We start from the raw sequence: 57671 nt of genomic DNA on the forward strand, positions 1-57671 counted from the left end.
AACGATACGACAAGCGTCTCCTTACCTGTTTCGACCATGATGGTATATTTACCGGAGGCATCTGTCACGACGCCCTTCGTCGTACCCTTTACCATAACGCTGGCCCCGGGAACAGGTCCATCTTCCGGCGACGACACCGTGCCCGTTACGCGAAAGGAGCCCGTCGATACGGTCGATGTATCTTGCGCGGCAACACGGGTACTATCGGTTCTGGTGCTATCGGTACGGGTACTGTCAGCCGCAATCCTGGCTTTTGTCGAGTCGACCTGGATCAACGAATCGGTTTGCGCCATGAAAGCCTTGTCCTCTTCCGAGATTTTAACAGTGTCTGTTACCGGAGGTTGTGTGTTTGTGGTGTCACCCGGTTGTCGGTCTTGTGCCCAGCCCGCCGTCGCAGAAAGGATACAGAGACAACTAGCGTAAAAAAAAATCCTCATAATTAAAGTGTTTGTAAGTCGATTGGACGTAAGGTAAACTCATGCCATACCGCAAAAGGCTGGTAAGAGGCCCATTGAGTGGTCAAATGACGTTGTAACAGGTAGCAAATGGGGAAAAAGACCGAATTGGGATTCCCCAGTAGTGTTGCGAAATTCAACAACCTGTGGCATTCGGTCTCATAAAAAAACTCGGGTACATTTATTCCGAAATCGTTTGATATTCCCGTGTTTTGTAGAGTAGAATCGCGACCGGGGCGTAATGGCCCTGCATAACGGGATTGATTTTTCCCCCTTTTTACACTAAACTTATAAACGAGTTTACCTGAGCAGGCCTTGCAACCACTCCCTCACCATAGCGATGAAGAGCTTCTGAAGCTGATTCGGAAGTCCGATAAGGCAGCATATGAAGAGATCTTTCACCGGTATTGGTATCGCCTGTACCGGATGGTACTCAAGAGCACCGGCGAGCATGAAGAAGCCGAAGAGATCGTTCAGGAACTGTTCCTGAAACTGTGGAAACGACGCGAAGAGCTCAAGGTTATCAACCTCTCCCACTACCTGCTGGGCGCCGCCCGGAAACAGCTCATCGACAAGATCCGCTCGAAGATCGTACACCAAAAATACTGGGACCACTACCGCACCTTTATACCGACCAGCGCCAACGAAACCGACAGTGCCGTGGCGTTTGACGAACTGAACGCCGAGATTCAACACGCCATTAAACAACTGCCGGAAAAGTCGCAGCAGGTATTTCGCCTGAACCGGCTCGAAGGGCGCTCGATCTCCGAGATCGCGCAATTCCTGAAATTGTCCGAACGCGCCATTGAATACCACCTGACACAATCCCTGAAGCAGCTCCGCGCCCACCTGAAAGACTACATCATCTCCTTGCTGCTGTTGATCTGGTTGTCATGATCGCCCGTCCGGGCTCAACCGATTGCGCTAAAACAAAGAAAATCAGCCACATCCAGATTAGTAAAAAATTTTCGTCCGTCGTTTACGGTAAATCCGGACTTATCCGACTTCTATTCCAGATAAGGCCAAATAAAACCGAACCGACGCGATGGACGCAAAAGAATTTGATTCCCTACTGGAACGTTATAACACCAACACCTGCTCGGCAGAGGAGCAACGGCTTGTCGATCATTGGATGAACAATCTCCAATCGCAGGACATCGATTTACCCGAGCACGCCCGGGACGCTATAAAGAAGAAGATTTGGGTTAAGATTGATAATCAGGTTTTGGCGGAGTCATCTGCCAAACCTGGTTTCAGTTATTGGAAGGTCGCCGCCGCCGTGGCACTGCTCGTCAGCTGCAGTGTCTTAGTATACCGGTACCTCCCTCCGGCGACGACCGGCAAGGCGCCGGTGAGCATGGCAGAAGGCGATTTCTTCCGGTTCACCAACACCACGACGGAACCAGTACGTGTACCGCTCAAAGACGGCAGTACCGTGGTCGTTCAACCCGGCAGCGAGCTGCGATACCCGGAAACCTTTGGCAAACAACGCGAAGTATACCTGTCGGGCGAAGCCTTCTTTGAGATCGCACGCGACCCGGCACACCCATTCCTGGTGCACGCCAATGAGCTGACAACACGGGTATTGGGTACAAGCTTCGTCATCAAGGCATATGCCGACCGGAAGGAGATCGTCGTGTCAGTACGCACCGGTAAAGTCTCGGTCTTCCCCAAGTCGGCACCCGGACAAACGGCACCCCCCGAAGAGATCATTCTAACTCCCAACCAGCAGGTGGTATATCAACGCCAGGAGCGAATAGCCCAGAAACAATTGGTGGAAAGCCCGGCCGTGCTGGTGCCGGCACCGTCGACCTCGCTGGCCTATACCGACGAGCCCGTGGCAAAACTGTTCCGGACGCTGGAAACGATGTACGGTGTAACGATCGACTTTGACGAGCACGCCATCGAGCAGTGCCGCATTACCACCGAGCTGACAGACGAAGGCCTGTTTGAACGGATGGAAGTGATCTGCCACGTCATCAATGCTACCTATTATGTAGAAGACGGGCATATCCGGGTGGAGTCACGCGGATGCAACACGAATTGAGCCAAATGAAGCGATACGACCTAACCCAAACCTAACCCCTGCTGCCTATGTAAAAATAGCACTACACTTCCACACATACATGTAAACAAAAAGAGGCAGGCGATGTCGTGACCATCCCCACCTCCTATCAAGCCTTGCTGAGAAGTCAGCCTGGCCGGTTTTTGCCCTTTTCACAAACAAAAACATCTAAATCTATGAATAAATCCAGACCTGTTCAATATGGGCTGTTATTGTTTCTTATGCGAGTGACACTAATTAACCTATTGATCGTCTCATTCACCATGTCGATGGTGTATGCTATTGACGCCGAGGCCCAGGAAGTGCTGGAACGGCGGGTGACGCTTAATGTCGACGCCGTTGAAGTACAAGACGTGCTGACCCTGCTCGGCAAACAAGCCAAAGTCAAATTCACATACAATCCCAGTCAGATCCCCATTCACAACCGCATCACCATGCACGTCGTCGACCGGAAGTTGTCAGACGTACTGGCCGACGTGCTTCATGAGAATATAGATTACAAAGTTATCGGCAAACAGATCGCGTTGAAGCCCTTGCACCCTTCGCTGGCAACCGCGACGGATCAGCCCCTCGCGTCAACGACCGATGCGCTGTATGGCCCTATTATCACGGGCAGGATCAGCGACCCCAGCGGCTCGCCGCTGCCCGGTGTGAATGTGATCGTAAAGGGAACCACCATCGGCACCACCGCCAACGGCAATGGCGAATATACCCTGGAGGTCCCCGGCGATGACGCCATCCTGGTATTTTCATTCATCGGTTACGCCACCCAGGAGGTATTAACCTCCGGTCGCACCAGCATTGATGTTACCCTGCAGGAAGACATCCAGTCGCTTGGCGAAGTGATCGTCGTGGGGTATGGCACGCAAGAGAAGAAAGAAGTGACGAGCGCCATCTCGCAGGTATCGGGCGATGACATTCGCAAAAGCTCGGCCATCTCCATTTCCAACTCACTCGCAGGCCGTATGCCCGGCCTGATCGTTAACCAGCGCAACGCCGAGCCCGGGCGCGACGATGCCAGCATCTTTATCCGGGGGATTGCTACTACCGGCAACAGCCAGGCATTGATCGTGATCGACGGTGTGGCCAATCGCGACGGTATCTCGCGGCTCGATCCCAATGACATCGAGACGCTCACCGTGTTGAAGGATGCGTCGGCGGCCATCTATGGTGCACAGGCCGCCAACGGTGTGGTGCTGATCACTACCAAACGTGGTAGAACCGGTAAGCCCACGTTGAATTACAGCTTTAACCAGGGCTTTGTAAGTCCCACCCGTTTTATGAAGATGGCCAATGCCGCCACCTTTGCACGGAGCGTGAACGACATCTTGCCAAACTTCTATACCGACGAGCAAATTGCCCAATATCAAAACGGTACCCGCTCCAGCACCAACTGGATGAAGGAGTCGTTTGATCCTTACTACCTGCAAAATCGTCACAACCTGACCCTGACCGGCGGTACGGAAGCAGTGAAGTATTTTATATCCGGCGGTACCGCATACCAGGGGCCGTTGCTTACGGACGATGAGACGACCGAATACCGGCAGTACAATCTCCGCTCGAACATCGACGCGCAAATGTCGAAGATCCTGACCATCGGGCTCGACCTGGCGGGACGCCGTGAGAACCGGAACTTTTTGCAGACAAATCCCAACACAACGTTTCAGGCTGCCTTGCTGACGCCACCTACCCTACCCGCCACTATCCGCGGCTTACCGGCTCGCGGCCGGCTGGGGCAGAATCCATTGGCGATTGCCGCGGGGCGTGGGTATGATAAACTGGAGCGCACGGTATTAAACAGCACGTTTAAGCTCGACCTGAAGCTACCGTTTATCGAAGGCCTGTCTGCCGATGGCTTTGCCGCGCTGGACATTGTCAACGACTTCCGCAAGATCTGGCAGCAGCCTTATACCTTCTACGATGCCGACCCCGACGGCAATCCCGTACCCGCACAGTCGTCTGAAACGCCACAGCTTACTGAAAACTACCAACGCCAGGAGTCCATTACATTGAATGCAAAGTTAAAATATGAACGCACCTTTGGCGCACACCATGTCACAGGCTTTGTGGCGTACGAGCAAAACGAGAACCGTATGGACAGCCTCTCGGCACGCCGCACGGGGTTTGAATCAGGCGAGATCGACCAGCTCTTCGCCGGCAGCCAGTCCAACCAAACGGCCGACGGCACGGCCCGCAAGGGAGCCCGCCAGAATTACTTCGGCCGTTTGACGTACGACTATGCCGACAAATATTTTGTTCAGGCACACTTCCGCTACGACGGTTCGCAGATCTTCCCTCCCGGTGAGCGTTTTGGGTTCTTCCCGGGCGTATCGTTAGGCTGGCGCATTTCGGAAGAGGCGTTCATGCAGGATCAAACCATTTTGAGCAACCTCAAGCTGCGCGGCTCGTGGGGCAAGCTGGGAAACGACCGTGTCAAACCATTCCAGTACCTGGATGTGTTTTCCTTCAATATACGGCCGGGCGGCAACTATGTAGTTGACGACGAAGACGTGCAGGTATTGAATCCGGCGGTAATCTCGAACCCCAACATTACCTGGGAGAAACAAACCACCACGGACATCGGCGTAGAGGCGGGCTTCCTGGACAATCACCTGACGGTCGAGGCAGATGTATTCTTCAGCAAACGGAAAGATATTCTTTGGCCACGCAACGTGTCTGTGCCGCAGTATACGGGCATGCAGCTGCCTACCGAGAATATCGGCAAGGTCGAGAACAAAGGTATTGACGGCCAGATCACATACCGCGGCACCGTGGGCGAGCTTCAGTTTACAGTCGGCGCGAACATCACCTTTGCCCGTAATAAGATTGTCTTCCTCGACGACGGCGATATTTTTACCGAGGTGTATCAAAAACGGGAAGGTCACCCGGTCGGTGAGGAAGGCGTCGGCGGCACAAAACTGGCTTATGAGGTAGTCGGTATATACCGCACCGACGAAGACCTGACCCGGTACCCGAGCCCGGGCGCGCGGAAAGGTGACTTTATCTACCGCGATGTGAATGGAGACGGTATCATCGACACCGACGACCGGGTTCGGCAGGACCGTACGTCTACGCCGCAGTTACAATACGGATTCAACCTCGGCGCGCAATGGAATGGCTTCGACCTCAGCCTGCTGTTTCAGGGGCAGGGACTTGCGGCGCAGGAGATCACGTACAACTTTGGCGCGGAAAGTAACGCCGCCGAATACTTCCTGGAGAACGCGTGGCGCGAGGATTTTGCCGATGCGCCCATGGCGCGGATCAACTCGGACTATAGCAAGGCGACCAACAGCGTATGGATGCGCGACATTCGGTTCCTGCGGTTAAAATCCATCGAGCTCGGGTATACATTGCCCCACGCCCTGGTGTCGCGCGTCGGCATTCAGAATGTGCGGTTTTATGTCAACGGCTTCAACCTGCTGACATTCGACTCCCTGAAAAAAGACGGATTGCCCGACCCGGAAAGCACCAACATCCAGGGATGGGTATTTCCCCAGACCAAGAGCATCAATTTCGGTTTAAACTTAACTCTCTAACGGATGCCCTGTATGAAGATCACGAAATTATTATACTTACCCTTTTTAGCCCTCGCATGGATGGGCATCGCATCCTGCTCAGACGATATTCTCGATCTGAAACCGCTGGATTCGTTCAGCGAAGTAGACGTGTTTGCCGACAAGGCCTTGCTGACGGACTTTGTGAACGGCACGTATCGCGGCATGCGGCATCCGTTTGCCGAAAACAATACCTTTCTACTGCTCGACGCCATGACCGACAACGCCTACTCGCAGCACGGTGATCAGCAACCGATCCGGAATTATACCCAGGGGTTGATTACCCGCGACAACGGCGAGAGCGCTAACCTGGGTACCTGGAACAACGCCTATACCTACATACGCCGGGTAAATCTGTTCCTGGAGAAAACGACCGACTCGCCTATTGAAGCCGAAGCCCTTGCGCAGCTAACGGGTGAAATGCAGTTCATTCGTGCGTACCTGTACATGGAGCTGTTGAGCTGGTATGGCGGCGTGCCGATCATCACGTCGACTTTCGACCTGGGACAAGCCGATTACGACGTCGCGCGCAACTCGGCCGAAGAGGTGGCGGCCTTTATTGTCGCCGAGTGCGACGCCGCCGTAGAGAAGCTGGGCGGTGTTACGACAACCCCCGTGGGGCGTGCCACGATGGAGGCCGCCATGGCCGTAAAGGCGCGTACGCTGCTCTATATCGCCAGCCCGCTCTATAATCCCAGCCAGGAGCAATCCCGCTGGATCGCTGCCCGCGATGCCAACAAGGCAGTCAAAGAACTACCGGGTTTCCAGATGATCGGTGCCGGCGATCAATACGGCGAAATGTTCAATGGACGGAGTACCGCCGAGATCATCTTTGCCCGGCGCTTTACGGTTAACAACCCGCACGGCGGTGGTTCATGGGGTGTAAATCTCTGGTTGTATTCCAACGGCCTTGGCGGTTGGAGTAACAACACACCCACGCAAAACCTGGTGGACAGTTATGAAATGACCAACGGGCTCCTTCCCGCCGAAGCGGGCTCCGGCTATGATCCGCAGAACCCCTATATAAATCGCGACCCGCGCTTTGCAGAATCCATTTTATACAATGGGGCGGTGATCGCCGATCCCATCAACGGCGGCACACGCGATATGCAATTCTGGACCGCACCCGAAGGACAACCGCAGGGCAAGGACTCTCCGAACGGCCCTTCCGGCGCCAACGCCTCGCGTACCGGTTATAACTTCCGCAAGTTCCTGGACGAAGGTAAAAAGGCGGATGCCGCCGGAGCCGATGAGAACCTGAGCCCATGGATCTACTTCCGGATCACAGAATTCTATCTGAACTATGCCGAAGCGGAGATTGCCTTGAACAACGAAGAGGCCGCCCGCACGGCCATTAATGCCGTGCGCGACCGCGTTGGCATGCCTGACGTCGTGGAAAGCGGCGCCGCCCTGGTGGAGCGCTATCGTAATGAACGCCGCGTCGAGCTGGCCCTCGAGAACCATCGCTTCTTCGACATCCGTCGTTGGGAGATCGGCCCCGAGGCACTGAACAAACCGGCCATGGGTGTAAATGTCACAAAAGACGCCGGCGGCAATATCACCTATGACTATAGCCGGACGGCCGACGCCACCCGTCACTGGGAAGAGAAGATGTATTTCTTCCCGATACCGTATTCGGAAATTCAGCGCAGCCACAACCAGCTGTCGCAAAACCCGGGTTACGAAACAAACTAAGTTCGATGTGACCTTTTAAGCAGCGGGGCTACGTGCCCCGCTGCTTCTTTCGCCAGACATACTTTACGCTTACCTGAACAACCATGCCTCAAAGGCTCTCTCTCTGTATTGGCATTGTGCTCCTGCTGTTTCAGCAGTGCAGTCCGAAGAAACAGTTCACCGAAATGAGCGCGGCAGAAACGGGCATCCGGTTCCGCAATCAGATCACCGAAACCGAGCACAACAACATCATGACCTATGAGTATATGTACAATGGCGCCGGCGTGGCAACCGGCGACTTGAATCACGACGGCCTGCCCGACCTGTACCTCGTAGGCAACTCCACACCCAACAAACTATACCTGAACAAAGGCGAGTGGAAGTTTGAGGACATTACCGAAGCCTCCGGCACCGCTGGCCGCACCGATTGGAAGACCGGCATCACCCTGGCCGATGTCAACGGCGACGGCTGGCTGGACCTCTATCTGTGCTACTCGGGCAATACCACCGGCGAGCGCCTGGACAAACCGGTCATACGCGATCACCCGGGTCGGGCCAACCAGTTGTTTATTAACAACGGCTGCGAGCCCGGTGGTCTTCCCACGTTTACCGAATCGGCCAGGGCTTACGGCCTGGACGCCATCGGCACGTTCTCCACGCAATCTTACTTCTTCGACTACGATCGCGACGGCGACCTCGACATGTTCCTGCTCAACCATGCCAACATGTTCTATGCGCCCTTCTACAATGTGAAAAAGCTGCGCGCCCTGCGGCATCCGTACTTTGGCAACAAACTGTACCGCAACGACGGCGATCATTTTGTCGAGGTGAGCGAGGCTGCCGGCATTCACGGCAGCGGCCTCAACTTCGGGTTGAGTGCCGCTATCAGTGACCTGAACGGCGATCACTGGCCGGACCTGTACGTCACCAACGACTACGACGAACAAGACTTTTGTTACCTCAACAACGGCGACGGCACCTTCCGCGAAGTATCACACACATTGTTTGGCCACCTGTCGAAGTACGGCATGGGCTCGGACATCGCCGATATCAACAACGACGGACTGCCCGATATCTACGTGGCGGATATGCTCCCCGAAGACAATCACCGGCAGAAGCTGCTCAAGGGTGCCGACGAATACGACAAGGTGATGCTCGCCGCTGACAGTGGTTATCACTTTCAATACATGCGCAACACACTGCAGCTCAACCGGGGCCTGGCACCGGATAGCCTGCCCCGCTTTAGTGAGGTCGCACAGCTTGCCGGCGTATCGAACACCGACTGGAGCTGGGCACCGCTGCTGGCCGATTTCGACAACGACGGCTTGCGCGACTTGTTCACCACCAATGGTTATTTGCGCGACTATACCAACCAGGATTTTTTGAAATACCGTGTAAACGAGGCGCTTCAGTCAACCACCAAAGACAAGCAGGCGATCAACGTCATGAACCTGATCCAAACCATGCCCGCCACCAAACTGAAGAAGTATATCTTCCGGAACACCGACGGCCTGCACTTTCAAAACATGACACAGGCCTGGGGCCTGACGCAGGAAGCCATCTCCAATGGCACGGCCTATGCAGACTTTGACAACGACGGTGATCTCGACCTGGTCGTGAATAACCTCAACGATGAGGTCACCCTGCTCCAGAATCATACGGAATCCATTCAGCAACATCATTATCTCAAACTTCGGCTCGAAGGCCGCAGGCCCAACACCCACGGCATAGGCGCCGTCGTCACCATTACCCTGCCCGACGGGCGCAAGCTGTTTCAGGAAGCCCACTTCAGCCGTGGCTATCAATCTTCCGTCGAGCCCGTCATGACCATCGGCATCGGCACCGCCACGTTCGCGCAACAGGTAGACGTACGGTGGCCCGACGGCACGCAATGCGTGCAAGCGCTCGTGCCGGCCGACCGCCTGGTAGTTTTCGATCAGGCAAAGGCCACCCCGGCGGATGCTGAAGCGCATATACCCCGGCCCGCGTTGTTACAAGATGTCACCGCCGGCGCCGGCCTTGACTTCAGACATCGCGAAAACGCGCACATCGATTTTAAGTATCAACGCCTGCTGATGACACAGCTCTCCCGTCTCGGTGGAAAGCTGGCGGTGGCCGATGTGAACGCTGATGGAAACGACGATGTATTTTTCGGCGGCGCTTCCGGCCAGCCACGCAAATTATACCTGGGCACCGACGATGGCCGCCTGATCGACGCCCCGCTACAACCTTGGGATAAAGGCCGGATCTTCTATGAAGATACCGGTATGACATTCTTCGATGCCGACGGCGACGGCGACGCCGATCTGTACCTCGTGAGCGGTGGCAACGAATTCTCCAGCGGTGATCCGTATTATCAGGATCGTCTCTACCTGAACGATGGCAAAGGTATATTTCAGGCAGCGCCCACCGCGCTACCGTCCGAACAGACCAGCGGCAGCTGCGTCATTGCAGCCGACTATGATCACGATGGCGACCAGGATCTGTTTGTAGGCGGTCGCCTGGCCGCACAACACTATCCGCTGTTTCCGAAGAGCTACCTCTTACGGAACGATACACGCAACGGTCAGGTCAAATTTACCGACGTGACCGAAACCGCAGGACACGATCTGGCACGCGCCGGCATGGTCACCGATGCGCGCTGGAGCGACATCAATCGCGATGGCTGGCCCGACCTGATCGTGGTCGGTGAATGGATGCCGGTAAGCATCTTCATCAACCAACGTGGTATGCTCGCTCCTTCCGCGCAGATTCCCAACCCCGCACACAGCCAGGGCTGGTGGTGTACCATCGACGAAGCCGATGTGGACGGCGATGGCGACGCCGACTTCCTGCTGGGCAATGCCGGATTAAACCTGGCGCTGCACGCTTCGGCCGAAGAACCGATCGAGTGCTTTATGCAGGACATCAACGGCGACGGCGCCATCGACCCGATCGTATGCAGCTACATTCAAGGCAAACGCTATCCGCACCCCTCGCGCGACGAGCTGTTGGACCAGGTTACCCCCCTGCGCAAAAAATTCATTCGTTACGCCGACTATGTCGATGCCACGATTGAAGACATCGTCGGCGCAGATAAGCTGTCCGCGTCACGCATTTTGCAGGCAGAAACACTCGCCTCGTCGTGGTTGGAAAACACCGGCAACGGCCAGTGGGCGTTAAAGCCTTTGCCGGCCATGGCACAGCTTTCATCGATTCAGGGTTTCCACGTTGCCGACTTCGATGGCGACGGCGTGGCCGAGGTGCTGGCCGCCGGAAACTTTTATCCGTATCGCGCGCAGTTTGGCCGCTGCGACGCGTTTATGGGGTGCCTGTTGAAGTTTGAGCACGGCGTAGCATCGCTCCATACCCCAGGCAGGCCGTTGTGGCTTACCGGCGACATCCGCGACCTGGCCATGATGCACTTCCGGCAGGGCGGCCGGCGACTGGTGGTCTCGCGAAACGACGACCACGCCTCGCTTTACGCGCTCACCCCACACACGGACGCACGCTAATAAAATGGTACACTGAATTTTAAGCTTTCCCGACGTTATTTACTTTTACCGCATGAACCGTATTCCTAGCCTTTTCCTGGTGCTGCTTTTGGCGGCCTGCCAGAAGCCCGCGGCCACACCACCGGCCCCGGTAGAGCCCGTTCCTTCCGCCGCGCAGCTCGCCTGGCACGAAATGGAGACCAACGCCTTTATCCACTTTACCATCAACACCTTTACAGACAAAGAATGGGGCTATGGCGATGAAAAGCCCGCTGCCTTTGCACCCACCGCGGCCGACACCGATCAATGGATCCGGACGTTAAAAGAAGCCGGCTTTAAAGGTGTGATTCTTACATGTAAGCACCACGACGGTTTTTGTCTCTGGCCATCGGCCTATACCGAACATTCCATCAAACACAGTCCCTACAAAGACGGCAAGGGTGATCTGGTAAAGGAAGTATCCGATGCGTGCAAGACACACGGTTTAAAGTTTGGCATCTATGCATCGCCGTGGGACCGCAACCACGCAGGCTATGGAAAACCCGAATACGTCACCTATTACCGCGACCAGTTAAAAGAACTGTTCACGAACTACGGTCCCGTATTTGAAATGTGGTTTGACGGTGCCAACGGCGGCGACGGCTATTATGGAGGTGCGAACGAGAAGCGCCAGATCGACCGGCAGAAATATTACGACTGGCCGGGCACGCTCAGCATGGTACGTGAAATGGAGCCCAATGTGCTGTTCTTTAGCGATGCAGGTCCGGATATCCGCTGGGTAGGCAACGAACGCGGCGAAGCCGGCGAAACAAACTGGAACGCCATCACCCCCGACACACTGTACGCCGGCAAAGCCGGTATCGAAAACTTACTGCAAACGGGCAACGCGCAGGGCACCCGGTGGATCCCGGCAGAAGTGGATGTATCGATTCGTCCCGGATGGTTCTACCACGCCAAAGAAGACTCGCTGGTGAAAACCCCCGAGCGCCTGTTCGAAATCTACCTCTCCTCGGTTGGTCGTGGCTCTACCCTGCTGTTGAATGTTCCGCCCGACGGCCGCGGCCTGATCCACGAAAACGATGTCAGGTCGTTGCAAGGCTGGCGCCGCATGATCGACAGCACCTTTGCGCACAACCTCGCAGCCGGTGCAACCGCCACCGCCAGCAGCTACCGCGGTGAGTCCGAAACCTATGACGCCGCCAAAGCCATCGACGGCCGGAAAGATACCTACTGGGCAACCGACGACAACATCACCACGGCCGACCTGGAAATTGCGTTGGATAAACCGCAACGCATCCAGTATATCATGCTGCAGGAACATATCGCATTGGGACAGCGCGTAGAACAGTTCGAAGTCGAAGTGTGGCAGGACAACGCCTGGAAGAAAGTAGCCTCGGCAACGACCATCGGCTATAAACGCATCCTCAAGCTTGAGCCTGTGGAAACCTCCAAAGTACGCGTGAAGATCCTCGCGGCAAAAGCCTGCCCGCTGATCGCACAGATCGGTCTGTACTGATCCTTCTATTTTATTGACAGAACGAACATTTTTTCATGATACGCTTTTATTGTTGTTTAGTAGCGCTCGTGTTGGTGGCGACATCGCATGCCCAGCGCAAGACAACTACATTCGAGATCAAAGACGGTAGCTTCTTACATAACGGCAAGGCTGTACAAATACATTCCGGCGAAGTGCACTACGCCCGCATCCCCCGGGAGTATTGGCAGCACCGCCTGCGCATGGTAAAGGCCATGGGCCTCAATACTATTGCTACCTACGTCTTCTGGAACTACCACAACACGGCGCCCGGCGTATGGGATTTCAAAACCGAAAACCGGAACCTGGCAGAGTTTATCAAGCTCGCGCAACAGGAAGGCCTCTTCGTGATCTTACGCCCCGGGCCATACGCCTGTGCCGAATGGGAATTTGGCGGCTACCCCTGGTGGCTGGTAAAGAACAAGGACCTCGTTATCCGCGCCAACAATAAAGCGTTCCTCGACTCCTGCCACCAGTATATCAACAAGCTCGCGGGACAGGTAAGATCGCTGCAGATCACGCAAGGCGGCCCCATCATCATGGTGCAGGTGGAAAACGAGTTTGGTTCGTACGTGTCGCAGCGCAAGGACATTCCGCAGGCAGAACATCGCCAGTATAACCAGACCATTTATCAGTATCTGCAGCAGGCCGGATTTAACGTTCCCTTCTTTACCTCCGACGGCACATGGCTGTTTGAAGGCGGCAGCCTGCCCGGTGTATTGCCGACGGCCAACGGCGAAGGAAGCATAGAGAACTTGAAGAAAGCGGTGAACCAGTATCACCAGAACCAGGGCCCTTACATGGTGGCCGAGTTCTACCCCGGCTGGCTCGACCACTGGGGCGAGCCATTTGTGCGCATCGGCACCGAGTCTATTACGCAACAAACAGAGAAATACCTCCAGAACCAGGTCCACTTCAACCTTTACATGGCACACGGCGGTACCAACTTCGGTTTTACCGCCGGTGCGAATTACAACGATGAGCACGACATTCAGCCCGATATTACCAGCTACGATTACGATGCCCCCATCAGCGAAGCCGGTTGGGCTACGCCGAAGTATCTGGCGTTGCGCGATGTCATCAAGAAATATGTTACCTACCCGGTACCCGAAATCCCCGCGCGCATGCCGGTGCTGAAAGCACAGGACATCGCGTTGTCGAAAGCCGTGAGCTTCCTGGAGTGGAAGAACAGTGTCAAACCCGTGACAGCCAACACACCGCTGTCGTTTGAAGACCTCAACCAGGGCAGCGGCTATGTACTTTATAGCAAGAAATTCACCCAACCCATCCAGGGTACCCTGCGCGTGGAAGGCCTTCGCGATTATGCGCTGGTATATGTCAACGGGCGCAAGGTAGGCGAGCTGAACCGCCAGGCGAATGTATACAGCCTCGACATCGACATCCCGTTCAACGGCCGCCTCGACCTGCTGGTAGAGAATATGGGGCGCATCAACTACGGCGCCAGGATCACCGAAAGCACCAAAGGCATTGTAGCACCCGTGCGCATCAACGACTACGAAATTACCGGCGATTGGAAAATGTATCCCCTGCCTTTCCTGCAGGTGCCAACACTCGACAACGTGGCCGTAAAACCAACGGGCGGACTGCCGGCTTTCTACCGGGGCACGCTCGAAACCACCCAGCCGGGCGATGTCTTTCTCGACATGCAGGGCTGGGGCAAAGGCATAGTCTTTGTCAACGGCCACCACGCCGGTCGCTATTGGAAGATCGGGCCACAACAAACACTCTATATCCCAGGATGCTGGCTCAGGAAAGGCAAGAACGATATCGTCGTATTTGAACAACAGCACGACACCGGGCACACGGTGCTCAAGACCGTCGAAGCCCCCATCCTGGAGTCGATCGCCGCGGAATAAATATCTTTTACCCAGTCTGAACGTAACATGAGAATACAATTGTTTTTAGCGGCCGGCATCGTTTTGCTGACGCAGTGTACCCCACGCGAGAAAGCAGCGCTCCCCGGCCCCGTCGCGATCATCCCTGAACCGGCCCAACGACAAACCGGCAGCGGTTACTTTGAGATCAACGCTCAAACCGTCATACAACTGGCCGCCGATACCGGCAATGTGGCCGGCGTAGCACGTTATCTCGGCGAGCTCCTGAGTGGCGCTTCATCGTTTCAGGTGCCCGTAAAGAAGGTGGAGACCTTTACCACCGGCCACGCCATCCACCTGCGCCTGATCCCCGGCCAACCTGCCGAGAGCTATAGTGTTACCGTAAGCCCCGATGTCATCAACCTGGAAGCATCCGATGCCGCCGGACTTTTTTATGCCGTACAAAGCCTGCGGCAGCTCCTGCCGGCCGCGATCGAAACCAAAGACCACAAGAATGCCACGTGGACCGTACCGGCCGTAACACTACGCGACGCACCGCGGTACGCCTGGCGCGGCATGCACCTGGACGTATCACGCCACTTCTTCTCAACCGACTTTATACGCACCTTCATCGACCGCATGGCGCTGTATAAGTTCAACACGCTGCACTGGCACCTGACCGACGACCAGGGCTGGCGCCTCGAGATCAAACGCTATCCGCAACTGACACAAGCCGGCGGCTGGCGCACGCTAAACAATCAGGATTCCGTCTGCCTGGCCAAAGCCAAGACCGACCCGACGTTTGCGTTACCCGAAAAGTTCTTCCGTACATCCGAAGGCCAGCGGCAATATGGCGGCTTCTACACCCAGGAAGAAGTCCGCGACATCATTGCCTACGCGCAGCAGCGCATGATCACCATCGTGCCCGAGATCGACATGCCCGGACACATGCTGGCCGCCATCCAGGCCATGCCGACGCTGACATGTACCGACCAAAGCAGCTGGGGCAAGCTCTTCACCACGCCGCTGTGCCCCTGCGAAGAGACCACCTATAAATTCATCGAAGAAGTATTGAGCGAAGTAGCAGACCTGTTCCCCGGCCCATACCTGCACATCGGCGCCGACGAAGTAGACGAGGCCACCTGGATCACCTCGGGCACCTGCGCCGCCATGATGAAACAGGAAGGTCTGAAGACCGCCCGCGACCTGCACGGTTATTTTGTCAACCGCGCGCGCCAGATCGTGCAGCGCCTCGGCAAAAAACCGATTGGCTGGGATGAAGTATTAGACAGCAACGCCGACTCCTCCCTGACGGTGATGTACTGGCGCGGCTGGGTGAAAGACGCACCGGCAAAAGCCCTCACACGGGGCCATACGCTCATCATGAGCCCCACGTCGCACTGCTACTTCGACTACCAGCCCGACCAAACGTCGCTCAAGCATACTTACTTCTTCAACCCCGTACCCGAAGGCGTGACCCCCGAAGCCGAAAAAAAGCTCATAGGCGTTCAAGCCAACATCTGGACAGAATATATACCCACCGAGGCCCGCCTCGACTTCATGACCATGCCCCGCATGGTGGCCCTTGCCGAAGTAGCGTGGAGCCGGCAAAAGGACTGGGAGAGCTTCGAGGAGCGCATGAACATACACTACGCCCGCCTCGACGCCCTTGGCGTGCACTATCGCCTGCCCGACATTCCCGACCTGCCGCAGCACGTAGTCTTTACCGACACCGCCCGCATCGCCCTGGCCATTCCCAACGGCATCACGGCATTGCGCTACACAACAGACGGCACACAACCCGATAGCACCGCTACTCTATACGAAAAAGCCCTGATGCTGGACACGACCACCACCTTGAAGATGGTAAGCTACGGCGCGCATGGACGCGCGGGCAACACATACACCATCCGCTATGAAAAGCAAACATACCTCACGGGCGTTACCCCCGGCGGCGCAACCCCCGGGCTGGCATGTGCTTATTATCCCAGCCACGGCTCCTACCGCTCGGTGGAAAAGTTTGTACCCGCCGATCGGAAGACAGTCGTGCGCGTACCGGCCGTAACCATACCCGCCGTTGCCACCGCTACCGACGGTTTTGGCTTGGCCTTTACAGGATATATCAGCGTACCCGAGAAAGGTATCTATACCTTCTATCTTTCCTCCGACGACGGCAGCGTGTTAAAGATCGGCAACCGCCTTGTCGTGAATAACGATGGCGAACACGGTGACCGGGAGATCAGCGGCCAGGTGGCGCTTGACAAAGGCATGCATCCCATCGACCTCCGGTATTTCGACGGCGGTGGCGGCAAAAGCTTAACCCTCTTGTACGAAGGACCAGGCATCGCCAAACAGGCGATCCCCGCTGCTGCGCTGATGTCGCCTTAGCGTTACGGCATCTGGTGCAAGGAACTGTCATAAAAAGCAAGCGCTGTACTGATAATCCCATGCCCAGATTTTTGCGGCAGCAAAAAGCTAAAGGGGGTAGTAGGGGCTACGCCCCTACACACCCGCAAATTGTTTTCGAGCCCCGCAGGCAACAGCCTGCTCACCGGCGTCGGCACAGTTTTTACCAAGCTGCCCATAAACCACGCTATGAGCAGCATCAACCAACAACAACCCGAAGATAACTACCAGGACCTTCGCGGCACCGACGCCATCGAAAAGCTCAAAGAGCTAAGCGACAAAGCCAAGAACTGCTTCTTCTGCACCGACCTGAAAACCGGCGCGCCGTTCGCCACACGCCCCATGGCCATTCAACAGATCGATGACGACGGCACGTGCTGGTTCCTAAGTGCCACCGACAGCCATACGAACGAACACATTTCAAAAGACCCGGCCGTACAGCTATTATTGAAAGGCTCTGACTTTTCCGATTTCCTGACACTCTACGGCCATGCCTCGATCAGTCAAGACAAAAAGAAGATCCAGGAACTCTGGCGTCCCGTGTTCAAAACCTGGTTTACAGAAGGGGAAGATGATCCACGAATTTCGGTTATTCGCGTAAAGCCCATGGATGGATACTACTGGGATACCAAGCACGGACAGATCGTAGGATTTGCCAAACAGTTGATCGGCGCAATGGTAGGAAAGACCCTGGACGATTCCATTGAAGGGAAACTCAAGTTATAGTTTATACAAGGCACGCCGGGCTGAGGACCGGCGTGCCCAATGTCAACCATTCAGGATCTTGGCCTTCTCCGCATCAAACTCCGCCTGCGTAAGAACCCCTGCATCCAATAGATCCTTCAGATCAAACAAAGCCTGCTTCTTATTCAAAGCTCCTGCCCCGTTACCAGCAGGCGGCGCAGCGGCAACCGGTGCCGCTTGTTTCGGCGCAGGCCCATACTGCAGCAGCAGCGCCGTGATCTCATTAAATCCCTTGATGTTGGAATAGTCGATCGCCTTTTGCTCTTTCACATTGACAATAGCAGGGTCAGCCCCTTGCTCAAGCAGGTAGTTAACCGCATCCTTCTTTCCGTTCGCCGCAGCATAATGCAACGCCGTGTTACCCGATTCGTCCTGGATATTGATCGAAGCGCCGCGCTCCAGCAATAATTTGATCATGCTCATATGCCCGCTCTTCACGGCCAGGTGAAGCAGGCTCTCGCCGCCGTATTCATACGTAGTATTAAGCGTAAAAGAGCTCTGCACCGACAGGTTGCCGGCCGTTTCAATCCAGTCCAGATAAGCGTTCATAGAGGCTGTCGCTCCGGTCAGCGGCCGGCTATGGTTCACATCCAGCCCGTGATCTAAGAACAGCGCGACAATTTCTTTTTGATTATTCGCACACGCATACCAGATCGGCGATACACCGCTCTTCGAAGACACAAACAAATTCGCACCTTTCGACACCAGCAGGTTCACCAGCATACGGTTGGTTTCATAACACGCCAACAGCAGCGCGTTCTCGCCCGCGTGGTTGATATGATCGATATTGGCACCGTTCGTCAGGAGCAGCTCTACCATCGGCATGTGCTTCGATCGAACAGCAAACAACAACGGCGAATCGCCCTGTTTATTAGTGGTATTGACATTCGCCCCGTGCTGTAGCAGCAGTGTCACGATCTCCATATTGCGCCACGATGCCGCGATGAGCAAAGGCGTCTCGGCCTGGTTGTTCTCGGCATCGACGGTCACTCCCCTATCCAGCAACTGTTTCACAACTTCCGTCTGACCGGTTTGGGCCGTGAGGTGCAGCAGGCTGTTGCCATTCAGGTCGTTGATGTCTGTGCGGGCGCCCTGCTCCAGGAGGTATATCGCCGTTTGCTTTTGTTTTTGCAGACAAGCAAAGAACAACGGCGTCTCCCCTTGATGATCCTCGTAGTCCGGATCGGCTCCCGCCGCAATAAGCAACTTGACAATATCGAGATAGCCCCGATGGGCAGCGTAATGCAACGCCGTGCGGCCCTTCTCGTCGGTATATTTTACATCTACTTCGTTGTTAGCCAGCAGCAGCTCGGCAATCTTGCGCTTGCCTTCTTCGCACGCGATGATAAAGGATTGAGACATATGTAGGTCGTTTTTCAGAGGGACTTATTTCTTTTCAGCGGCGAGCAATATTTCCACGGTTTTGGCCTTGAGGTTGTCGCCGGCCGCCAGGTCCATTGCTTTCTTGTCCTGGGTATTCGTCAGGGTTGGATCCGCACCGGCGTCCAATAGCATTTTCGCTTTCTTATAGATTTCCCGCGCCTTGTTTTGTTCGTAGTTCGGGTTGATCGCACACACCTTGTGCAGCAGTGTATTGCCATCGTTGTCCGGGTGGTTTACATCCACGCCCGTCTTTCGAAGTGCCATCTGCAGCACTTCGGTCGGTTTTTCAATGATCCAGTCCCATCCCGACCTGGGTTTGCTATAATACGGCGTAGCATCATCGAGATCCGCACCGTCGGCCAGCAATTGTTCCAGCAGCGCGATATCGTTAGCGCCACCCCGCATCATGCGCAGGAATTCCGAAAGCGGCGTCTGGCCGTCCTTGTTAAGCAAAGAAAAGTCAGCGGGCGTATGGCCCGACAGTTTTTCGTATACCACCCGATCGAACTTATGGGCGAGTGCATAAAAGAAAGCCGTATTACCGCTTTTATCCGGTTCATTGGGCTGGGCACCGTGCTGCAGCAGGACATCGATCAGGTGACGTTTATCACGCTCTACGGCGATATGCAGGGCCGTTTGCTTCACGACGTTGGTCTCGTTTACGTCTACACCTTCCTGAATGAGCATTTCAACATAGGCCAGCTGTTTGGGTTCCGGCATGAGGTTTATACGTACAACCTGGCAGATCAGGTTGTCCTCGGCGTTATTCTTAAAGTCCGTGCGGCAGCCCGCGTCGATCAGCGCCCGGATCACAGCAGGCTCTGCCTGCGACTCGAACGCATACGCCAACAGTGTTTTGCCGTCCACCTCGTCGTTTATATTCTGGGCATTCCCGACAAATTCACGCAGGAACGCAAACGATTCATCGTCCAGCGGCAAGCGTTTGATCAAGGGCTTAAAGACACTGTTATCGAACTTCTCCAGCTCATATACATCCGTAACGATCTGACCATCGGCCGCCAGGGCCTTCAGCACGGCAAAGCCCTTTTTGGAGATCAGGGTTTCATAGAGCTGCGTGAGGTTATACGATTGAAGGCCGTCGGGAATGCGCTCACCGTTCCGGATGAGCGCTTCGGCGGTAGTAAAATTGGCGCTGTTAATGGCCTCCAGCAAGGGCGTTTTTGTGAGCATGAGATGGGGTTTTATAGGTTGGCAATATTGGGGCTAGCATCGACAATGTCAAGCCCGTTTACGGCCGGTGAAGCTTTCTGTCGACAACTAACCCCTGGCATATGCGCACAGGGCGTTCCTGCCCGGCGCTTCAGGCTCCCATACCCCCATATTCATGTCGTAAAAAAGAGGCGTGCATACGCACGGGGCTTCGATCATCTCAAAACTTCCGGAAAATCCTCGAAATGCAGGATCTCGCCAGATAACGCCATCAGGTCTCCATGTACCCCAAGATCATAGGTCATCAACGTCACCGCAGCACCCTGTTCCGTGGCCAGCAGAAGCGCGGGAACAAAATCACGATCGCCGGAAGATAAGACGATCCGATATCCCTGCATGGCATAATAAACGATATAGCTGGCAATGGCGACGTCCACTTGTTTCTGCGCGCCGCCCTCCATCTCGTACAGCTTAACGCCAAAGCCCGAAGTCTCCATGTTGTAATAGAATTGCTTCAAGCCGAGGTCGATCCCATAACGTTTATCTACACCGTTGAATATCAACGCATTACCCGTGGCATTGTACCGTTTTTCCAGGAACGCACGGGTTTTAACATAGTCAACTTTCCCTCGGCCACGGCTGGCCCGGGTAATGTAACCGACATCGATCAACCAGACAAATTTCATTTCTTACGTGGATAATATAGGCCATCAAATACCCAAAGGCCGCCTTATTTCTCTATAAAATAAACAACGAGCTCCCTCCTGCCTGTAAACCCAAGCGATTCATAAAGTTTGATAGCCCGTTCATTCGTCGTCGTCACATGCAGGAACGGGATCTCACCGCCCCCGACAATACGCTTCATTTGGTTTATTATCAGTTGTGCCGCATAACCTCTCCCGGCATAGTCGGGATGCGTGCAGACCGCGCTGATCTCGGCGTACGGAGTTGCATGCATCCGTTGCCCGGCCATGGCGACCAATCGCGTGCCATCGAATATACCCTGGTAGTGACCAAAATCAATTGTGCGTTCTCTGAACGGGCCCGGTTTAGTAAGCTCTGCCAACGCCAGCATCTGCGGAATGTGCTCGTCAGAAAGATCGGCCATGGGCGTTGTGGCGGCGGCGCGATATACAGGCTGTTCGCAGACCATTTGCAACACGGGCACACTATGCGCAATCGTCCAGGACCGGGGTATATCCAGGTTGCCGAATGACACAACGCCAAACACCCCCGCATCACCCGGGGCGATCGCATGAAGTTTCAGCAAATTGTCCGCTGAGTTTTCGACCAGCCCGGCAAAGAGCGATATATCCAAACGGTAAAATTTAACCTTATCGCTTCCCAGCGCAATATCCTTATTGCCGGTGGTAAGCGCACTCCATACAGGATTATCGAGCGGGTGTGTCATAAATTATCTGCAGAAAGATAATACTTTTTTAAACAGACGAAACCCGGCAAACAGCCAGCCGCAAGCTACTGTCATAAGAAGCAAGCGCTAAATTGATAGCTAAAACCACATATACCAGATCATCAAATTTGCACCCAACAGCTGGCGCGAGTCTTCCGACCGAAGGGAGGGCGACTTGTGCCCAGCACTGTTCGCGCACTCAATGGAGGGGGTCTCCGACCCCCGGCTGCCCCGTGGATTGTCTTCGTGCTACACAGGCCACAGCCATCCGTTGCGGGGCTTACAGCAAACAAATCAGCAATTACTAAATTACGCCTGAAAATAAGGAACGATGAGCACTGCACAATTCTTCCAACAGATCCGCAGGTACTATCCCATCACGGCCGCATCCGAGCAGGCCTGGGCCGGTCTGCTAAAGGAAAAGATGTACCGCAAAAGTGAACTGCTGGTGACGGAAGGCCAGGTGCCACGTAAATTTGCCTTTATCTGTCGTGGGCTGGCCTATCAGTCTTATTTCCCACCGGAAGGTGAAATGATCATTAAATACTTTTTCCCCGAGAACCGCCTGGCAGCATCCGTCACGGCGACCATGACCGGCACCCCAAGCAAATTCGCCATCGCCGCAATAGAAGATACCTGGGTGCTGGAATACGATTTCAGTGCATTCAGAAAACTCGTGGATGAGCACCAGGATCTTGCCTTGTTTTACATCAACTACCTGGAAAAGCATTGGGTAATTGAGAAAGAACCGCTGGAGATCGCTTTTCGATCGGACACCGCCGCCACACGCTATCGACAGTTCCTGCTCTCACACGATCACATTCTTCCCCGCCTGAAAAAGTACCACATCGCCTCCTATCTGGGTATTACGCCCACCCAGTTGAGCCGCATCATCAGCGATAAATAATTTCCCCTTTCTCAACATTTGTAAATTTTTCTCAGCCCGGGGCATACGAATTTAGCTTCGTCAACACCGGTACGACACCGCGCGAACAACAGGTTTGCGCCGGATTCGGCGCTGCAATGTCCGGCCATTGCGACACTATAAATGAAGAAAAAATGAGTTCAAAAAAAGTAGAGGAGTTCCTGTCAAAAATGGATCATCCGTTAAAAAAAGAACTGGCAGCATTGCGGGATACGATCATGAAAGTACACCCCGAAATGACAGAAGATGTGAAATGGGGTGGTCCCAGTTTCTATTACAAGGGCGACATTGCCACGTTCAGCCCGCGTGTGAAAGACGCCGTAACGCTGGTTTTCCACCAGGCGGAAGGCTTACCCCCGGGCACAGTGCTGGAACCGGCCCCGAAAGGTAAAGCCTATGCGAAATTCAAAAGCATGGCGGAAGTAAAGGCAAAAAGCAAAGACCTCCAGAACATCGTTAAGCAATGGATTAAGCTTAGGGACCAATCATAGAGCCCATTCTAAGCCGTAGACTGCCGGGCCACCAGCACAGAAGATATAGTGATCTTCTCGCCGCGCACGTCCACTTGCTTTTCGAGGCTGCGAAAGAGCAGCGTAGCAGCCGCCTTGCCCATCTCGAACGCCGGCTGAGTAATAGTGGTCAGCGATGGATTGAGCAAGCCGGCGATCTGCAGGTGGGAGAATCCAACGACGCGTACCTGCGCCGGTATCGACAAGTTCAGTTCGTGACATACGGTGTACGTTTGTGTAGCGACCTTTTCAACAGATCCCACGATGCCGTCGGGGCGGTGCTTACCCTGCAACAGATGCCGGATCAGCGGCAGATTGTCAGCCTCGGTATGCGTGCAGCACACCACGGGGTTCGTCTGCTCGTCCAGTCCGTTGTCGCGCAACGCCTGCAGGTAGCCCTCCTGGCGCTGACGGATGATGGCCAGATCGCCGGCCAGTGATAAAAATGCCAGGCGCTTGCTGCCGCGGTCGATCAGGTGCTGGGTGGCTTTGCGGCCCGACTCAAAATCGTCGGTGACCACCTGCGCAGAACGGATCCCTTCGCACACCCGGTCGAAGAATACCAGGGGCATATCGCGACTGTCGAGCTCGACCAGGTGGTCGCGCGTGGCTTCGTTGGCGACGACAGACATCAGCACGCCGTCAACCCGGCCATTGCGGAACGCCTGAACGATCGATTGCTCACGTCCCACGTCTTCATGCGTGAGATAGACCATGACATGATACCCCCTTGCCTGCGCAACTTCCTCGATACCGTCTATGGCACTGGAGAAAAAACTATCGGCCACCTCGGGAAGCACGACCGCTATGTTGCCGCTGCGGCGCCGCTTGAGGCTGCTCGCATACAGGTTGGGCACATAGTTGAGCCGCGACGCATATTCAAAAACACGCGCCTTGGTCTCCGGGCTGATCTCATAGCTGTCGCGCAGCGCCTTAGACACCGTAGACACCGCCAGGTTGAGATCGGCCGCTATTTGCTTAATGGTCACACCCATAGTAACGACAATATGGCTTTTTTGGCTGTACCACGAAAACGGTTTCGTAAATAAGCCTGCTCAAAGGGTTGATCCAGGCAGTATTATTCGCCAAGTTGAGTAAGGTTATTCAATTCCACTAAAACTTTGCGCCCTATGAAGCCTCAAGCCGAAATCAATCCGCTCGCAAACCTGGATGAATGGGAAGATGATCTGCTCCGTCGATACCCGGATCCGGAGGCCATCGCCAACGAAAAATCCGTTGAAGAATACCGCAACTACGACAACCCCCAACGCGACACGGTAAAGGAGTTCTACCGGCTCAACCATACCTATCAGACCTACGACTTCGTCAAGCAAAAGCAAAAGGACTACCTCGCCTTCAACAGGAAGGAAATGCCCATCTGGGATGCCTTTACCTTCCTCAACCAGCTGGTCGATGATTCCGACCCCGATACCGACCTGGACCAGCTCCAGCACCTGCTGCAAACCTCCGAAGCCATACGCCGCGACGGACATCCCGACTGGTTCGTGCTCGTGGGCCTGGTACACGACATGGGTAAAGTGCTGTGCCTCTTTGGCGAGCCCCAGTGGGCCGTGGTAGGCGACACCTTCCCGGTAGGCTGCGCCCATTCCGACAAGATCGTGTTCCCCGAGTTCTTCTCGGCCAACCCCGACCACGCCAACCCGCAGTACAATACCAAACACGGAATCTATAAGCCCAACTGCGGCCTGCGGAATGTGGACATGTCCTGGGGCCACGACGAATATGTCTACCAGATGATGAAAGACTACATTCCCGAGCCCGGCCTCTACATGCTGCGTTACCACTCCTTCTATGCGCAGCATCGTGAGCATGCCTATGAGCACCTGCTCGACGACCACGACCGCGAGATGTTCAAATGGGTGAATCTCTTCAACCCATACGACCTGTATTCCAAGAACCCCAACCCACCCGACTGGAAGGAGCTCAAACCGTACTATGAAGACCTCGTAGCCAAATATTTACCGGCCACGCTGAAATTTTGAGTCTAACCGTTTGAAACTCAAAGTTAAAAGCGCAACGCTCCGGGCTTAAAGCAGAAAGCGTGGGGATGGCAATTTTCAGCTTCAGGCGCAAATGACCTCTTGCTGGAAATTGCCATCTTTATTTCTTTTATTTAACACTTTAAGCTCCAAACTTTGAGCCTTGTGCCCCCTTACCCAACCCTATGAACCGGCTACACCCAGCGGACTATATTGTCTTCCTGATCTATTTTGTTCTCGTATCGGCCTACGGCTACTACGTATACAAGCGTAAAACCCGCAACACCACGGGCGATTCCAAGGATTTCTTCCTGGCAGAAGGCTCGCTCACCTGGTGGGCCATCGGCGCATCGCTCATCGCCTCCAACATTTCTGCAGAGCATTTCATCGGCATGTCGGGCTCCGGATTTGCACTGGGCCTCGCCATCTCTACCTACGAATGGATGGCGGCCGCCACGTTGATCATCGTCGCGGTCTTTTTCATTCCCATCTACCTCAGGAATAAGATCTACACCATGCCCCAGTTCCTGGCAAGGCGGTATAACGACACCGTCAGCACCATCATGGCCGTGTTCTGGATCCTCGTATATGTCTTCGTAAACCTCACGTCCATTCTCTACCTGGGGGCCATCGCCATTACGTCCATCTCCACCATCAGCTTCAACTGGTGCATCGCCGGTCTGATCGTCTTCTCCGTTATCGTCACACTCGGCGGCATGAAGGTGATCGGCTATACCGACGTCGTGCAGGTAGCCGTGCTGCTCATCGGCGGCCTCGTAACCACCTACCTCGCGCTGACGCTCCTGGCAGAAAAATCAGGCTATGCTGCGAACATATTCACCGGGCTCTCGCTGCTGCGCGAAAAAGCAGCGTCGCACTTTCACATGATCTTCGCCGAAGATCACCCTTATCACAAAGACCTGCCCGGCTTGTCCGTGCTCATCGGCGGTATGTGGATCAACAACCTCGCCTATTGGGGATGCAATCAATATATCACCCAACGCGCACTCGGCGCCGACCTCAAGACCGCGCGCAACGGCATTCTCTTTGCCGCCTTCATCAAGCTTCTCATTCCGGTCATCGCCGTATTACCCGGCATCGCCATGTATGTGCTCCACCAGCAGGGATTATTTCAGCAGGAAATGACCGACGAGCTTGGCGTCCTCAAACCCGACCACGCCTACCCTACCCTCATGAACCTGCTGCCGCCGGGCCTTAAAGGTGTCGCCTTCGCTGCGCTTACAGCCGCCATAGTCGCTTCGCTCGCCGGCAAAGCCAACAGCATCTCCACCATCTTCTCACTCGACATCTATAAAAAGTTCTTCGACAAGAACGCCAGCGAAAAAACCGTCGTCAGCACCGGCAAGTGGGCCGTCATCGTATCACTCGTCATTGCCGGCATCGTTGCCCCGTCGCTGCGCTCACTCGACCAGGCATACCAGTTCATACAGGAGTATGTAGGGTTCATCTCCCCCGGCGTGCTCGCCATTTTCCTCATGGGCCTGTTTTGGAAAAGGACCACGTCCGCAGCAGCGCTCACCGGCACACTCCTCACCATACCCATATCGACGATCTTAAAATTCCTGCCGCAGTGGTCAAACGGCGCATTCCCCGATTATCCCTTCCTCGACCGCATGACGATCACCTTCTGCTTCATCATAGCGGTGATGGTCATCATCAGTCTCCTGAAGCCACAGCACGAGAACAAAAGCACACCGGTGGAGATTGACCGCAGCATGTTCAAAGTATCACCCGCATTTATGGTGGGAGCCATCATTATTGTCGGAATCTTAACGGGGCTCTATTCTACATTCTGGTAACAGATGTCTCCACGGGAATGAAGACAGGAACACATCATCATGGAACTTAGCCGAAATCGCGGATTTTATCGAGCATGATGATGTGTAGTCCTGTGGAGAGCGTTTTGGGGGCTTTTGCCATTTTCTCAGCGAGCAGCGATGTAGGCAGTGGCCTGAATTTTCTGAATAACCCCAGGCCGTTCAGAAAGTTTAGCAGCAGCGCGCTCACCCGCTCGCCCGATCGATCGGTATTCTTGCGCAACAACATGGCAGGCTTGAATATAATGTATTGATTAAACGCAAGGGTCTCAATTTGATCTTCCAGTTTACCCTTCACCATAGAATAGTATAGAGGACTGGATGCTTTCGCCCCATACGCAGACAATAACACGGCGCTAAAGACACCGTTTCGTTTGGCGACCTCGGCGAACTTTAACGGTATCTCAAAATCGATATGCCACTGTCTGTCTCGGGAACCGGCAGTCTTCAGCGTTGTTCCCAGGCATGAGAACCAAACGTCTCCATGGACAAATGGGGATACAGCCTCCAGGTTGTCGAAATCAGTGAGTATCTCCGTCAGTTTGGGGTGACTTCGCTGGGTGGGAGCACGAACAAATATCACAACGGCTGCGTAGTCCGCATCATGCAGTAAGAAATCAACCAGGTTTTTACCCGTTGCACCGGTGGCGCCGATAACTAAGGCTTTCATGTCTAAAAGTTTAATGCTTTACGTTTTAATCCCTGTCTTTCGGCGTCACCCGATGCGGGTTTTGTTTTGGGATCAGTGCTTGGTCAGCCAGGTTTCCACTGCCCTCGAAAAATCGGCGACATCGATGGGGTGGCGGCTGGTGATGAGGTTTCCATCGATCACTACAGGCTCTTCCAGCACCGTACCTCCCGCATTCTTCAAATCTACCTGGATGTTCCAGTACCCCGTAAGTTTTCTCCCTTTAAGGATATCAGCGGATGCCAGCACAACCGGCGCGTGACAGATCGCGGCAATCAATTTCCCCGACTTGTTGAAATCCTGAATGAACCGGATTACGTCTTTGTCGAATCGTAAGTTATCAGGGTTCCAGGCGCCGCCCGGGATGAAGATCGCGTCGTAATCACTCACCTTGATCTGGTCTGCCGTGCGGTCGAACTTAATCCAGCCTACAGGCTGTAGGTATTGAATGGCCATGATATGTGTCTTTGCCATTTCAGGAGTGCTCAGCCCGTATCGTTCAGGAGCGGGATTGAATTTAGGCGCAACGATCTCCACCTGGGCGCCCAATTCGCGGAAGTACCATACCGGTCCCGATAGTTCTATTTCTTCGAAACCATCGGCGGCAAGTACAGCGATCTTTTTACCCTTTAACGCTGTTCTGTTCGCTACCGGAGTAAAAAAGAATGCTCTCAACGCTTCGTTTCCAGTAGCATTCAGCAATCGCGCTAGGGGCATATTGACAACCGCGGAGGGAGAGGTCAGCTGGTTCAGCACCTCCAGCTCATACGATAGTAGTTGGCCCGTGGCTACTTTCACCTGGGCTTCAGTGTTGACGACAGTATGCATAATGATAATACCTGTTAGAATAAATTGATGTATTGCCTTCATAGGGTTTGTTTTATTGTGTGGGTCATTAATATTTCAGACGGGAATGTCATTCGCGGGTAAGGGGCGCGAATTCTATAAGCTTGTGAAGGCCGGCCTGAAAGGGTTGCTTTTTTATGCTTGTATGGAGGTAGTCGATCACAGGTTGTATGGGTGGAAATTTAAGGTGGTATTGAAACGCATCTTCACTTCTGAACTTTTCGTAGGTAACGAACTGTGTGCTGTCCCCTTCCAACTGTGAGAGCTGATAGGCAATGACACCTGGCTCACGGCGAAATTGCGGCATGGCCGTGTGATAGACCGCCATAAACTTTTGTTCTGTTCCGGCCTTTGCATCGACAAACAGCATAACGGTGATCGGATCATCTGTTTTCCTGACAACACTACGCCACTGCTGTTTGGAGAGCGGTTCCAGGTCTTTTACATCGATCCTTTTCGCTGGTTTTAATAGCGCTGTTTTCGCTAACGACTCAATGGCCCGGCTTTCAACGCTCTTGCCGGCCTTTTCCAACGCAACTTTATCGATCCATCGTTCGATGATCCACAGCACAGACGGATCTTCTTGCTCATAGTATGCTTCCGATAGAACATTGCTTTCCCGGCCCAGCGAATGGCTCACATAATCACGCACAACGTTGCGGAATGCGGTCTGATAGTCCGGCTTGACGTCGTACCGGGTTAGCCTCGCCGCGAAGTCATTGTTGTTAGCTTGATCCCGGCTGGATTCTCCGGCAACAACGTCGTGGGGATGTTGTGCGTTCGGGGTCGTCGGGCACAGGAAAAATAGCATGATTAAAATAATCGCCATGCGTTTCATTGAAAATGATATTGGCCTCGTTGTATCCATGTGCGTAAAATAATCACGACGTTATTTCGCAATCTCGAGCAATAGCGCTGACACCTCATGTGGTTTGGCCAAAAAAGGCGAGTGACTGGTGTCGAGCTGATAGACGGCTTTGATACCCGCCCGCGCGATCATCCGGTCCTGGAAGCCTGGTGAGATCACGACGTCATGAAGCGTCTTGATATAGACCTTACTGACGGTGCCGAAATGATTATCGGTCAGGGTAACTTTGTTGGTGAATGGGATGGCGGGTTCTGCACGATAATTTTCGATCACCCGCTTTTTGTCCGCCGGTGAACCATCGCTTACAAAGAGATCTGTCACCTTGTTATTCAAAACATCGAGCGTTAACTTATCGGCCGACGGAACCAACGCAGGGCCTAGTTGAGAATCGGGATCCGAATAAGCCAGGTCTGTCAGCGCCTGCCCGGAGGCCGGAAGGAACGCGGCGATATAGACCAGTTTGTGGATCCTTGTCGGAATCTTTTCGGCTACAGTTGTCACGACCATTCCACCCATGCTGTGCCCCACCAGGATCACTTTGCCGTTTACTTCCGAAACAGCCTCGATAACCTTATTACTGTAAACATCGAGGGTCAGGTTCAGCGGCGGAGTATTGTCATCGCCGTGACCCGGTAATTGGACGATGACCACCTTGTTACCTTTATTGACCAGGTCGGCGCGCACGGCGTCCCAGACATACGGTGCTTGCCACGCGCCGTGTACCAACACATATGTATTGGTGGCGGTAGTGTTGTCCTCATCAACTGTATAGGTTGCAAATGCCGATAATGTAAATGCTGCCGACAGCAGCGTTAATATTGCCTTTTCCATTTTCTTAATTTTTATTGTTCATGAATGTTTAGTGAAGATGTCTAACCGTGTTTCTGATGTCGGATGTTGTCAGGGGCTGGCATATCGAATCCGTTTAAGATCATAGCCAGAAGACTATAGCCGCCGATCAGGAAGAAGAGCTCGGCCACGCCCTCACGCCCCAGCAGGTGTACGGCCCATTGATAGGTTGCATCGGGAACAACGCGTCCCCGCGCTAGCGCGCTGGCGATATCGTGGGCAACGGCTTCCTGTTCAGTCAGTCCATGAGGCTGTCCCCCGGCTGCCAGTGTTGCGATAGCATTGGCGGGAAGGCCGAACGCCTTCGCCATGATCTCATGCGCATAGAGCACGAAGCGGGCCCCAAATGCTGCCCCTATCGTAAGAATGGCTACTTCACGCACACGTTTGTCAAGTGTGGCATGAACGTCCAGCGTTCGTATAAAGCTCAACGCCGGGACGCCGAACTGCGGGTAGTGTAGCATGGGCGGAAATGGTCCAAGCAACGCTCCCTGCTCGTCGATCATGGTTACCTGGCTCTGACTCCGGCCAATGAGGTTGGCGATCTCGTCATGCACGTGACGGACTTCTGCACCAAGGGTATCGGGTGGTAACGGTTTGATGCGCATAGCTTTATTTTTTTTCCGGTAAAAGCTCAGGAGAGAACCGGCCGTCGATCAGGACAAAGGCCATGCGACAGATCTTTCCTGACCGGTTAGCCCAGGCATGGTTTGTACCGTTTTGAATAACGACATCACCGGCCTGGAGGGTAGTCTCACCACGATCGAGGACCATCGTTATCTCGCCTTCGAGCACGATGCCATAGTCCACGGTTTGCGTGCGGTGCATTAATGGATGGGGGGCGCCGTCCTGCGAAGTCGAGGCGCTTTCGTTACCCATGAACTTAAACTTAGCCTGGGCATCTGCCCCGGTAAGTTTTCGGATCTCATCGCCCTCCGGGGGGAATTCGATCACCCGTATCCGGGTCCCCTTGCCGGGCGGTGCCAGCACCAGACTATCCTCGTTCGGGGCGCCCGGCTGTGCCGTGATCAAAGCAGGCGTTTCCGCCGTGTGCCATACTTCAAAGAAAGTAGGACCACCGGGCCCGCCGACAAGCTGCATTGCCATAGGCGGCAGGTTAGGGATAACAATAGCTTTCCCATCGGCGTCATGGCCGGTCACGATGCGCTTGAATACCGTTGGCTGTTCGTTCATGGCGGGTACTAATTGTTTACCGATTTCCTGAAAACGAATGCGCCGAGATAGTGAAAGAGTACACCGATGGCCCATGCCGGCGTTGACCAAAGCGGCCACACATACGTTCTGTCGGTCAGATACCAAACAATCCATAGGGCCGGTGTTGCCAGCAGAAAAACAAGGAGATGAATTCTAAAGCCCGCCCTCACATTCACTTTTGTGCCTGCAGACCAGTTCGATTGATGTGTCATATAGAGTTAGATTTAAGGTGAGCGATACAGTTGGTTTTGCTGATGCAAATATTGTCGACGGCGACGCTGGAGAGGGATGAAATTCGTCCGGAAATAGGGGTACAAACGTCCTGATCGATCGCCACCATTGAGATACACTTCCAATTTGCCTAACTTGAGTCGCATCCACAGCCTCTGAATTTAATTGTAATGGCCAGGAGTAAATATTATCTCATAATACTGATCGCAGGGCTCCAGTCCGGTTTACTGGGTGCACAACCGGGCCTTGTCAATTTTAAGCACTTTTCTTATCGCGAAGGTCTGGTACAAAGCCCCGTTTCGGCATTCCTCCAGGACGATCAGGGTTTTATTTGGTCCGGTAATCTGAAAGGCCTTACCCGTTATGACGGCTATGAGTTCAAAACATTCGTGCACAGCGCTTCAGATACCACCAGCATCAGCAATGATCGCGTTAATGCGGTGTTTATGGATAGCGAAAAAACCATCTGGGTGGCCACCGCGCACGGGCTAAATCGCTTCGATCGCGATCTTGAAACATTTGAATCCATTGACCTCGTCAGGGCAAAAGGCGGCAGGAACTATATTTCCGCCATCGCCGAAGATGGCCGGAAAAACCTGTGGATCGGTACGTTCGGAGGCCTGAAGAAATTGAATAAAACCACAAAAACACTGGAAGATGCATCCATAACAGAAACCATTTCGATCGCCAACGAGGCTGTATACTCCTTATATATAGACAACGAAGGAAAACTGTGGGTTGGATCGAAAAGCGGGCTGAGCAGGTTTGATCCGGTTTCGAGGAAAATACTTCCCCTACCCGACGCCATTCAGGCGAGTACGCTACACCGTTCTACAAAAGTTGTTGCTATCCGTCAAACGGTCGATGGTGACCTCTGGTTTGGTACGGAAACTTCCGGCGTCTTTCGGTTCAATGCAGTCAGAAACGAGATACGGTCGTACGCTTTCAAAGAGAACTGCGCCAATTGCCTGTCGTCTAATTGGATCAAGGATATTCTGGTGTACGACAGCAACACGTTATGGTTTGCCACCCAGAATGGCATCAGTCAGTTGAATGCCTCAAGCAATCAATTTACCAACTATCTGCACGAATCAACCAATACAAATACGATCAGCGATAATGCAGTACGATGTCTGATGAAGGATCGCGCATCATGTGTATGGGTCGGCACCTTCTCGGGTGGTATTGATTTCTTTTATCCCGGAAATTCAAATTTTAACAATATCGGTGAAGCCATCGGTCCAAAAGGGTTGTTACACCCGCTGGTTAACGCGCTCGTGGAAGATTCTGATGGTTCGCTTTGGGTTGGCACCTATGGCGGCGGCGTAACGCATATCAATCGAAAACTGGATTCTTTCACGCACTATTCGGTCAAGTCGCCGCGCCATGGAAGGATGAACAATGGTATCAAATCTCTGGCCAACGACGGGGAAAATCTATGGATCGGCACCCTCGAGGGACTGAGCGTCTTGCAAAAGACGTCTGGAAAGATTACTCATTTTGATATTCCCACCCGGCAGGGCCGGCTCGGCGAAAAGATAGTCCATACGATATTGCCAGACGACGGCGGTGCATGGATCGGTACAAACGGGGGCGGATTGAAATTCTTTCGTAACGGGCAGACATTACTTTCGCACATAAATGAAGGCAAACCCGGATCGATCGCAGACAATTACGTTACCGCACTCCTAAAAGATTCATTGAAAAATATTTGGGTAGGAACTCAGGATGGACTATCGTATTACGATACCCAAAAGAAAGCGTTTACGCAGTTATATCGAAGAAGTAGAGACATTCAAAGCCGCATAAGCCATAATCACATCACTGTCTTCTTCGTTGACTCGAAACACAGGATGTGGATTGGTACCGAAAGGGGGCTTAATTACTTCGACTTAAAATCAAAGGAATTCTATCCCATCACAGACATATTGGGGCTTGCCGATAATTTCATTCACGCCATCACCGAAGACAAGGATCAGAATTTGTGGTTTAGTACCGATATGGGCCTTGTAAAATTGTCGTTTCGAAAATTTGGTATCCCGTTTAATGCTGATGATTTCCACATTACGGTATACAAATCATCCGACGGATTGCCGTGCAATCAATTTTCAAACACCTGTGGTCTGTCGCTTCAAACGCATGAGCTGGCATTTGGCGGAACGAATGGGATGTCTGTTTTCTCTCCCGACAAATTGATGGCCAACACCAGTCCGGCAACGATTGTGCTGACAGAAATATTGATCAACAATAAACGCGTTCCCATCGGAGGCGAATCACCGATAGCAAAGTCACCCACACGGGTTGATAAAATAACGTTGCGCTACGACCAGGGCTCCGTTAGTTTTAAGTTTGCCGCGCTTAACTATATCAACGCGGAAAAAAGCCAATATGCCATTAGGGTTGAAGGGCTGCGGGGTGACGAAGCGTGGCAGCCCTTGGGCAATCAGCGGATTGTCAATTTCACCAACCTTCAGCCCGGAAGCTACAAGCTTTACATCAAGGCATCCAACGATGGTAAGCACTGGGGTAACGGGATCAGAGAACTGGCATTGATCGTGCTGCCACCCTGGTGGCGAACCTGGTGGGCATATGCCATTTATTTTTTGCTGGCAACGGGAGCTGTAACAGCCGTGCTGGCCTTTATGGGGTATCGCCGGCGAATGCTGGCGGACTTGCAAATGGAACATATTCTCAATGAACGCAGGCAGGAGCTGTATCAAATGAAAATGAACTTCTTCACGAACATTTCGCATGAGATCCGGACGCCGCTTACACTCATTCTTGGACCCGTGCAGAAACTGATGGACAGCCTTTCCGGTGAAAGATTGGCCAGTAAGCAACTTCTCCTGATCAGAAACAATGCTTCGCGACTCCTGAAGCTTGTCACGGAACTCATGGACTTTCGCAAAGCCGAAGAGGGACATCTGTCACTCTATATCTCCCAACAAGACATCGTTCCTTTTTGCAAAAAGATATTCGAATACTTCCAGGGGCTTGCGGATGATAAAAGCATTGCTTATGAATTTTTAAGTGATGAAGAATCGATATGGCTTTACTTTGATTCAAATCAACTTGAAAAAGTAGTCTTCAACCTTCTTTCCAATGCATTTAAATTCACCCCAGACCATCGTAAGATTGTCCTTAGTATCCAATCCCGCGACGAATGGGTCGATATTCATGTCTCGGATAACGGTAAAGGAATTCCCGAAGCTCATCAGGATCAATTGTTCAGGAATTTTTATCAGGTCGACGACTCCGGCAGGCAGAACATGGGCAGCGGAGTGGGCCTGGCGCTTTCAAAGACTATCGTGGAGCTCCACAAGGGCACGTTGCATTTTAAGAGCGATACCCGGACCGGCGAAAAAGCCGGTAGTACCACGTTTACGGTGTCGCTAAAAAAAGGGGTAAACCATTTTGATAAGACGCAGATCGTCTCGGAATCATTTTATTCGGATGATCGTCAGGAAATCGGTTCGTTTGCAGACCCTGTACCAGGGGATGCCTTGGAAACACCCCGTACAACGCAGGTAAGACCGACCATCCTGATAGCGGAAGACAATGACGAAGTCCGATCGTTTATAGCGGATACGTTACGACCAGATTATGAGATCATCGAGTTCGCTAACGGATCGCATGCACTCGTGTCCATGGCGCGAGACATACCCGACCTCATCATCAGCGACATCATGATGCCTGGCACCGACGGACTCGCACTATGCGCGTCGGTTAAGTCCACGGAGAATACAAATCATATTCCCGTTATCTTGCTGACAGCGCGTTCGTCTATAGGTAACCAGGTACAAGGGCTGGCAACAGGCGCCGATGCCTACATCTCGAAGCCGTTCAATACAAAAATACTTGAGCTGACTATAAAAAATCTCCTCACGGCCAAGGAGATCATGCGCGAGAAATTTTCGCAACAGCTGATTCTTCAACCCACCAGGATTTCTTTAACATCAAATTCACCAGAGGAAAAGTTTATCGGTAAACTGGTATCCATCATCGAATCAAAAATGGATGATCCGCAATTTGATGTCGATGCACTGGTCATTGAAATTGGCATGAGCCGGTCTGTCCTCTATAAGAAAGTACAAGCCCTTACAAATTATTCGATTGCTGACCTTATCAAAGAAATGCGATTGAAAAAGGCTGCGGAACTTCTCAAGCAGCCATCAATGTCCGTGGCCGACGCGGCGTTTTCCGTCGGATTTAACGACCGTAAGTATTTTAGTAAGGAGTTCAGAAAACAGTTCGAAATGTCGCCATCTGAGTTTATTGACGCCCATCAGACGAAGGATTGATTCGTTCGAAACCCATCACGGATCTACCTGCAGGGATCACCATGATGATGATTCATTTATCCTGTCAGAAGTACACTTTTTCAGATAGTATCCACCCCAACAGTTGCGAAAACTTTTTTCATCGATCTTTCAAAAAGCAACACTCGGAATACCATATTAAAACATTATATTAGATAGGAAGCCCAACGTACCGTTGTGGACAGTGCATTAGGCTCTTCGTGTTTTCGGCCCTTTCAAACAATACCTGTGTAAGCTCGGCTAAGGAATGGTGTTCAGAAATCTTCCTATCAGAAAAAAGATCCGCTGGATCATTATGCTCACCAGCGCCGCCGTGCTTCTGTTCACATTTTTATCCTATCTCGTGTATGAAGTCGTTACTTTCCGCCAAACCTATGTGCAGCAATTATATACCCTGGCCAGGATCATCTCCACCAATTGTACCGCCGCGCTGGCCTTCGACAATCCCGACGATGCCGCCGAGGTGCTCGGAGCGTTGAAGGCGGAAAAACACATCGTGGCGGCGGCGCTTTACGACAAGCAGGGCAACCTGTTCTCCAAATATCCCCAGGACTATTCGCTGCATACCGTCCCTCAAGACCAGGTCCAATTCCAGGAAGATCACCGGTTCGAAGAATCACATCTGATCATATTCGAGCCTGTCGTTCAGAACAACAAAACCCTGGGCGTGTTCTATCTGAAATCGGATATGGACGCCATGTATGAGAGGATCAGCCTGTATGCCTCCATTGCCGCAGCGGTGATCGCCATCTCGTTTGTGGTGGCGTATTTTTTATCCAACAGACTCCAGCGAAGCATCTCCAGACCGGTGCATGCCCTGACAAGTACGGCGAAGACCGTTTCGGAGAAAAAAGACTATTCAGTAAGAACCACCAAAACAGGTAATGACGAGATCGGGTATCTGACAGACGCCTTCAATCAAATGCTTTCCGAGATTCAGACACAAAACGCCCAGATCCAGCTATTCAATCAAAAGCTTGAGCTCACGATCGAGCAGAGAACCCACGACCTGGCCACTGCTAACAAAGAGCTCGAGGCCTTCTCCTACTCGGTCTCACACGATCTGCGCGCGCCACTCAGATCCATCAATGGTTACTCCGGTATCCTGATGGAGGACTACGGTCATCTCCTCGATGAAGAAGGTATCCAGGCGCTGAAATCCATTATGCGAAATGGCATGCGCATGGGCCAGCTGATCGACGACCTGCTCGCTTTCTCCAGGCTGGGCAAACAACACGTGGCCAAGTTCAACCTCAATATGACGGCCCTGGCAAAGGCCGTATATGACGATCTCAAAGAACAATATGGAAATAAAAGCGAGATCTTGATCAACCCCCTGCCCGAGATCAAAGGAGACAGCAGCATGCTTCGGCAGGTCATGCAAAACCTGATCTCCAACGCACTGAAGTACTCCATGAAAAGAGACAAACCCGTCGTTGAAATAGGAGCCTACAGAGAAAATGGCGGGAACGTCTATTATGTAAAAGACAACGGCGTCGGCTTCAATATGCAGTACTACGACAAGCTCTTCGGGGTCTTTCAGCGACTGCACAATGTCACCGACTTTGAGGGTACAGGCGTGGGACTTGCCCTCGTACACCGCATCATCACCAAACACGACGGAAGGATCTGGGCAGAGGGGAAGGAAAACGAAGGCGCAACCTTCTATTTCTCCCTGCCGGTAACGTAAAAAAACATACCCCAATAATATATGCATGACTCCATTCATGATGTTGACATTCTCCTGGTGGAAGACAATCCCGACGATGCCAAGCTGGTGATCCGCGCCTTAAAAAAATGCAACCTCGGCAACAAGCTTATCCATTTGACCGACGGCGAGCAGGCCCTGAATTTCCTGTTCGGCAAAGGCGAGTTCTCAGAACGCGAGGTCGAAGAAGATAAACCGCGCGTGATCCTGCTCGACCTGAAAATGCCGAAAGTAGACGGCCTTCAAGTGTTGAAGGCCATTCGCGAGGACCCCAGGACCAGGGTCATACCCGTGGTCATCATGACGTCTTCAGCGGAGGACAGGGATATCGTGAATACTTACAACTCCGGCGTAAACGCCTATGTCGTTAAACCAGTCGGCTTCGAAAATTTTTCGAAAGCCGTGGCCGAGCTGGGCATGTTTTGGCTATTGGTCAACCAGACCGCGAAATAAAACATGAAACTACAACCCCATACGCACTGCGTGAATTGGATCAGGACCGCCACGCCGCTCCTGATGTGCATCTTTTGCTTCATCGCCCCTCCCGTTAAAAGCCAGGATCTGGAAGTAAAAAAGCTCAAGGCATTGAGCATGGAAGAGCTGATGGAAATAGAGGTGATCTCCGTTTCCAAACGCAAAGAAAAGATCCTCGAGGCCGCCTCGGCCGTTCAGGTGATCACCGATGAGGATATTCGCAATTCCGGCGTAGCGAGTTTGCCCGAAGCGCTGAAGTTAGCGACAAACCTGCAGGTGGCCCAGGTCAATGCCAGCCAATGGGCCATCAGCGCGCGTGGTTTTAACAATGTATTGGCAAACAAGCTCCTGGTGCTGATCGATGGCCGGGTGGTGTATACACCGATGTATGCCGGCGTGTTCTGGGATGTGCAGAATCTCGTGCTCGAGGATATTGAACGGATCGAAGTGATCAGCGGGCCGGGGGGGACAATGTGGGGTGCCAATGCCGTCAATGGTGTGATCAACATCATCACCAAAAACACCCGCGACACCCAGGGCCTCTATGCAGAAGCTGCCGCAGGAACAGAGCTTCGCGGCCTGGCCAGCCTGCGCTATGGCGGAAAGCTTTCAAATAAATTATCCTACCGGGTATATGGCACAACATTCAGACGCGACAACACCCTGTTCCGCGACAGCATAGAAGCGACCGACGACTGGCAGATCGCCCAAACCGGGCTGCGGTTGGATTGGGAGCCCACGGCCAATGACGCGGTAACCTTGCAATCCAACTTCTATGACGATCGCCCTGATCCGGATGGCGATCATCCCGTAGCGGCCAGTGGATCCAATGCCCTCGCGCGGTGGAATCACTCCGTTTCAGAACGCTCGGATTTTCAAGTGCAAATGTTCTACGACAAAACATGGCGCGACTTCCGGAATGGCTTTGCCGAGAAACTCCATACGTATGATCTCGAAGGTGTATCACGGCACGCCCTCGGGAAAAGACACATCGTGCTGTACGGACTTGGCTTCCGGATGATGGACCACAACGTGAGGAACCTGGAGCTCTTCGCTTTTAAACCGGCACAAAAATCATTGTATCTATACAACGCTTTTGTGCAGGACGAGATCTCCCTGGCCAAAGAAAAGCTCCGGCTTACCCTGGGAATGAAAGTAGAGCGAAATACCTATACCGGCTTCCAGTATCAGCCCAATGTACGGCTCACCTGGACGCCGTCGCCTCACCAAACGGTCTGGTCCGCCGTGTCCCGGGCCGTGAGGAACCCTGCGCGCATAGACCGTGAATTTTTCCTCTACCTCACGCCCGAGCTTCCCTATATTGCCGGCGGAAACTTTCAATCTGAGAAGTTGATCGCCTATGAGCTCGGGTGGAAGGCGCAGATCAGGGACAACCTGACCGTGTCCGTTTCGACTTTTTACAACCGGTACGACGACCTTCGAAGTGTCGAACCCGGACCGCCACCGTTCGGTATTCCCGTTACGTTCGGCAACGGCGTGAAAGGCGATACACACGGTGCCGAGGTATTGCTGACGTATCCTGTTACACCGTCCTGGAAGCTTCGGCTCGGCTATACGTACCTGAACAAAGATCTCGAGCTCAAACCCGGCAGCGCCGATATGAACAACGGTACGGCCGAAAGCAATGATCCCAACCACCAGGCCTTGCTTCAATCCACCGTGCAGTTGTTTAAAGGACTGCGGTTAAGCACCGTGCTGCGTTATGTCGGCAGGTTACCCGAGCCCTATGTAGACGAGCATGCCGACCTTGACGTGAGCATCGCCCTGAAAGTGACCCGCAGGATCGAGGTCAACGTAACCGGGCAGAACCTCTTGCAAGATCATCATACGGAGTTCATCCCTTCTTCTCCCGCGCCGAAAGACATCGAGCGAGGGGTATATGGAAAACTGATATGCAGATTCTGAAAAAACCTTTTATCAGCCGGTCTACAAAACCCCGCGCTACAGCAATACTGTGCATGGCCACGGTGGTCCTCATGGTCCTGCCCGGTATGCGTGCCCCTTTTCAGGAGGCATCAGAGAGCAAGGCCAATCAGGTAAAAGCGGTCTTTCTCTATAACTTCACACAATTCGTCGTGTGGCCACAGCACATATTCGACAATGAAACCTCGCCTTTCGTGATCGGCGTGCTCGGAGAAGATACCTTTGGACCCTACCTGAATGAGGTCATTGAAAGCGAGGAAGTTGACGGGCACCCGATCGTTGTCAGGCACTACAAGAGCATCACCGCCGGTATCGACCAATGTCAGATCCTGTTTATCGACAGCTCTTTCCCCGCCGCCAGGCAAGCCATCGAAAGCCTCAAAGGCAAACCCGTGCTGACCGTGAGCGATAGCCAAAACTTCATGCGTCACGCCGGCATGCTGCGATTCTACATCGAAGGCGGCAAGCTCAGGATCGAGATCAACCAGGAAGCCTCCCAGAGATCCGGCCTCGAAGTCAGCTCCAAGCTGCTGCGGATCGCCACGTTGTACAAAGAATAGTAAAGGCCTCGTCACTTCGCAGCTACTCTGTCTTTATACTTCGCGTGGAGCGCTTTTGCCACAGCGGCGGAATTGCCCACCGGCACAGCCGGATATTTTTCGGAAGTAGAATTGGCCCACTGCCATTCCCAATCCTTTATTTGTTTCTCAAATGCCTTTGTATCTACCGGTTTGCCTTCACGCATGGGCTGGGCGACGTATGCAAAGAATTGCTCCCACCGGGGCTTGTAAAAGCCCCTCAATAATCCAGACCATTGCCGGTTAGAGTATTCATGAAGCTCGCTTTCCTTATTACCCCAGAGCGTTACCAGGTCCCTGGCGTTGAATTCATACAGGTCCTGCTCTTCGGGTGTTGTTCCCCAGCTGCGGGCATCGGCGATCCATTTGCCCAATAGGAATTCCGGGCGTGTGCCCAGCAGCGTATCGAGATCGTCGATAAGCGCGAGGAACTCCAGGCTATGCTGTTTAAAAGCGGCGGCATCCTTCTTCTCATAGTCTGCCGCTATCCGTTGCTGCAAGGGCAAAGCATAGTTGGCCAATACCTGCCGGGTGATATCGACCAGGTCATACTGGTAACCCTGGCTGCCGCTGAACTGCGGCGCCTGGTCGACGAAGATCTCCCAGGCCCTGACGAGCTCGCGCGGATCGTAATCCAGCTTGGTCAGCACCCGGTGCCCTTGTTCCGACAAGGTGGGGCGGGCCACGATGATCGACTCCGGCGTGCCTTCGCCAAGCCCACCGTTATACACCGTCCGCTCCAGGATCTGCCACGCTTCGTTGACGGACGCATTTTCAGCGCCATATCGTTTTTTTGCATAGCCTTTCAACCACTGCGCTACATCCACCGGTCCATCCTGCCACACATTCTCCAGCATGAGCTCGAATAACGCCGGATTTTGCTCGATGCCTTCGGGCGTCAGACCGATGCCCCACAATTTACCCGACCGTGCGTCTTTCAACGCCGCGGACGGATCGGCGGCCACGTGCGACATCCTTCCGAACATGCCGACGTTACCACCGAAGTTCTGCAGCATATTCCAGATCCACGGAGCGCCATAATAGGCGTCGGTCTTCGTCCACACCGGGTGGCTTTCGCTATAAAGGTCCAGCACGATCATGCGGTCTTCAGGCACACCTGCCAGGATAGCCCGGATTTGCGCCGGCTTCCAAAAGTCTGCATTGTAATGAAACATCCAGCCTTGCATCAGCCAGGAAGCGTCAGGATCGACTTTGGACATGGAGGAATATATCTTACCGCTGATCTGCCGGAGGAAAACGGTATCGCTGCTGGGCGGTTCATTCTCGTTGAACGTATCGGCAGAATAGAAATGATCCGTGCCGTATTCCTTCGTTTGTGTTTCCAGGAACAGCGCGCCGATCTTTTCAAAGGAAGGATCGTCTGCATCCAGAATATACACATCATCGAATCCCTGCTCCCAATTCGTCTTCTTCAGTTTCGCTTCCGGATATTTATCCTTGAACGAAGGGGGCACGTGCCCCGTAAAAGCAGGCAGCACCGGTTTCATGCCCAGGGAACGTTCTTTCTCCAGGATCTGCTTCTGGAGCGCCTTGTGGGTGTCCATCCAATGCTGCGGCAACGGCCCGCCCCAACGGTCGATGTTGCCCATCCAGAACCACGAAAAATATGAAGGCCCGGTAAAAAAGGTTTCCAGCTCCTTGTCGCTGAATCCCAGCGAATGATAGACGTCCTGCCAGATCGCCTCTTCACCGGTCAGCGCCAACGGCATGTTGATACCGTTCAGCGCCATCCAGTCAATTTCCTGCTGCCAGCGTGCCCAATCCCACCAGGCCATGGTATAGTTGAACGTGCAATAATTGAGATAATAGCGATGCTTGTAAGGCGAAACCCTTCGAACCTTGCTTTGCACCACCGGCAGCGGATCAGGCAACGTGACCGCCGTATTGTTCCATGAAATATCGCGGAAACAGAAGTGTTTCAGGTAGTGCCCCAGGGCAGAAGCGACAGATACACCATTATTGCCGCGTAGCACGATCTTATCACCTTTGCTTTCCAGCTCGAAAACGTCCTTGCCGTTTTCCTGGGCGATATATTCGATCTCGAATGCCTTCGCCTGATCTTTAGCGATGCGCGCCACGAGGGCCGTGGCAGCATCGGCAGGTTTTGACTCCGCGGGTCCGGGTTGATTCGTACATCCGGGCAAAGCCATTGAAGCGAGGAGAAGCGCAGCGTGAATTTTCTTCATGAGTTGAAATTTGGTCAGTATGGTTGTCGTGATGCAAGGGAGTAAAATGAGCCGATGCCCAAACGCATGGGCCATTACGCCGCCATCAATCTCCTAATACAGGCTGAACGGCCTCTACCCTGACAACGGTCAAAAAAAAAGGGCACCTCGACTTTTGAGATGCCCTCATGGCGGATCAATATATGAGTTTAATGCTTACCTGACAAACGCTTCCCAGGGTCCAATGGCTGTTCTGTTACAGGTCATGGCAGCTGTACCATTCTCAGACGAAATATAACGACCGTTATTTCCACGCAAAGAAACTTTCCCATCGGCATTTACAACCCAGTCAAATTTTTCCCAATCACCGATAGTAGTTCTGTTGCAGGTTATCGGGGCACTGCCGTTTTCTGAAGAGACATATTTATTCTGGCTTTGCAACGCGATCTTTCCACCCCCGGCATCAACGACGATAAATTGCTCCCATCCTTGTGCCACCGTTCTGTTACACTGCATCGGCGCCGTGCCATTTTCGCTGCTCACAAAAAGATTGTTATTACCCTTCAACGTAATCGTACTGCCTATGGGCGCATTGTTGTTCGATGGGAAATACGGCGTAGGCCGTGTTGGCGTAAGCGCGATCTGACCTTTTAACATTTTGCCGCCATCTCCCGTAAGCCGCAGATAGTAGTCAGATGAAACCGCCGTACCGTCTTCATCCAATGCCAGAAAACCCGACCCCGCCGGAACCCAGGATGCGTTCTCCGCAGTCTTGGCAATTTGATTTCCCTCATTGTATTCGTCGTACATGGAAATATAGATCCCCTGGCAGCCCGCCCGTATCGCGTTGTAAAACATTCGCCACATCAAATCGCCATGGGCACGCTGACGCAGCTGCAAGTCACCCGGCAGCACACAAGGCTGATAGTCGATACCATTGGCATTACAATCCGCCTGATCCGGAACGAAAAAATTATTGTAGATATTATCGGCATCTCCAATATTCGCCACCGCACCGATTAACCAGGGCGAGAGCATATTAAAAGCATGATAAACGCCAAGGAATCCCGTTCTTGAACCATCCGTTCCCTGCCGCCATCCTCGCGGTACGCCGCCGATCACATAACAACCCTGCGCTTTAAACCAATTGACGACATCAAGACACGTCGCTGCCGGCCACGGGTGATTGTCGTCGTTAAAACCGAAACCCCAGATAGCGACTACAGGTTTCCCGTTTTGGCGGGCATACGCAGACGACGAAGTGTATGCAGACATTTTATTGGTCCAATCCGCCTTGATCTCGGACTGCATATTGGTCCAGTTACTGACGTCATACATGATGTAGAATTTTCTCCCATAGGTTTCAGCCGCGGTGCGAACGCGCGCAGTGACACCGTCGCGCACGGGCCCCTCGCCGCCCGTCGGATTGAAACGCTGCAAGGCGGCACAGTCAATTCCGTTCTGCTGCATCCACAAAAAATGCGTGTCAACGGTCTGCTGATTCCAGTTCGAATACAGCCTCGCCGTTTGGCCATTGTTAAGATTCGACCAACCCGTTGCATAGGTGGTAGCGTACTCGCGCACATCCGGCCATGACTTTATGCCGTTGTTTGTTGATGACGGTGGTTGAGACCAGATTTGAGTCCAATGCCACCACTCGTTGATCGGAGATCCATCACCGGCTGTCGCAAACCAACCCTGATAACCAACCGTTACTTTCCCAACAACATCACCGGGTGCAGACGCGAGTGGAGCAACACCGTCATCTGGGGCAGATACACGGGGTAACATTTCCTTATTATTCTCATCACTCTCAAATGCATCTGATGAACATCCGGTAAATAAAGAGAGGTGCATCAGTGCCAGAAACAAGCATGTACCGATCTGCCTGCCAATTCGTTGCCACCGGGATGGAGCAACTGTCGCCATGTGTTTAGTTCTAATTTTCATAATAGGTTTAAGTTTTTGAATGAAGCATAGTGATCCCATTGCTTGCCTCGCACGGAATAACATCTGCCGAAAATCAATTAAACAATGCTACTCATGTTGATCATAGCGATGTTAAACCTAGAATCGAGGAATTAATAATCGATTAAAAAAGCATTAATAACGAGCCTGATGATCATGATTAAGAGAAATATTTTAGAGACCCATAGGTCTCGTTATTTCTTTTGCAGCTATCCTCTTAGCCCTTCGATTGCCGGCCCTCCGACCCAGGATCCCGTCGATAATCACCTCCTCCCGAATTGGGTAACTATATAACCAAATTCAGAGAGATCCGATTGTTTAGAAACGCGCCGGTCTCTTCGGAGTAAGCTTGAGGCGCCGCCAATACGCACGACGGAAGGCACAATCTTTGACCGGCATACAATATGAACAATCAGATCTTCAATAGAACAATGAATGTTGACGGCGTCGACATCTTTTATCGCGAGGCCGGCGATAGAAAAAATCCGGCTATACTTCTATTGCCTGGTTTCCCAACGTCGTCCATCATGTTTAAAAATCTGATGACCGCGTTATCAGACAGGCTCCATCTGGTCGCCCCGGATTTCCCTGGATTTGGATTCAGCGCGTTTCCTCCCAAAGATCAATTTGAATATACCTTTAGGAATATCGGGGCGCTCATAAACAGGTTTACAGACGAGATCAACCTAAAGTCGTTCACCATCTATCTCCACGATTACGGAGCCCCTGTTGGCCTTCAACTATGCATCAACAATCCTGAAAAGATCGAGGGAATAATTGTCCAAAACGGCAATGCATACGAAGAAGGCGTTCGTACGATATGGGATGAAATGAGAGAATATTGGAAGAACCCCACACCGGAAAAAAAGAAAAAGCTTTACGCATTTCTAAGCGAGGAAGGCGTGAAGTGGCAATATACCGCCGGACTACCGGAAGAATTATTGCCAACCCTAAGCCCTGAATTATGGGTCCTCGATTGGGACGCTATGAAAAGGCCGGGTAATGTCGACATGCAATATGAGTTGAACTGTGACTACAAGAACCACATGGAACTGTACCCGGTGTATCAGGAATATTTTCGTACGTATCAGCCACGTGCCATTGTCATCTGGGGGAAATATGATCCGTTCTTTAATGCGGAAGAGGCGGCTTGTTACAGGAGGGACCTACCGCATGCCCAGGTCCATATGCTCAACGGCAGTCATTGGGTACTGGAGACAAATTTCGACGAGGTACTGATGCTTATTCGTGACTTCTTTAAGAAGGATTGATGCGCCTGACGAATGCGCGTTGATCCGATCCGAGAGACGATCCGCTCTTGATTAATTCACCTGATCCACAATGACTTAGAAAACAAAAAAGCAGACGAAAGAATGTTATTTCTTTATCGTCTGCTTCTGCGGATCGGACGGGACTCGAACCCGCGACCTCCGCCGTGACAGGGCGGCATTCTAACCAGCTGAACTACCGGTCCGTTACCATTTTCGACAATATGCCGTCGAAAGGGAGTGCAAATATAGCGCGGGCGTTATGTTCTCCAAATATTCGGAAAACATTTTTTTAACAGCCCTTATGGCATGACGCCCTTACTGGAATTTGAAATAGAACTCGCCGATGATATTCGAGCTATCCCAGGTGTTTTGTTTGTTGCCGGAAAGACGCAGCACGTTGGCCCGTACCTCTTTGAATACCTGCTCGATGGTGAGGCCCGGCTTCCGCATGGCCTTCAGCAGCTCCTGCGTGTAGAGGCCGTTACGGCCCGAACCGTCCGCCGCCACCGAGCCGGGTGCGGTGGCATACGCGATGAAAGAGCCCCGCGCACGGCGCATCTCCCCTAGCCCGCCCGATAAAGAACGGTTCACCGCCGGAAACGGATTGTTACGACAGGCATCCAGGATCACGATGTTCATGCGGGCATTTGATCGCTCCATGTTGCCCAGCACCATGCGTTGCGTCGGAAAGCAATACCGGGCAATGTCGTCTTCAAACTCCACGCTGGCATCGACAGGCACGAGGTAATTCTCTTCTTCGTGACGAACGCCATGGCCGGCGAAATAAAACAAGGCTACCGTGTTGTCTTTGTCACCCGCGTCGATCTTGTCTTTGAACCGCAGCAACGCCGCGCGGATCTGCCCATACGTGGCATTGGTCAGCAACGTTACATCGAAGTTCGAAGCCTCCAGCTCCTTGGCCATGTCGGTAGCATCGTTCACAGGGTTCTTGAGCGCGCCCACGCCCTTGGGGTACGCGCCATTGCCGATGACGAGCGCATAGCGCTTCTCGTCCTTGTATTCATCGGCCAGGCTTGGCTGCGCCGGGACCTTGGGTGGTGTGCTGACCACGACAGGGGCCGTTCCAGGCTCCTTTTTCGCAGGCGTCGTGTCCTTGCGTGTAGCCGGTGTCGTTGCACCGGCACGGGACGAAGAGGGTGTATTCGCAGGCTTGGCGGTATTCTTGGCCGAGGGCGCTGTCGTGTTACCCATGCCGGTCTTGGACGCACCGGCGTCGGGCGTGGTACTGCTGCGCGCGGCAACCCCTTGTTTCTCCAGTTTGTCGAGCTCCCGCTTGATGTCCGCATGGCCCGGGGCCGCCAGGCTACCCTCTTTCAGGTCGGCATAGGCTTTTACCAACTGCCCCGCCTTTACATATAGCTGGCTGCGTTCGTAGAGCAGCTTGGCCTTGGGCTCCGGCTGGTCGCCCAGCAGGCGCAACGCGGCACTATACGCATCGATGGCATCGGTGGAAGCCCCCAGTTTGTCGTGGGCCTTGGCCTTGAACCAATAGATGTTGCCTTTGTTGGCGTGGTCGCGCAGAATGGTCTCTTCAAAATCGGGAATGGCGCGTTCGAAGTCGTTCGTTTTGTAGTAGGACAACGCACGGAGGTAAAACACCTCGGGGTCGAGGGCCTTGTCGCGGGTGTTCTTGGTGAGGTACAACGAAAAGCTTTCGATCGCCTGCGGGTACTTGCCCGCCATATAGTGATCATAGCCCTTCTCATAGTACTTGAACTGCGCGCTGACGCCGAGGGGCAACAGGCACACGAACCAGACCAAACGAAAAATGTACGGATGCATTTTCATAACACATGACGTTCTTCGAAGCAAGCGCAGTGCTAGAAGTTAAACGAAACGCCGAGCTGAAGGTTCACCGACGGGAAGCCCTCTTTCGTAACGGGATACTTTTGCATGTTCTCTAAGAATCCATCCACGTCGGTACCATAGAACTGGTTGTCGTTAAACTTTTCCGTGCTGACGAACGACACCGGAAACGTGTAGCCGACCGACACCTGCACAAACCCCGTCACCTTGCGCGCAGGAAAGAATTCCAGCCCGGGGCCGATAAAGATCCCGCCCGTAACCTGGGTCTGTTCCTTGAGATCGTCCGACACGACGCGATCGTCGTCTCCCAGCTCCGTGCCCGCCACCCACTCGGCCTGTCCTCCGTCTTGCCAGTCGTCGGAATCCTCGATGTCTCCGAAGTTGTATAGAAAATTGGCAGTGCCCGTCACCTCTGTACGTGTAGCATACGAGATAAACGGTTTGGCAAAAGCATAGAGGGACACGACAGAGTTATCGCGCACCGGTATGAAGTTGAGCTTCAGGTTCATGGCCAGCGACAACAGGCTCAGGTTCCCGCCTTTCAGGTCAAAATATATCCCTTCGTAGTACGTACCCTCGTCATCATTGAACGGCCCGCCGATGAACGCATTGTTGAGACCCGTTTCCTCCGGGTCATAATCAAAGCTGAGATACGACAGCGACGGCCCGATAGAGAGCACGCGGTTCAGGCGCACCTGGTACCCGGCTTCAAAGTTCGCACCGGCCTTATAGTCACCGATGTTCTTGCCGAGGGTCCACGACGGACCGATACCGATAAAGATCCCTTTACTGCGATCAATGCGCGCCTTCTTAACGATGACGCCTTCATCCTGCGCGGTGGACTGAAAGATTACACCGGCGATGAGTAAGCCTGCCAGACATAAAGATGTTTTCATATAGGGGGGAAAGACATAGCGGAAAGATAAGATATAGCCGGGGGACGATCGGGCCATCCCCCATGTTCATGGGGCCTTCGGGCGCTACTGCGGGATCTTGAAGTAGAATTCTCCAATAATGTTGGAGCTATCCCACGTGAATTGTTTATCGCCCGACAGGCGCAACACGTTCATCCGCACTTCCTTGAAGACCTGCTCGATGGTCAGGCCCGGTTTGCGGATCGCCTTCAGCAGCTCCTGGGTATAAAGACCGTTGCGGCCGCCACCGTCTGCCGCCACAGAGCCGGGCGCCGTGGCGTACGCGATGAACGAGCCGCGCGCGCGTTTCATTTCGCCCAGGCCGCCGCCGATGGACCGCGTCGTAGCCGGGAAGGGATTATTACGGCAAGCATCCAGGATCACGATATTCATGCGCGAGTTGGTCTGCTCCATGTTGGCCAGCACCATTTTCTGCACCGGGAAACACATGCGCACAATGTCGTCTTCAAACTCTACGTTGGCATCGATGGGCACCAGGTAGTTCTCATCCTGGAACTGCACCCCGTGCCCCGCATAGTAGAATAGCCCCACCGTTTGGTCCTTGGGCCCGCTGGTCAGGTTCTGCTGAAACTTGCGCATCGCTTCGCGCATCTGCACATAGGTAGCGTTGGTCAGCAACTGTACTTCAAAGTTGGATTTGCGAAGCTCGGTGGTCACATCCGTCGCGTCGTTTACAGGGTTCTTCAGCGTGCCGATGCTTTTGGGATACGTGCCGTTGCCGATCACCAGGGCATAACGCTTCTCATCCTTGTACTCGGAGGTTATCGAGGCCACCAGCCGTGCACTCGCCGACGTCTCCTCCGCCGGCTGCGGCGCCGACTCTGCCGGGGGCGTTGTGGTCACCGGGGTAATATTGACCGGCTGCTTCTTGACAGGCGTTTGCGCGGCAGTGTTTGTATTCTTCTTGACGATCACCTGCGTCGTCTTTTTGTCGTTGGCGGGGTCGTTGCGAACCACGGCCGTCTGCGACGGATCGAGCTCCCGGGCAGCCGCCAGATCCTTATTGGCGGCTTCGCGGTTGCCATGGCGACTGTAGTACTGGGCGCGGTCGGCCAGGATCTGGGCCGTCAGCTTGTTGTTGACCCCGGCGCTGGCAAGGGCCTCCTCGTATTCGGCTTCGGCCGGCTTGCCTTGCTTGTCCAGGCAACGGGCCTTAAACCAATGGATCTGACCTTTGTTGTAGTGGTTCAGTTCCAGACACTTATCCAGGTCGGCCAGGGCCTTGTCGGGGGCGTTGGTGAAATAATATGACTGACCCCGGTAGAAATACAGATCTTCGTCGTAGCGCTTGTTCCGTTTGGGGTTGGCAATGGCGTTGGAGAAGAGATCGATAACGTCGGCATAGTGACCTGCCTTGAACTTTGCGATACCGTCGTCATAGGTGGCTGCGTCTTGCGCAAACGCCAACGGCCACAGCAATAGCCAGGCGGCGAGGACCGAGAGGGACTTTTTCATAGGGAGGGGCAAAATATCCTTAAAGGTAAGTATACGGGAAAAATTATGGAACCGTTTTACCCTGGAAGAGTCTTGAAAACAAAAAATGTTAATTTTAGGGCCTCTGCCGCATGAGAAGACCACTGTTTTATCTGATTTTGATCGCCCTGCTCCTTCCCGCCTGCGGAAAAAAAGGCACGACCATTACCACCGTGAAGCCTAAATACCACCACCGCTGGTACGATCGCAAAAAAGATCGCCATACACCGCGCACAAAAAAGCTGCGCGTACGGAACTGACGTCGGCCCGGCCCGCTTATCCCAATCCCTTGACGACGAGATCGAGGTTCTTCCGGAAATAATTCTTCGGTGGATTCAACTGGTTCACATGCGCCGTCACCACGCCCCCGACAAACACCGCGTTGATCAGGTTGGTAATATCGCGCGTCGAGATCGTCTTTGTGATCTCCTTCCGGAATATAGCTTCGAGTATGCACTTCTCGAGCATCTGATCGATCGACATGATCTCGATATTACTGATCCCGTCGATCGAAGGATGGAACATCCGCTTCTCTTCAGGCTTGATGGGAAAAGGTTTGGGCGAACGATTCAGATCGGCCAGGTAGCCCGCCAGGCTGAGCAACAACCCGGGGTGCTCTTCGAACTCGTCGCTGAGACGATCAAAAAGATAGTATATACCTTGCAGACCTTCACGGGGCTTGAGCGCAAATTCGACCGACCGCGCCAGGCACCACGCGCGGAAATAATATAGCAGGATATCCTCCTTCTGCGGGAAGTACTTGAACAACGTAACCTTGGAGATCTTTACCTTGTCGCAAATGTCGTCGACATATAAATCTTCGAACGACTTTCGTCCAATCAACTTGAGGGTAGTTTCCAGCACTTGCACTTTCAGGCGCGCGGCCTTTTCTTTTCTCAGGCTCATGGTTTTGGTCTTGTCACTTTCTAAACAGCGTGGGAAGTAATACTTTTAACCTGACTTAACCAATGCAGTCATGTCGAAACGCTTTTATCTGCTTTTACTTGCCATAAGTACAGTTGCCTGTCAGCAACAAAAAGTGCACGAACGCGTTACCGGCACCCTGGCAGACTCGGCCATGGTCGTGTCCGCGCACCCGCTGGCCTCGCAGGTCGGCGTCGACATCCTGCGGCGTGGCGGCAACGCGGTCGATGCCGCCGTGGCAACACAACTGGCCCTGGCCGTGGTATATCCCAACGCAGGCAATATTGGCGGCGGCGGATTTATGGTGCTGCGCCAGGCGAACGGCCGCATCGCCACCCTCGACTATCGCGAAAAGGCACCCCTGGCCGCCACGCGCGACATGTACCTCGACAGCGCCGGCAACGCCATCGACTCGCTCAGCACCGGGGGCCACCTGTCCAGCGGCGTACCGGGCTCGGTGGCCGGCCTCGTGGAAGCCCATGCAAAATATGGTCGCTTGCCGTGGAAAGACCTGGTACAGCCGGCCATCGACCTCGCCTTGCACGGCTTTGTCATGACCCGGCGCGAAGCCCGCAGCCTCAACGCCCTGCAAGAGCAGCTCATCCTGTTAAACTCGGTGCCGCCGTCGTTCCTGCTCCGCGAAGAATGGAAGACCGGCGATACCATTCGCTGGGAAGACCTCGGCCACACGCTGGAGCGCATCCGCGACCAGGGACTGGCTGGTTTCTACGAAGGCAAAACCGCCGACGACATTGTCGCCGAAATGAAACGCGGCCACGGCCTCATCACACACGAAGATCTGAAAGCGTACAAAGCCATATGGCGCGATCCCATCATCGGCCAGTACAAAGGATATAAGATCATCTCGATGGCACCGCCGTCCAGCGGTGGCATAGCACTGCTTCAACTGCTGCGTTCCGTAGAGTCCTACCCCATCGGCGACTGGGGCTGGAACTCCGCCCAGACCGTTCACCTCATGACCGAGGCGGAGCGCCGCGTGTATGCCGACCGCGCCACCTACCTGGGCGACCCCGACTTCTACCGCGTACCCGTGCGCGCGCTGACAAGCGCATTATATACCGACGAACGCATGAAGACCTTCAACCCGCACAAGGCAACCCCCAGCGCTACCGTCAAAGAAGGTACCCTGGCCATGCACGAGTCCCCGCAAACCACACACCTCTCGATCGTCGACCCCGAAGGCAACGCCGTAGCCGTAACAACCACCCTCAACGACTCGTACGGGTCAAAAGTGGTCGTGGCGGGCTCCGGATTCTTCCTGAACGACGAGATGGACGACTTCAGCGCCAAGCCCGGCTCGCCCAACATGTACGGCGTGGTCGGCGGTGAAGCCAACAAGATCGAGCCCGGCAAGCGCATGCTCAGCTCCATGACGCCGACGATCATCGAACGGAACGGCCGCCTGGTGATGGTGGTCGGCACACCCGGCGGGTCCATGATCATTACCAGCGTGTTCCAGACGATCCTGAACGTACTGGACCATCACATGACCATGCAGGAAGCGGTCTCCGCCAAACGGTTTCATCACCAATGGGCACCCGACACCATTTCGTTTGAATACGGAGCCTTTTCGCGCGACGACAGCCTGACCCTGACAGAAATGGGCCATGCATTTAAAGGATACCGCGCATTCTGCCGCGTCGATGCCATCCTGGTACGTGCGGACAGCACCCTCGAAGGCGGCGCCGACCCACGCGGCGACGATACCGCCATAGGCTTTTAGCGCGGGCCTGCCCGCCGTAGCCTTGGCGAAGGCGGGTTCTTTCAGGGGGAGATACGGGTTTTCGGATGGGAGCAGCAAGCCTGCCACCGACCGACCGTGCATTTGATCGGCACCCGTATTACCTTTACTGGAATAACTTCTCAAAAACGTTGAAAAACCGCATACCAGGCATCTTTAAAAACAGGGTCTTCCAGCATGTCATGTTTTGGCTGGCGCACCTTGTCTTTTACGGCACGTTGTACGGCAGCTTCGAAGACAAATACCGCCAGACATTCTCCGAAGAGCTGATGTACCTGCCCGGCAAGCTCGTCTTCACCTACTTCACGCTCTACTTCCTCCTGCCCCGCTTCCTGCTGACCGGCCGCTACGGCACGTTCATCCTGTGGTTCCTGACATCGTCGTTCCTGGTGGGACTGTGGCAGCGGTATGTGGCCTACGAAATTCATTACCCCCTGTATTATCCCCAGTGGCTGAACGATCCTTTCTTCCGCTTCGGCAAGATCATCAAGATGATCGTCGGCGTATACCCGGTAACGTTCACCGCGGTCATGATCAAGCTGCTGAAGTATTGGTATACCAACCAAAAAGCCCAGCAGGTATTGAAAGAAGAGAAGCTGCAGGCAGAGCTGAAGTTCCTCAAGACACAGATCCACCCGCACTTCCTGTTCAATACGCTCAACAATCTCTATGCGCTCACGCTCAAGAAATCCGAGCGCGCGCCCGACATGGTGCTCAAGCTTTCTGAGCTCATCGACTATATGCTCTACGAATGTTCAGGAGACGCCGTGTCGCTGGAAAAAGAAATAAAGTTTATACAGAACTATATCGACATCGAAAAGATGCGCTACGGCGACAAGCTCGACGTGGACCTGCAAGTAACAGGCGATATTCACGAACGCGCCATCGCCCCGCTGATCATACTACCCTTTGTAGAGAACTGTTTTAAACACGGTGCGAGCGAGTCGCTGATCCAATCGTGGGTAAAGATCCGCATCGACGTGCAGCCGGAGACCATCGTTGTAAAGGTGGAGAACAGCAAAGCGGAAAACGGCCATGGACGCAAGGAAGGCATCGGCATACAAAACGTTACCCGCCGCCTGGACCTGTTGTTCCCCGACCGCTATACGTTGAAAGTTGTCAACGAAGCGTCCACCTTCCTCGTGGTCCTGACAGTACACGACACGGCATCTTTTCGGGAGAAAATAAATTCTGCAGCTTAGCCATAACAGTTATGAAGTGCATTATCGTTGACGACGAACCCCTGGCGATCGAGATCCTCGAATCGTATGCCGCCAAGCTCGACAACCTGGAGATTGCCGGCACCTTCCGCAATGCCCTCGCGGCATTTACCTTTTTACAGGAAAATACAGTCGACGTCATTTTCCTCGACATCCAAATGCCCCGCCTGTCGGGCATCGACTTCCTCAAGACGTTGAAGGATCCACCGAAGGTCATCTTCACGACGGCATTTCGCGAATATGCGCTGGAAGGCTTTGACCTGGAAGTGACCGATTACTTACTGAAGCCGATCTCCTTTGAGCGTTTCCTGAAAGCCGTGGCCAAGGTACAGTCGCCGCAGGTAACATCGCCACCACCTCCCCCTGAGCCACGCGACAACTACGTCTATTTCAAAGTAGACAAGAAGATGATCAAAACACGCATAGCCGATATCCTCTATATCGAGAGCATCAAGGATTACGTCAAGGTGCGAACGCCCGACCGGGAGATCATCACCCAGCAAAAGATCAGCTACCTGGAAGAGAGCCTGCCCCGCGAAACCTTTCTGCGCATCCACCGGTCGTTCATCATCAACGTAGACCGCGTCGATGCCTACTCCGCCACCGAGATCGAGATCGGCAAGCATAGCCTACCCATCGGGCGGAACTACAAGCAGGACGTGTTGGACACGTTGTCCCGCAACGTATTCTGACGATCAGGAAGCTTGCTGCTGCGTCGTGATCAGCGGCACGATGTCTTGCTTGTTCGGCAGTCGCATCTCAAAGACGGTGCCTTCGCCAAAATCCGATCGTACCTGGATCGAGCCACCCAGCTTGTCGATAGCCTCCTTCACGATATACAACCCCAGTCCGGCCCCTTCGCTCTTGCTGGTGGCGCGGAAGAACATATCGAATATCTTGGTGATCAGCTCGGGCGAGATACCGATGCCGTTATCCTCAAAGTGAATGAACGCATCGGTGCGGGTAACCCGCACGTGTATCCGGATAAACTGGCGTTCTTTCGTGACCGCGCGGTATTTGATAGAGTTCGATACCAGGTTGTTAAAGATCACGATCAGCCGGTGCGCATCGGAAAACAATGGCACCTCTTCCTCAACTACGATCTCCTTTTCAATGCCCTCCGAACCCGACAGGTAACGCATCCGGTCGAAGGTCTCTTCGATCAGGCCGCGCAGGTTGACACGTTCGATGCACACCTCGCTGCGCGCATTGCGCGAATAGTCGAGGATCTCTTTCAATGTCTCGTCCAGCTTGTGAATGCTGTACTCGATGCGGTTGAAGTATTCATGAAAAAGCCGTTGGTGGCTGTCGTCGTCCATCTTAGCCAGCTGCACCAGGCCCAACACCGACATCAACGGCGCGCGCAGGTTGTGCGACACGCTGTAGACAAAGCTGTCGAGCTCTTTGTTGATCTTGGTCAGCTCTTCGTTCTGCTTGCGCAAAGCGGCTTCGGCTTGACGGCGGCGGATCTCCACCTGCCGCTGGCGCATGGAGTTGGCGATCGCCGACGACAGACGCGCCAGGTTCGACTTGAGCACGTAGTCGTCCGCCCCTTGCTTGAGACAGCTCACGGCAAACTCTTCCGATACCGTGCCCGTCACGAGTATAAAGGGTACGTTGTAGCCATACTCCTTGCAGATCTTGAGGGCCTCGATGGAATTGAATTGCGGCAAAGAGTGATCGGACAGGATCACGTCGGGCAAAAATCCCTGCAGCGCCTGCACAAACTCGTCGCGCGAATCGACTTGCAAAGAAGTAAATGGCACGCCGTCCCGCGACAGCGCGTGTTCGATCAGCCCCACATCATCTTGCAGGTCTTCTAACATTAAGATCTTCAGTTCCTTTTTAAAAGCGGATTTCATGCAGCGGTCCTTTTATCTCTATTTTGGTGCCTGGTTGAGGATCATCCAGAAAAAACCTATCTCGGAAACAGCGTGTACGAATTTGTCGAATTCCACAGGCTTCACGATGTAGGCGTTGATCCCCAGTTTATAGGTTTCCAGTATATCGCGTTCTTCTTTGGAGGATGTCAGCATGACAACGGGAATGATCCGTTTGACCTGGTCCGCTTTGATCTTCCGCAATACCTCGAGGCCGTCTACTTTGGGCATCTTGAGGTCGAGCAGGATGAGCTTCGGCATGTTGCTTTGTTTTTCCGAGAACAGAAAATTCAAAGCCTCTTCCCCATCCTGCAAATGGAGCAGGTTGTTGGCCAGGTGATGTTTACGCAATGCGCGGATGGTTAGCTCCGCATCGTCGGCATTGTCTTCCACAAGCAATATTTCTACAGCCGTTGATGATTCCATATTATAAGTTATCGGTCATTTGGGTTCACCGTATGTGGCAGAGAAAAATAGAACGTAGCCCCCCGATCTGGTGCCGCTTCGGCCCAAACCCGCCCGCCGTGACGGGCTACAATGCGAGATACCAATGCCAGCCCCACGCCCGTCCCTTCAAATTCATCTTCTCTGTGCAGCCGCTGGAACACACCGAATAGCTTATGCACATATTGCATATCAAATCCTACGCCATTATCACGTATTGAATATACGATCTCTGTACCTGTCTCAAAAGCACTAATCCATACTTGGGGGAATTCTTTCTTGCTGCTGTATTTAATGGCGTTGGAAATCAGGTTTGTCCAGGCCAGCCGGATCAAACTGATGTCCGCCATCGCCGGCGGCAGCGTGTCCACATGAATTTGAAGGGTTTCGCTCTTTTTTTGATTAACCTCTGCAAGCACATCTTCAACAAGATCGTGCATATTCACCTTACCCGGGTGCAGCGTGCTGCGGCCCACATGCGAGAAATCCAGCAGATCATCGATCAGTCGCCCCATTTTCTGCGCGTTTTTCATGATCGTATCGGCTATACGCCGGCCTCCGGCGTCAAGCTTTTCTCCGTGTTCTTCCTGTAATATCTGCGAATAGCCGTGGATGGACCGCAACGGAGCGCGCAGGTCGTGTGACACGGAATATGTAAACGCTTCGAGCTCGCCGTGTAACAGCGCCGCGCGTTCTTCCGCACGGCTGCGCCCCGCCCGTTGTATCTGTACGGCGGAAAAGACCACGGCCAATATGAGGACCGTAGTACCCAGGAGGGAAATAAATGCCACATCGCCGTGCCATATCCGCTGGCTCATTTCCGACTTGCATTGGTGCAGTCGTTGTGTCTTTTGGTATTGCAGCGAGGTCACCGCCCGCCGGATGCTGTCCATGATCATGTTATCCAGCACGGCCTTGCTACGCGCCGCGCGCGTGGCGCTGTGCTCGATCAGGCTGGCCGAGAATTGCCGCTTTTGCTCGAGCAGGGCCTGTATGCGCAAGATGCGCCGTTTGGTACCGTTGTCACGGCCGTTTCCGGCCAACAGGTAGGCTATATGCGCGTTGGTCTCGTCGGCCCCTCGCTC

At 53.5% G+C, this 57671-nt stretch carries 45 protein-coding genes and 1 tRNA gene (2 of these 46 cut by a window edge); 23 read left to right on the forward strand and 23 right to left on the reverse strand.

All coding sequences use genetic code 11. From position 1 onward, the window contains the following. Positions 1-293, reverse strand: partial view of a SusC/RagA family TonB-linked outer membrane protein gene (locus KK078_RS13630; protein WP_254090838.1) — the start only. It extends 2788 nt beyond the left edge of the window; only the first 293 of its 3081 coding nucleotides appear in the window; its start codon is at positions 291-293; its stop codon lies beyond the left edge, outside the window. Between the two features lie 477 nt (positions 294-770). On the opposite strand from KK078_RS13630, the gene KK078_RS13635 reads away from it, so the two are divergent. The 9 genes from KK078_RS13635 (at position 771) to KK078_RS13675 (ending at position 17722) form a co-directional block, all read left to right on the forward strand. Then, positions 771-1352, forward strand: coding sequence for an RNA polymerase sigma factor (locus tag KK078_RS13635; RefSeq protein ID WP_254090839.1), 582 nt, complete (start codon positions 771-773; stop codon positions 1350-1352). Positions 1353-1500: 148 nt separating this feature from the next. After that, on the forward strand, positions 1501-2502 hold the full coding sequence (locus KK078_RS13640) for a FecR family protein (protein ID WP_254090840.1): 1002 nt from the start codon (positions 1501-1503) through the stop codon (positions 2500-2502). Between the two features lie 239 nt (positions 2503-2741). After that, a complete protein-coding gene (locus KK078_RS13645; RefSeq protein ID WP_254090841.1) occupies positions 2742-6056 on the forward strand; it encodes a SusC/RagA family TonB-linked outer membrane protein in 3315 nt (1104 codons plus the stop codon). Positions 6057-6068: 12 nt separating this feature from the next. After that, complete coding sequence (locus tag KK078_RS13650; RefSeq protein ID WP_254090842.1) at positions 6069-7769, forward strand: RagB/SusD family nutrient uptake outer membrane protein; 1701 nt, start codon at positions 6069-6071, stop codon at positions 7767-7769. Positions 7770-7852: 83 nt separating this feature from the next. Next, positions 7853-11242 carry a VCBS repeat-containing protein gene (locus KK078_RS13655; protein WP_254090843.1) on the forward strand — a complete coding sequence of 1130 codons (3390 nt, stop codon included), beginning with the start codon at positions 7853-7855 and terminating at the stop codon, positions 11240-11242. A gap of 52 nt (positions 11243-11294) precedes the next feature. Further along, positions 11295-12737, forward strand: a complete 1443-nt coding sequence (locus tag KK078_RS13660) for an alpha-L-fucosidase (RefSeq protein ID WP_254090844.1) — start codon at positions 11295-11297, stop codon at positions 12735-12737. 35 nt (positions 12738-12772) lie between these two features. Continuing rightward, positions 12773-14632, forward strand: a complete 1860-nt coding sequence (locus tag KK078_RS13665) for a glycoside hydrolase family 35 protein (protein WP_254090845.1) — start codon at positions 12773-12775, stop codon at positions 14630-14632. A 27-nt stretch (positions 14633-14659) separates the two neighbouring features. After that, a complete protein-coding gene (locus KK078_RS13670; protein ID WP_254090846.1) occupies positions 14660-16978 on the forward strand; it encodes a family 20 glycosylhydrolase in 2319 nt (772 codons plus the stop codon). 207 nt (positions 16979-17185) lie between these two features. Further along, positions 17186-17722 (forward strand): pyridoxamine 5'-phosphate oxidase family protein, encoded by a 537-nt coding sequence (locus KK078_RS13675; protein ID WP_254090847.1) that lies wholly within the window; start codon positions 17186-17188, stop codon positions 17720-17722. 42 nt (positions 17723-17764) lie between these two features. Here KK078_RS13675 and KK078_RS13680 read toward each other — a convergent pair whose 3' ends face one another. The 4 genes from KK078_RS13680 to KK078_RS13695 all read right to left on the reverse strand — a co-directional run bounded on the left by KK078_RS13680 (position 17765) and on the right by KK078_RS13695 (position 21704). Further along, positions 17765-19102, reverse strand: coding sequence for an ankyrin repeat domain-containing protein (locus tag KK078_RS13680; RefSeq protein ID WP_254090848.1), 1338 nt, complete (start codon positions 19100-19102; stop codon positions 17765-17767). A gap of 24 nt (positions 19103-19126) precedes the next feature. Next, positions 19127-20314, reverse strand: a complete 1188-nt coding sequence (locus KK078_RS13685) for an ankyrin repeat domain-containing protein (RefSeq protein WP_254090849.1) — start codon at positions 20312-20314, stop codon at positions 19127-19129. Between the two features lie 194 nt (positions 20315-20508). Next, on the reverse strand, positions 20509-20979 hold the full coding sequence (locus KK078_RS13690) for an NYN domain-containing protein (protein WP_254090850.1): 471 nt from the start codon (positions 20977-20979) through the stop codon (positions 20509-20511). A 44-nt stretch (positions 20980-21023) separates the two neighbouring features. After that, positions 21024-21704 carry a GNAT family N-acetyltransferase gene (locus KK078_RS13695; RefSeq protein WP_254090851.1) on the reverse strand — a complete coding sequence of 227 codons (681 nt, stop codon included), beginning with the start codon at positions 21702-21704 and terminating at the stop codon, positions 21024-21026. A 331-nt stretch (positions 21705-22035) separates the two neighbouring features. On the opposite strand from KK078_RS13695, the gene KK078_RS13700 reads away from it, so the two are divergent. Further along, on the forward strand, positions 22036-22611 hold the full coding sequence (locus tag KK078_RS13700; protein ID WP_254090852.1) for a Crp/Fnr family transcriptional regulator: 576 nt from the start codon (positions 22036-22038) through the stop codon (positions 22609-22611). Between the two features lie 152 nt (positions 22612-22763). Then, positions 22764-23120 (forward strand): DUF1801 domain-containing protein, encoded by a 357-nt coding sequence (locus KK078_RS13705; protein WP_254090853.1) that lies wholly within the window; start codon positions 22764-22766, stop codon positions 23118-23120. Between the two features lie 8 nt (positions 23121-23128). On the opposite strand, the gene KK078_RS13710 is transcribed toward KK078_RS13705, so the two are convergent. Beyond that, entirely contained in the window at positions 23129-24133 is a 1005-nt protein-coding gene (locus tag KK078_RS13710; RefSeq protein ID WP_254090854.1) for a LacI family DNA-binding transcriptional regulator, read from the reverse strand. Positions 24134-24268: 135 nt separating this feature from the next. On the opposite strand from KK078_RS13710, the gene KK078_RS13715 reads away from it, so the two are divergent. Next, the gene (locus tag KK078_RS13715) at positions 24269-25141 is read left to right on the forward strand and encodes an inositol oxygenase (protein WP_254090855.1); all 873 of its coding nucleotides are present in this window, start codon (positions 24269-24271) and stop codon (positions 25139-25141) included. A gap of 182 nt (positions 25142-25323) precedes the next feature. Beyond that, positions 25324-26958, forward strand: a complete 1635-nt coding sequence (locus KK078_RS13720) for a sodium/sugar symporter (RefSeq protein ID WP_254090856.1) — start codon at positions 25324-25326, stop codon at positions 26956-26958. Between the two features lie 46 nt (positions 26959-27004). Here the strand turns inward: KK078_RS13720 and KK078_RS13725 are convergent, their stop codons facing one another. The 7 genes from KK078_RS13725 to KK078_RS30825 all read right to left on the reverse strand — a co-directional run bounded on the left by KK078_RS13725 (position 27005) and on the right by KK078_RS30825 (position 31654). Further along, the gene (locus tag KK078_RS13725; protein ID WP_254090857.1) at positions 27005-27646 is read right to left on the reverse strand and encodes an NAD(P)H-binding protein; all 642 of its coding nucleotides are present in this window, start codon (positions 27644-27646) and stop codon (positions 27005-27007) included. 72 nt (positions 27647-27718) lie between these two features. After that, positions 27719-28534 (reverse strand): DJ-1/PfpI family protein, encoded by an 816-nt coding sequence (locus KK078_RS13730; RefSeq protein ID WP_254090858.1) that lies wholly within the window; start codon positions 28532-28534, stop codon positions 27719-27721. A gap of 46 nt (positions 28535-28580) precedes the next feature. Then, positions 28581-29348 carry a putative quinol monooxygenase gene (locus KK078_RS13735; RefSeq protein ID WP_254090859.1) on the reverse strand — a complete coding sequence of 256 codons (768 nt, stop codon included), beginning with the start codon at positions 29346-29348 and terminating at the stop codon, positions 28581-28583. A 51-nt stretch (positions 29349-29399) separates the two neighbouring features. After that, positions 29400-30209 (reverse strand): alpha/beta fold hydrolase, encoded by an 810-nt coding sequence (locus KK078_RS13740; protein ID WP_254090860.1) that lies wholly within the window; start codon positions 30207-30209, stop codon positions 29400-29402. 41 nt (positions 30210-30250) lie between these two features. After that, positions 30251-30835 carry a carboxymuconolactone decarboxylase family protein gene (locus KK078_RS13745; protein ID WP_254090861.1) on the reverse strand — a complete coding sequence of 195 codons (585 nt, stop codon included), beginning with the start codon at positions 30833-30835 and terminating at the stop codon, positions 30251-30253. 4 nt (positions 30836-30839) lie between these two features. Further along, positions 30840-31421: a cupin domain-containing protein gene (locus KK078_RS13750; RefSeq protein ID WP_254090862.1), complete on the reverse strand. Its 582-nt coding sequence runs from the start codon at positions 31419-31421 to the stop codon at positions 30840-30842. An 8-nt stretch (positions 31422-31429) separates the two neighbouring features. Then, entirely contained in the window at positions 31430-31654 is a 225-nt protein-coding gene (locus KK078_RS30825) for a 2TM domain-containing protein (RefSeq protein ID WP_394370565.1), read from the reverse strand. 189 nt (positions 31655-31843) lie between these two features. On the opposite strand from KK078_RS30825, the gene KK078_RS13755 reads away from it, so the two are divergent. The 5 genes from KK078_RS13755 (at position 31844) to KK078_RS13775 (ending at position 40678) form a co-directional block, all read left to right on the forward strand. Continuing rightward, the gene (locus tag KK078_RS13755) at positions 31844-35974 is read left to right on the forward strand and encodes a hybrid sensor histidine kinase/response regulator transcription factor (RefSeq protein ID WP_254090863.1); all 4131 of its coding nucleotides are present in this window, start codon (positions 31844-31846) and stop codon (positions 35972-35974) included. Positions 35975-36239: 265 nt separating this feature from the next. Next, positions 36240-37682 carry an ATP-binding protein gene (locus KK078_RS13760; protein ID WP_254090864.1) on the forward strand — a complete coding sequence of 481 codons (1443 nt, stop codon included), beginning with the start codon at positions 36240-36242 and terminating at the stop codon, positions 37680-37682. Between the two features lie 21 nt (positions 37683-37703). Then, positions 37704-38153, forward strand: a complete 450-nt coding sequence (locus tag KK078_RS13765) for a response regulator (RefSeq protein WP_254090865.1) — start codon at positions 37704-37706, stop codon at positions 38151-38153. Between the two features lie 3 nt (positions 38154-38156). Then, the gene (locus KK078_RS13770) at positions 38157-40100 is read left to right on the forward strand and encodes a TonB-dependent receptor plug domain-containing protein (RefSeq protein ID WP_254090866.1); all 1944 of its coding nucleotides are present in this window, start codon (positions 38157-38159) and stop codon (positions 40098-40100) included. Then, entirely contained in the window at positions 40088-40678 is a 591-nt protein-coding gene (locus tag KK078_RS13775; protein ID WP_254090867.1) for a YfiR family protein, read from the forward strand. The genes KK078_RS13770 and KK078_RS13775 overlap by 13 nt, the downstream gene beginning before the upstream one ends. 11 nt (positions 40679-40689) lie before the next feature. On the opposite strand, the gene KK078_RS13780 is transcribed toward KK078_RS13775, so the two are convergent. Beyond that, positions 40690-42903: an alpha-N-acetylglucosaminidase gene (locus KK078_RS13780; protein ID WP_254090868.1), complete on the reverse strand. Its 2214-nt coding sequence runs from the start codon at positions 42901-42903 to the stop codon at positions 40690-40692. 195 nt (positions 42904-43098) lie between these two features. After that, positions 43099-44832, reverse strand: coding sequence for a hypothetical protein (locus KK078_RS13785; protein ID WP_254090869.1), 1734 nt, complete (start codon positions 44830-44832; stop codon positions 43099-43101). A 422-nt stretch (positions 44833-45254) separates the two neighbouring features. Between KK078_RS13785 and KK078_RS13790 the strand changes: the two genes are divergently transcribed. Continuing rightward, complete coding sequence (locus KK078_RS13790) at positions 45255-46121, forward strand: alpha/beta fold hydrolase (protein WP_254090870.1); 867 nt, start codon at positions 45255-45257, stop codon at positions 46119-46121. Positions 46122-46250: 129 nt separating this feature from the next. Here KK078_RS13790 and KK078_RS13795 read toward each other — a convergent pair. The 4 genes from KK078_RS13795 to KK078_RS13810 all read right to left on the reverse strand — a co-directional run bounded on the left by KK078_RS13795 (position 46251) and on the right by KK078_RS13810 (position 50338). Further along, a tRNA-Asp gene (locus KK078_RS13795) sits at positions 46251-46324 on the reverse strand. Positions 46325-46436: 112 nt separating this feature from the next. Then, positions 46437-47930 carry a caspase family protein gene (locus KK078_RS13800; RefSeq protein ID WP_254090871.1) on the reverse strand — a complete coding sequence of 498 codons (1494 nt, stop codon included), beginning with the start codon at positions 47928-47930 and terminating at the stop codon, positions 46437-46439. Between the two features lie 32 nt (positions 47931-47962). Continuing rightward, on the reverse strand, positions 47963-48844 hold the full coding sequence (locus KK078_RS13805) for a hypothetical protein (RefSeq protein ID WP_254090872.1): 882 nt from the start codon (positions 48842-48844) through the stop codon (positions 47963-47965). 84 nt (positions 48845-48928) lie between these two features. Next, positions 48929-50338 carry a caspase family protein gene (locus KK078_RS13810; protein ID WP_254090873.1) on the reverse strand — a complete coding sequence of 470 codons (1410 nt, stop codon included), beginning with the start codon at positions 50336-50338 and terminating at the stop codon, positions 48929-48931. A gap of 110 nt (positions 50339-50448) precedes the next feature. Between KK078_RS13810 and KK078_RS13815 the strand changes: the two genes are divergently transcribed. Further along, a complete protein-coding gene (locus KK078_RS13815; RefSeq protein ID WP_254090874.1) occupies positions 50449-50616 on the forward strand; it encodes a hypothetical protein in 168 nt (55 codons plus the stop codon). Positions 50617-50632: 16 nt separating this feature from the next. On the opposite strand, the gene KK078_RS13820 is transcribed toward KK078_RS13815, so the two are convergent. Continuing rightward, entirely contained in the window at positions 50633-51262 is a 630-nt protein-coding gene (locus tag KK078_RS13820) for a TetR/AcrR family transcriptional regulator (protein WP_254090875.1), read from the reverse strand. 70 nt (positions 51263-51332) lie between these two features. On the opposite strand from KK078_RS13820, the gene ggt reads away from it, so the two are divergent. From ggt to KK078_RS13835, 3 genes are all read left to right on the forward strand, one after another. After that, positions 51333-53024: a gamma-glutamyltransferase gene (gene ggt / locus KK078_RS13825; protein ID WP_254090876.1), complete on the forward strand. Its 1692-nt coding sequence runs from the start codon at positions 51333-51335 to the stop codon at positions 53022-53024. A 65-nt stretch (positions 53025-53089) separates the two neighbouring features. Beyond that, the gene (locus tag KK078_RS13830; RefSeq protein WP_254090877.1) at positions 53090-54244 is read left to right on the forward strand and encodes a sensor histidine kinase; all 1155 of its coding nucleotides are present in this window, start codon (positions 53090-53092) and stop codon (positions 54242-54244) included. Between the two features lie 11 nt (positions 54245-54255). Then, positions 54256-54954, forward strand: a complete 699-nt coding sequence (locus KK078_RS13835) for a LytR/AlgR family response regulator transcription factor (RefSeq protein WP_254090878.1) — start codon at positions 54256-54258, stop codon at positions 54952-54954. Between the two features lie 3 nt (positions 54955-54957). On the opposite strand, the gene KK078_RS13840 is transcribed toward KK078_RS13835, so the two are convergent. The 3 genes in view from KK078_RS13840 to KK078_RS13850 are tightly spaced (at most 18 nt apart) and all read right to left on the reverse strand, a layout consistent with a single transcriptional unit that may run on beyond the window. After that, the gene (locus tag KK078_RS13840) at positions 54958-56124 is read right to left on the reverse strand and encodes an ATP-binding response regulator (RefSeq protein ID WP_254090879.1); all 1167 of its coding nucleotides are present in this window, start codon (positions 56122-56124) and stop codon (positions 54958-54960) included. A gap of 18 nt (positions 56125-56142) precedes the next feature. Then, positions 56143-56568 (reverse strand): response regulator, encoded by a 426-nt coding sequence (locus KK078_RS13845; protein ID WP_254090880.1) that lies wholly within the window; start codon positions 56566-56568, stop codon positions 56143-56145. Between the two features lie 8 nt (positions 56569-56576). Continuing rightward, positions 56577-57671, reverse strand: partial view of a sensor histidine kinase gene (locus KK078_RS13850; protein ID WP_254090881.1) — the 3' portion only. 240 nt of this gene lie beyond the right edge of the window; 1095 of the gene's 1335 nt are visible here — the last part of the coding sequence; its start codon lies beyond the right edge, outside the window; the stop codon is at positions 56577-56579.

Origin of the sequence: Dawidia soli (assembly GCF_018598185.1) — a bacterium.
Lineage (GTDB): Bacteria > Bacteroidota > Bacteroidia > Cytophagales > Cyclobacteriaceae > Ohtaekwangia > Ohtaekwangia soli.

Bases quoted from the DNA above. Each gene is read 5' to 3' on its own strand.
- KK078_RS13640 (WP_254090840.1), top strand. From the start codon at position 1,501: ATGGACGCAAAAGAATTTGATTCCCTACTGGAACGTTATAACACCAAC.
- KK078_RS13645 (WP_254090841.1), top strand. From the start codon at position 2,742: ATGCGAGTGACACTAATTAACCTATTGATCGTCTCATTCACCATGTCG.
- KK078_RS13650 (WP_254090842.1), top strand. From the start codon at position 6,069: ATGAAGATCACGAAATTATTATACTTACCCTTTTTAGCCCTCGCATGG.
- KK078_RS13655 (WP_254090843.1), top strand. From the start codon at position 7,853: ATGCCTCAAAGGCTCTCTCTCTGTATTGGCATTGTGCTCCTGCTGTTT.
- KK078_RS13660 (WP_254090844.1), top strand. From the start codon at position 11,295: ATGAACCGTATTCCTAGCCTTTTCCTGGTGCTGCTTTTGGCGGCCTGC.
- KK078_RS13665 (WP_254090845.1), top strand. From the start codon at position 12,773: ATGATACGCTTTTATTGTTGTTTAGTAGCGCTCGTGTTGGTGGCGACA.
- KK078_RS13670 (WP_254090846.1), top strand. From the start codon at position 14,660: ATGAGAATACAATTGTTTTTAGCGGCCGGCATCGTTTTGCTGACGCAG.
- KK078_RS13675 (WP_254090847.1), top strand. From the start codon at position 17,186: ATGAGCAGCATCAACCAACAACAACCCGAAGATAACTACCAGGACCTT.
- KK078_RS13680 (WP_254090848.1), bottom strand. From the start codon at position 19,102: ATGTCTCAATCCTTTATCATCGCGTGCGAAGAAGGCAAGCGCAAGATT.
- KK078_RS13685 (WP_254090849.1), bottom strand. From the start codon at position 20,314: ATGCTCACAAAAACGCCCTTGCTGGAGGCCATTAACAGCGCCAATTTT.
- KK078_RS13690 (WP_254090850.1), bottom strand. From the start codon at position 20,979: ATGAAATTTGTCTGGTTGATCGATGTCGGTTACATTACCCGGGCCAGC.
- KK078_RS13695 (WP_254090851.1), bottom strand. From the start codon at position 21,704: ATGACACACCCGCTCGATAATCCTGTATGGAGTGCGCTTACCACCGGC.
- KK078_RS13700 (WP_254090852.1), top strand. From the start codon at position 22,036: ATGAGCACTGCACAATTCTTCCAACAGATCCGCAGGTACTATCCCATC.
- KK078_RS13705 (WP_254090853.1), top strand. From the start codon at position 22,764: ATGAGTTCAAAAAAAGTAGAGGAGTTCCTGTCAAAAATGGATCATCCG.
- KK078_RS13710 (WP_254090854.1), bottom strand. From the start codon at position 24,133: ATGGGTGTGACCATTAAGCAAATAGCGGCCGATCTCAACCTGGCGGTG.
- KK078_RS13715 (WP_254090855.1), top strand. From the start codon at position 24,269: ATGAAGCCTCAAGCCGAAATCAATCCGCTCGCAAACCTGGATGAATGG.
- KK078_RS13720 (WP_254090856.1), top strand. From the start codon at position 25,324: ATGAACCGGCTACACCCAGCGGACTATATTGTCTTCCTGATCTATTTT.
- KK078_RS13725 (WP_254090857.1), bottom strand. From the start codon at position 27,646: ATGAAAGCCTTAGTTATCGGCGCCACCGGTGCAACGGGTAAAAACCTG.
- KK078_RS13730 (WP_254090858.1), bottom strand. From the start codon at position 28,534: ATGAAGGCAATACATCAATTTATTCTAACAGGTATTATCATTATGCAT.
- KK078_RS13735 (WP_254090859.1), bottom strand. From the start codon at position 29,348: ATGAAACGCATGGCGATTATTTTAATCATGCTATTTTTCCTGTGCCCG.
- KK078_RS13740 (WP_254090860.1), bottom strand. From the start codon at position 30,209: ATGGAAAAGGCAATATTAACGCTGCTGTCGGCAGCATTTACATTATCG.
- KK078_RS13745 (WP_254090861.1), bottom strand. From the start codon at position 30,835: ATGCGCATCAAACCGTTACCACCCGATACCCTTGGTGCAGAAGTCCGT.
- KK078_RS13750 (WP_254090862.1), bottom strand. From the start codon at position 31,421: ATGAACGAACAGCCAACGGTATTCAAGCGCATCGTGACCGGCCATGAC.
- KK078_RS30825 (WP_394370565.1), bottom strand. From the start codon at position 31,654: ATGACACATCAATCGAACTGGTCTGCAGGCACAAAAGTGAATGTGAGG.
- KK078_RS13755 (WP_254090863.1), top strand. From the start codon at position 31,844: ATGGCCAGGAGTAAATATTATCTCATAATACTGATCGCAGGGCTCCAG.
- KK078_RS13760 (WP_254090864.1), top strand. From the start codon at position 36,240: ATGGTGTTCAGAAATCTTCCTATCAGAAAAAAGATCCGCTGGATCATT.
- KK078_RS13765 (WP_254090865.1), top strand. From the start codon at position 37,704: ATGCATGACTCCATTCATGATGTTGACATTCTCCTGGTGGAAGACAAT.
- KK078_RS13770 (WP_254090866.1), top strand. From the start codon at position 38,157: ATGAAACTACAACCCCATACGCACTGCGTGAATTGGATCAGGACCGCC.
- KK078_RS13775 (WP_254090867.1), top strand. From the start codon at position 40,088: ATGCAGATTCTGAAAAAACCTTTTATCAGCCGGTCTACAAAACCCCGC.
- KK078_RS13780 (WP_254090868.1), bottom strand. From the start codon at position 42,903: ATGAAGAAAATTCACGCTGCGCTTCTCCTCGCTTCAATGGCTTTGCCC.
- KK078_RS13785 (WP_254090869.1), bottom strand. From the start codon at position 44,832: ATGAAAATTAGAACTAAACACATGGCGACAGTTGCTCCATCCCGGTGG.
- KK078_RS13790 (WP_254090870.1), top strand. From the start codon at position 45,255: ATGAACAATCAGATCTTCAATAGAACAATGAATGTTGACGGCGTCGAC.
- KK078_RS13800 (WP_254090871.1), bottom strand. From the start codon at position 47,930: ATGAAAATGCATCCGTACATTTTTCGTTTGGTCTGGTTCGTGTGCCTG.
- KK078_RS13805 (WP_254090872.1), bottom strand. From the start codon at position 48,844: ATGAAAACATCTTTATGTCTGGCAGGCTTACTCATCGCCGGTGTAATC.
- KK078_RS13810 (WP_254090873.1), bottom strand. From the start codon at position 50,338: ATGAAAAAGTCCCTCTCGGTCCTCGCCGCCTGGCTATTGCTGTGGCCG.
- KK078_RS13815 (WP_254090874.1), top strand. From the start codon at position 50,449: ATGAGAAGACCACTGTTTTATCTGATTTTGATCGCCCTGCTCCTTCCC.
- KK078_RS13820 (WP_254090875.1), bottom strand. From the start codon at position 51,262: ATGAGCCTGAGAAAAGAAAAGGCCGCGCGCCTGAAAGTGCAAGTGCTG.
- ggt (WP_254090876.1), top strand. From the start codon at position 51,333: ATGTCGAAACGCTTTTATCTGCTTTTACTTGCCATAAGTACAGTTGCC.
- KK078_RS13830 (WP_254090877.1), top strand. From the start codon at position 53,090: ATGGGAGCAGCAAGCCTGCCACCGACCGACCGTGCATTTGATCGGCAC.
- KK078_RS13835 (WP_254090878.1), top strand. From the start codon at position 54,256: ATGAAGTGCATTATCGTTGACGACGAACCCCTGGCGATCGAGATCCTC.
- KK078_RS13840 (WP_254090879.1), bottom strand. From the start codon at position 56,124: ATGAAATCCGCTTTTAAAAAGGAACTGAAGATCTTAATGTTAGAAGAC.
- KK078_RS13845 (WP_254090880.1), bottom strand. From the start codon at position 56,568: ATGGAATCATCAACGGCTGTAGAAATATTGCTTGTGGAAGACAATGCC.